58 protein-coding genes and 1 tRNA gene (2 of these 59 cut by a window edge) are annotated in these 56,800 nt (G+C 67.5%); 41 read left to right on the top strand and 18 right to left on the bottom strand.

The genetic code is table 11. The features are described 5' to 3' along the window. The 22 genes from gmk to BEP68_RS07510 form a co-directional block, all read left to right on the top strand. A protein-coding gene (gene gmk / locus BEP68_RS07615; protein ID WP_187249657.1) for a guanylate kinase crosses the window boundary here: on the top strand, positions 1 to 237 show its end. 672 nt of this gene lie to the left of the window's left edge; 237 of the gene's 909 nt are visible here — the last part of the coding sequence; its start codon lies beyond the left edge, outside the window; the stop codon is at positions 235 to 237. A gap of 65 nt (positions 238 to 302) precedes the next feature. Next, the gene (gene rpoZ, locus BEP68_RS07610; protein WP_042536631.1) at positions 303 to 560 is read left to right on the top strand and encodes a DNA-directed RNA polymerase subunit omega; all 258 of its coding nucleotides are present in this window, start codon (positions 303 to 305) and stop codon (positions 558 to 560) included. Positions 561 to 653: 93 nt separating this feature from the next. Next, on the top strand, positions 654 to 1,847 hold the full coding sequence (gene metK / locus BEP68_RS07605; RefSeq protein WP_187249656.1) for a methionine adenosyltransferase: 1,194 nt from the start codon (positions 654 to 656) through the stop codon (positions 1,845 to 1,847). Between the two features lie 7 nt (positions 1,848 to 1,854). After that, positions 1,855 to 3,837: a primosomal protein N' gene (locus tag BEP68_RS07600; RefSeq protein WP_187249655.1), complete on the top strand. Its 1,983-nt coding sequence runs from the start codon at positions 1,855 to 1,857 to the stop codon at positions 3,835 to 3,837. A gap of 66 nt (positions 3,838 to 3,903) precedes the next feature. Continuing rightward, positions 3,904 to 4,824, top strand: coding sequence for a methionyl-tRNA formyltransferase (fmt, locus tag BEP68_RS07595; RefSeq protein WP_187249654.1), 921 nt, complete (start codon positions 3,904 to 3,906; stop codon positions 4,822 to 4,824). After that, a complete protein-coding gene (locus tag BEP68_RS07590) occupies positions 4,821 to 6,368 on the top strand; it encodes an RsmB/NOP family class I SAM-dependent RNA methyltransferase (protein ID WP_187249653.1) in 1,548 nt (515 codons plus the stop codon). The genes fmt and BEP68_RS07590 overlap by 4 nt, the downstream gene beginning before the upstream one ends. A 3-nt stretch (positions 6,369 to 6,371) precedes the next feature. Continuing rightward, positions 6,372 to 7,052, top strand: a complete 681-nt coding sequence (gene rpe, locus BEP68_RS07585; protein WP_053096108.1) for a ribulose-phosphate 3-epimerase — start codon at positions 6,372 to 6,374, stop codon at positions 7,050 to 7,052. Continuing rightward, the gene (locus BEP68_RS07580) at positions 7,049 to 7,312 is read left to right on the top strand and encodes a phosphoribosyl-ATP diphosphatase (RefSeq protein WP_017202142.1); all 264 of its coding nucleotides are present in this window, start codon (positions 7,049 to 7,051) and stop codon (positions 7,310 to 7,312) included. Before rpe ends, BEP68_RS07580 begins: the two co-directional genes overlap by 4 nt. 38 nt (positions 7,313 to 7,350) lie before the next feature. Then, the gene (gene hisG / locus BEP68_RS07575) at positions 7,351 to 8,193 is read left to right on the top strand and encodes an ATP phosphoribosyltransferase (RefSeq protein ID WP_053096106.1); all 843 of its coding nucleotides are present in this window, start codon (positions 7,351 to 7,353) and stop codon (positions 8,191 to 8,193) included. Continuing rightward, a complete protein-coding gene (gene hisF, locus BEP68_RS07570; protein ID WP_187249652.1) occupies positions 8,193 to 8,954 on the top strand; it encodes an imidazole glycerol phosphate synthase subunit HisF in 762 nt (253 codons plus the stop codon). Before hisG ends, hisF begins: the two co-directional genes overlap by 1 nt. Beyond that, a complete protein-coding gene (hisI, locus tag BEP68_RS07565) occupies positions 8,951 to 9,310 on the top strand; it encodes a phosphoribosyl-AMP cyclohydrolase (protein ID WP_056278765.1) in 360 nt (119 codons plus the stop codon). The genes hisF and hisI overlap by 4 nt, the downstream gene beginning before the upstream one ends. Beyond that, on the top strand, positions 9,307 to 9,897 hold the full coding sequence (locus BEP68_RS07560; protein ID WP_187249651.1) for a Trp biosynthesis-associated membrane protein: 591 nt from the start codon (positions 9,307 to 9,309) through the stop codon (positions 9,895 to 9,897). The genes hisI and BEP68_RS07560 overlap by 4 nt, the downstream gene beginning before the upstream one ends. 48 nt (positions 9,898 to 9,945) lie before the next feature. Next, positions 9,946 to 10,191, top strand: a complete 246-nt coding sequence (locus BEP68_RS07555; protein ID WP_053096098.1) for an HGxxPAAW family protein — start codon at positions 9,946 to 9,948, stop codon at positions 10,189 to 10,191. A 2-nt stretch (positions 10,192 to 10,193) separates the two neighbouring features. Continuing rightward, positions 10,194 to 10,964 carry an indole-3-glycerol phosphate synthase TrpC gene (trpC, locus tag BEP68_RS07550; RefSeq protein ID WP_053099114.1) on the top strand — a complete coding sequence of 257 codons (771 nt, stop codon included), beginning with the start codon at positions 10,194 to 10,196 and terminating at the stop codon, positions 10,962 to 10,964. Next, a complete protein-coding gene (trpB, locus tag BEP68_RS07545) occupies positions 10,964 to 12,232 on the top strand; it encodes a tryptophan synthase subunit beta (RefSeq protein ID WP_053096096.1) in 1,269 nt (422 codons plus the stop codon). The genes trpC and trpB overlap by 1 nt, the downstream gene beginning before the upstream one ends. Next, entirely contained in the window at positions 12,229 to 13,032 is an 804-nt protein-coding gene (gene trpA, locus BEP68_RS07540; protein ID WP_053096094.1) for a tryptophan synthase subunit alpha, read from the top strand. The genes trpB and trpA overlap by 4 nt, the downstream gene beginning before the upstream one ends. 10 nt (positions 13,033 to 13,042) lie before the next feature. Further along, positions 13,043 to 14,071, top strand: a complete 1,029-nt coding sequence (gene lgt, locus BEP68_RS07535; protein WP_053096092.1) for a prolipoprotein diacylglyceryl transferase — start codon at positions 13,043 to 13,045, stop codon at positions 14,069 to 14,071. 135 nt (positions 14,072 to 14,206) lie between these two features. Beyond that, positions 14,207 to 18,730, top strand: a complete 4,524-nt coding sequence (gene gltB, locus BEP68_RS07530; RefSeq protein ID WP_157538235.1) for a glutamate synthase large subunit — start codon at positions 14,207 to 14,209, stop codon at positions 18,728 to 18,730. Then, positions 18,723 to 20,189: a glutamate synthase subunit beta gene (locus BEP68_RS07525; RefSeq protein WP_053096090.1), complete on the top strand. Its 1,467-nt coding sequence runs from the start codon at positions 18,723 to 18,725 to the stop codon at positions 20,187 to 20,189. The genes gltB and BEP68_RS07525 overlap by 8 nt, the downstream gene beginning before the upstream one ends. 55 nt (positions 20,190 to 20,244) lie before the next feature. Further along, entirely contained in the window at positions 20,245 to 21,696 is a 1,452-nt protein-coding gene (gene pyk / locus BEP68_RS07520; protein ID WP_053096089.1) for a pyruvate kinase, read from the top strand. 136 nt (positions 21,697 to 21,832) lie between these two features. Beyond that, positions 21,833 to 22,492, top strand: coding sequence for an esterase/lipase family protein (locus tag BEP68_RS07515; RefSeq protein WP_315985290.1), 660 nt, complete (start codon positions 21,833 to 21,835; stop codon positions 22,490 to 22,492). A gap of 72 nt (positions 22,493 to 22,564) precedes the next feature. Beyond that, positions 22,565 to 23,107: a hypothetical protein gene (locus BEP68_RS07510; protein WP_187249650.1), complete on the top strand. Its 543-nt coding sequence runs from the start codon at positions 22,565 to 22,567 to the stop codon at positions 23,105 to 23,107. A 16-nt stretch (positions 23,108 to 23,123) separates the two neighbouring features. Here BEP68_RS07510 and BEP68_RS07505 read toward each other — a convergent pair. Beyond that, a tRNA-Leu gene (locus BEP68_RS07505) sits at positions 23,124 to 23,206 on the bottom strand. 101 nt (positions 23,207 to 23,307) lie between these two features. On the opposite strand from BEP68_RS07505, the gene BEP68_RS07500 reads away from it, so the two are divergent. Both BEP68_RS07500 and BEP68_RS07495 read left to right on the top strand, forming a co-directional pair. Then, on the top strand, positions 23,308 to 23,928 hold the full coding sequence (locus BEP68_RS07500) for an ANTAR domain-containing response regulator (RefSeq protein WP_042536652.1): 621 nt from the start codon (positions 23,308 to 23,310) through the stop codon (positions 23,926 to 23,928). A gap of 3 nt (positions 23,929 to 23,931) precedes the next feature. Next, entirely contained in the window at positions 23,932 to 24,495 is a 564-nt protein-coding gene (locus BEP68_RS07495) for a GNAT family N-acetyltransferase (protein WP_072591285.1), read from the top strand. On the opposite strand, the gene BEP68_RS07490 is transcribed toward BEP68_RS07495, so the two are convergent. Next, positions 24,470 to 24,898 (bottom strand): hotdog fold thioesterase, encoded by a 429-nt coding sequence (locus tag BEP68_RS07490; RefSeq protein ID WP_056278760.1) that lies wholly within the window; start codon positions 24,896 to 24,898, stop codon positions 24,470 to 24,472. The genes BEP68_RS07495 and BEP68_RS07490 overlap by 26 nt on opposite strands. A 45-nt stretch (positions 24,899 to 24,943) precedes the next feature. Between BEP68_RS07490 and polA the strand changes: the two genes are divergently transcribed. The 6 genes from polA (at position 24,944) to BEP68_RS07460 (ending at position 33,387) form a co-directional block, all read left to right on the top strand. Next, positions 24,944 to 27,577, top strand: a complete 2,634-nt coding sequence (gene polA / locus BEP68_RS07485) for a DNA polymerase I (RefSeq protein ID WP_187249649.1) — start codon at positions 24,944 to 24,946, stop codon at positions 27,575 to 27,577. 102 nt (positions 27,578 to 27,679) lie between these two features. Next, entirely contained in the window at positions 27,680 to 29,356 is a 1,677-nt protein-coding gene (locus BEP68_RS07480; RefSeq protein ID WP_187249648.1) for a DUF885 domain-containing protein, read from the top strand. 53 nt (positions 29,357 to 29,409) lie between these two features. Continuing rightward, positions 29,410 to 30,444 carry an LLM class flavin-dependent oxidoreductase gene (locus BEP68_RS07475; RefSeq protein ID WP_056278758.1) on the top strand — a complete coding sequence of 345 codons (1,035 nt, stop codon included), beginning with the start codon at positions 29,410 to 29,412 and terminating at the stop codon, positions 30,442 to 30,444. A 42-nt stretch (positions 30,445 to 30,486) separates the two neighbouring features. Next, entirely contained in the window at positions 30,487 to 31,839 is a 1,353-nt protein-coding gene (locus tag BEP68_RS07470; protein WP_187249647.1) for an MFS transporter, read from the top strand. A gap of 37 nt (positions 31,840 to 31,876) precedes the next feature. After that, positions 31,877 to 32,635 (top strand): SGNH/GDSL hydrolase family protein, encoded by a 759-nt coding sequence (locus BEP68_RS07465; RefSeq protein WP_056278756.1) that lies wholly within the window; start codon positions 31,877 to 31,879, stop codon positions 32,633 to 32,635. Next, on the top strand, positions 32,632 to 33,387 hold the full coding sequence (locus BEP68_RS07460; RefSeq protein ID WP_315985289.1) for a formylglycine-generating enzyme family protein: 756 nt from the start codon (positions 32,632 to 32,634) through the stop codon (positions 33,385 to 33,387). The genes BEP68_RS07465 and BEP68_RS07460 overlap by 4 nt, the downstream gene beginning before the upstream one ends. A gap of 16 nt (positions 33,388 to 33,403) precedes the next feature. Here BEP68_RS07460 and BEP68_RS07455 read toward each other — a convergent pair whose 3' ends face one another. After that, on the bottom strand, positions 33,404 to 33,553 hold the full coding sequence (locus BEP68_RS07455) for a hypothetical protein (protein WP_187249646.1): 150 nt from the start codon (positions 33,551 to 33,553) through the stop codon (positions 33,404 to 33,406). Between the two features lie 79 nt (positions 33,554 to 33,632). After that, on the bottom strand, positions 33,633 to 34,958 hold the full coding sequence (locus BEP68_RS07450; RefSeq protein ID WP_187249645.1) for an MFS transporter: 1,326 nt from the start codon (positions 34,956 to 34,958) through the stop codon (positions 33,633 to 33,635). A 96-nt stretch (positions 34,959 to 35,054) separates the two neighbouring features. Between BEP68_RS07450 and BEP68_RS07445 the strand changes: the two genes are divergently transcribed. The 4 genes from BEP68_RS07445 to BEP68_RS07430 are packed head-to-tail and all read left to right on the top strand — an operon-like array spanning position 35,055 to position 37,488. Next, on the top strand, positions 35,055 to 35,423 hold the full coding sequence (locus tag BEP68_RS07445) for a VOC family protein (RefSeq protein ID WP_187249644.1): 369 nt from the start codon (positions 35,055 to 35,057) through the stop codon (positions 35,421 to 35,423). Between the two features lie 15 nt (positions 35,424 to 35,438). Continuing rightward, positions 35,439 to 35,984 (top strand): GNAT family N-acetyltransferase, encoded by a 546-nt coding sequence (locus tag BEP68_RS18365; RefSeq protein ID WP_315985288.1) that lies wholly within the window; start codon positions 35,439 to 35,441, stop codon positions 35,982 to 35,984. 27 nt (positions 35,985 to 36,011) lie between these two features. Further along, positions 36,012 to 36,344, top strand: coding sequence for an ArsR/SmtB family transcription factor (locus BEP68_RS07435; RefSeq protein ID WP_187249643.1), 333 nt, complete (start codon positions 36,012 to 36,014; stop codon positions 36,342 to 36,344). Positions 36,345 to 36,378: 34 nt separating this feature from the next. Further along, positions 36,379 to 37,488, top strand: coding sequence for a GNAT family N-acetyltransferase (locus BEP68_RS07430; protein WP_187249642.1), 1,110 nt, complete (start codon positions 36,379 to 36,381; stop codon positions 37,486 to 37,488). A 121-nt stretch (positions 37,489 to 37,609) separates the two neighbouring features. On the opposite strand, the gene BEP68_RS07425 is transcribed toward BEP68_RS07430, so the two are convergent. Then, the gene (locus BEP68_RS07425; protein WP_187249641.1) at positions 37,610 to 37,936 is read right to left on the bottom strand and encodes a hypothetical protein; all 327 of its coding nucleotides are present in this window, start codon (positions 37,934 to 37,936) and stop codon (positions 37,610 to 37,612) included. A gap of 100 nt (positions 37,937 to 38,036) precedes the next feature. Here BEP68_RS07425 and BEP68_RS07420 point away from each other — a divergent pair, with 100 nt between their 5' ends. Beyond that, the gene (locus BEP68_RS07420) at positions 38,037 to 38,882 is read left to right on the top strand and encodes a class I SAM-dependent methyltransferase (protein ID WP_187249640.1); all 846 of its coding nucleotides are present in this window, start codon (positions 38,037 to 38,039) and stop codon (positions 38,880 to 38,882) included. Positions 38,883 to 38,948: 66 nt separating this feature from the next. On the opposite strand, the gene BEP68_RS07415 is transcribed toward BEP68_RS07420, so the two are convergent. The 3 genes from BEP68_RS07415 to BEP68_RS07405 are packed head-to-tail and all read right to left on the bottom strand — an operon-like array spanning position 38,949 to position 42,140. Continuing rightward, a complete protein-coding gene (locus BEP68_RS07415; RefSeq protein ID WP_056278728.1) occupies positions 38,949 to 41,300 on the bottom strand; it encodes an ATP-binding cassette domain-containing protein in 2,352 nt (783 codons plus the stop codon). Between the two features lie 25 nt (positions 41,301 to 41,325). Continuing rightward, on the bottom strand, positions 41,326 to 41,736 hold the full coding sequence (locus BEP68_RS07410) for a VOC family protein (RefSeq protein WP_056279056.1): 411 nt from the start codon (positions 41,734 to 41,736) through the stop codon (positions 41,326 to 41,328). 5 nt (positions 41,737 to 41,741) lie between these two features. Then, on the bottom strand, positions 41,742 to 42,140 hold the full coding sequence (locus tag BEP68_RS07405) for a helix-turn-helix transcriptional regulator (protein ID WP_232224559.1): 399 nt from the start codon (positions 42,138 to 42,140) through the stop codon (positions 41,742 to 41,744). A gap of 179 nt (positions 42,141 to 42,319) precedes the next feature. Between BEP68_RS07405 and BEP68_RS07400 the strand changes: the two genes are divergently transcribed. Further along, positions 42,320 to 42,919 (top strand): HdeD family acid-resistance protein, encoded by a 600-nt coding sequence (locus BEP68_RS07400; protein WP_053096073.1) that lies wholly within the window; start codon positions 42,320 to 42,322, stop codon positions 42,917 to 42,919. A gap of 63 nt (positions 42,920 to 42,982) precedes the next feature. Here the strand turns inward: BEP68_RS07400 and BEP68_RS07395 are convergent, their stop codons facing one another. After that, complete coding sequence (locus BEP68_RS07395) at positions 42,983 to 43,747, bottom strand: SDR family oxidoreductase (protein WP_056278725.1); 765 nt, start codon at positions 43,745 to 43,747, stop codon at positions 42,983 to 42,985. A gap of 120 nt (positions 43,748 to 43,867) precedes the next feature. Here BEP68_RS07395 and BEP68_RS07390 point away from each other — a divergent pair, with 120 nt between their 5' ends. The 4 genes from BEP68_RS07390 (at position 43,868) to BEP68_RS07375 (ending at position 46,556) form a co-directional block, all read left to right on the top strand. Next, positions 43,868 to 44,341: an NfeD family protein gene (locus BEP68_RS07390; RefSeq protein ID WP_053096071.1), complete on the top strand. Its 474-nt coding sequence runs from the start codon at positions 43,868 to 43,870 to the stop codon at positions 44,339 to 44,341. Positions 44,342 to 44,350: 9 nt separating this feature from the next. After that, entirely contained in the window at positions 44,351 to 45,277 is a 927-nt protein-coding gene (locus BEP68_RS07385; RefSeq protein WP_053096070.1) for an SPFH domain-containing protein, read from the top strand. Beyond that, positions 45,274 to 46,047 (top strand): glycerophosphodiester phosphodiesterase family protein, encoded by a 774-nt coding sequence (locus BEP68_RS07380; protein WP_187249639.1) that lies wholly within the window; start codon positions 45,274 to 45,276, stop codon positions 46,045 to 46,047. The genes BEP68_RS07385 and BEP68_RS07380 overlap by 4 nt, the downstream gene beginning before the upstream one ends. 125 nt (positions 46,048 to 46,172) lie before the next feature. After that, the gene (locus BEP68_RS07375; RefSeq protein ID WP_053096068.1) at positions 46,173 to 46,556 is read left to right on the top strand and encodes an RNA polymerase-binding protein RbpA; all 384 of its coding nucleotides are present in this window, start codon (positions 46,173 to 46,175) and stop codon (positions 46,554 to 46,556) included. Here BEP68_RS07375 and lnt read toward each other — a convergent pair. Genes lnt through BEP68_RS07330 form a run of 9 tightly spaced genes read right to left on the bottom strand, consistent with a single transcriptional unit; the run spans position 46,553 to position 56,268 of the window. Next, the gene (lnt, locus tag BEP68_RS07370) at positions 46,553 to 48,076 is read right to left on the bottom strand and encodes an apolipoprotein N-acyltransferase (protein ID WP_187249638.1); all 1,524 of its coding nucleotides are present in this window, start codon (positions 48,074 to 48,076) and stop codon (positions 46,553 to 46,555) included. The two genes, BEP68_RS07375 and lnt, sit on opposite strands and share 4 nt — an antisense overlap. A gap of 11 nt (positions 48,077 to 48,087) precedes the next feature. Then, complete coding sequence (locus BEP68_RS07365) at positions 48,088 to 50,565, bottom strand: DEAD/DEAH box helicase (RefSeq protein WP_261987773.1); 2,478 nt, start codon at positions 50,563 to 50,565, stop codon at positions 48,088 to 48,090. Then, positions 50,562 to 51,320 carry a twin-arginine translocase subunit TatC gene (gene tatC / locus BEP68_RS07360; protein ID WP_056278720.1) on the bottom strand — a complete coding sequence of 253 codons (759 nt, stop codon included), beginning with the start codon at positions 51,318 to 51,320 and terminating at the stop codon, positions 50,562 to 50,564. Before tatC ends, BEP68_RS07365 begins: the two co-directional genes overlap by 4 nt. Positions 51,321 to 51,374: 54 nt before the next feature. Continuing rightward, positions 51,375 to 51,632: a Sec-independent protein translocase subunit TatA gene (tatA, locus tag BEP68_RS07355; protein WP_053096064.1), complete on the bottom strand. Its 258-nt coding sequence runs from the start codon at positions 51,630 to 51,632 to the stop codon at positions 51,375 to 51,377. A gap of 27 nt (positions 51,633 to 51,659) precedes the next feature. Next, positions 51,660 to 52,649, bottom strand: a complete 990-nt coding sequence (locus BEP68_RS07350) for a helix-turn-helix transcriptional regulator (protein ID WP_053096063.1) — start codon at positions 52,647 to 52,649, stop codon at positions 51,660 to 51,662. Further along, on the bottom strand, positions 52,646 to 53,641 hold the full coding sequence (locus tag BEP68_RS07345) for a helix-turn-helix transcriptional regulator (protein WP_187249637.1): 996 nt from the start codon (positions 53,639 to 53,641) through the stop codon (positions 52,646 to 52,648). Before BEP68_RS07345 ends, BEP68_RS07350 begins: the two co-directional genes overlap by 4 nt. Continuing rightward, on the bottom strand, positions 53,641 to 54,558 hold the full coding sequence (locus BEP68_RS07340) for a hypothetical protein (RefSeq protein ID WP_187249636.1): 918 nt from the start codon (positions 54,556 to 54,558) through the stop codon (positions 53,641 to 53,643). Before BEP68_RS07340 ends, BEP68_RS07345 begins: the two co-directional genes overlap by 1 nt. 10 nt (positions 54,559 to 54,568) lie before the next feature. Then, positions 54,569 to 55,588, bottom strand: coding sequence for a tRNA (adenine-N1)-methyltransferase (locus tag BEP68_RS07335; protein ID WP_053096060.1), 1,020 nt, complete (start codon positions 55,586 to 55,588; stop codon positions 54,569 to 54,571). Next, complete coding sequence (locus BEP68_RS07330; protein WP_072591272.1) at positions 55,585 to 56,268, bottom strand: HAD family hydrolase; 684 nt, start codon at positions 56,266 to 56,268, stop codon at positions 55,585 to 55,587. Before BEP68_RS07330 ends, BEP68_RS07335 begins: the two co-directional genes overlap by 4 nt. Positions 56,269 to 56,359: 91 nt before the next feature. Between BEP68_RS07330 and BEP68_RS07325 the strand changes: the two genes are divergently transcribed. Continuing rightward, positions 56,360 to 56,800, top strand: partial view of a PAC2 family protein gene (locus BEP68_RS07325; protein ID WP_053096058.1) — the 5' portion only. 408 nt of this gene lie beyond the right edge of the window; 441 of the gene's 849 nt are visible here — the first part of the coding sequence; its start codon is at positions 56,360 to 56,362; the stop codon falls past the right edge of the window.

Here is a 56,800-nt window from a genome sequence, read left to right as displayed (position 1 = left end):
GTGCGCAAGGCGGAGCCTGCAGCCACGCTCATCTTCCTGCTGCCTCCGACCTGGGACGAACTCGTCCAGCGGCTGGTCGGACGAGGCACGGAGGGCGCGGAGGAACGCGCTCGCAGACTGCGCACCGCGAAGGTCGAATTGGCAGCGCAGAACGAGTTCGACCACCTCATCGTGAACGAGGACGTCGCCGCTGCGGCCGCGGAGGTCGTAGAATTGTCTTCGAGCTCTGCGCGCTGAGCGTCTTCGCGCGCCCGCTTCACCGTCTTCGCGACGATCCCGTCGCCTGATCAGGAGGTCCCACCATGGCCGGACACCACACCAACGGAATCATCGATCCCCCCATCGACAACCTGCTCGACCGGGTCGACTCGAAGTACGAGCTCGTGATCTACGCCGCCAAGCGCGCCCGTCAGATCAACGACTACTACTCCGACCTCCACGAGGGCAACCTGTTCGACAACGTCGGGCCGCTCGTCGACTCGTCCGTCGAGGACAAGCCGCTGACCATCGCTCTGCACGAGATCAACGAGGACAAGCTCCGCCTCCGTCACGCCGAGTGACGTCCGATGACCGCACCGCCGACTGATGTCGGCGGTGCGGTCCATCATGGGAGCCACCCCCTTCCTGCTGTCCGATTCCGTTCTGGAGCCCTGATGAGCGCGCTGCGTCTGTTCACGTCCGAGTCCGTCACCGAGGGGCACCCCGACAAGATCTGCGACCAGATCTCGGACAGCATCCTCGACGGACTCATCGCGAAAGACCCCGGCTCCCGGGTGGCCGTCGAGACGCTGGTGACCACCGGTCTCGTCCACGTCGCCGGCGAGATCCGCACCGAGGCGTACGTCGACATCCCGACGATCGTCCGCCAGGTGGTCAACGGCATCGGCTACACCTCGAGCGAGACCGGCTTCGACGGAGACTCCTGCGGTGTGAGCATCTCGGTGGGAGAGCAGTCGACCGACATCGCCCACGGCGTCGACAACGCCCAGGAGCACCGTGACGGGGGCTCCAGCGATCCTCTCGACGGCCTCGGCGCTGGCGACCAGGGCATCATGTTCGGCTTCGCGACGAACGAGACCCCGCAGCTCATGCCCATGGCTGCGTGGACCGCGCATCGCATCGCGGAGCGGCTCAGCGAGGTCCGACGATCGGGTGCGCTGCCGTTCCTGCGCCCGGACGGCAAGACCCAGGTCACTCTCGGATATGAGGGCTTCACCCCCAAGACCGTGGATGCCGTCGTGCTGTCGACCCAGCACCACCCCGACATCTCGCAGGACGACCTCAAGGCTCAGGTGCGCGAGCACGTGATCGATCCGATCCTGGCCTCCACGGGGCTCGATCTCGGCGACCTCACGTACTACATCAACCCCGCCGGTCCGTTCGTGACGGGCGGCCCCAAGGGCGATGCCGGACTCACCGGACGCAAGATCATCATCGACACCTACGGCGGAGCGGCGCGACATGGTGGCGGTGCCTTCAGCGGCAAGGACCCGTCGAAGGTCGACCGCTCCGGCGCCTATGCCACGCGCTGGGTGGCCAAGAACGCGGTCGCCGCAGGACTCGCCGACCGTCTCGAGGTCCAGGTCGCCTACGCGATCGGGGTCGCTCGTCCGGTCGGTCTCTACGTCGAGACATTCGGCACGGGCAAGGTGTCCGACGAGGTGATCACGCGCGCCATCGACGAGGTCTTCGATCTGCGTCCCCAGGCGATCATCGAGCAGCTCGACCTCCTGCGCCCGATCTACGCGCAGACCGCCGCCTACGGGCACTTCGGACGGGAGCTGCCGGAGTTCACGTGGGAGCGCACCGACCGCGCGGAAGAGCTACGGCGCGCTGCAGGACTCTGAGGGCCGCATGCCTGATGGCGTCCCTTCTCCTCTGACATCGCAGAGTCGGAGGATCGCGCGCGTGCTCTTGGACTCGCCGCTTCCACAGTTGGATCGTCTCTTCGACTACGCCGTGCCTGCGGAGCTCGGAGACGTCCCTCTGGGCGTGCGCGTGCGTGTGCCCCTGCGTACCGCCGGTCGTGTCATCGACGGCTACGTCGTCGAACTCGACACCGAACACGATGGCGACAGGCCACTGTCCGAGGTCGACAGCGTCGTATCCCCTGTGGCGGTGCTTCCGGAGCGTCTCTACCGCCTCGCGCGCCGCGCCGCCGATCGCGCTGCGGGCTCCGCCTCCGACGTCCTGCGGCTCGTCATCCCGAAGCGCCAGGTGCGGGTGGAGAAGGCCTGGAGCGACGACTCCCCGAAGCTCGCCCCATCAGACGAAGCGCTCTCGGCCGCATCCGAGCTGATCGCGTCCTACGACTCGCTCGCCGATGTGCTCGATGCGGGCGGCCGGGCCGCGGTCGAGGCGATCCCCGTGCGCCATCATGACGATCCCGGGTGGGCGGCTCTTCTCGCGTCCGCAGCGGCGCGGACGCTGGCAGCAGGCCGTTCGAGTGTTCTCGTCGTGCCTGACCACCGCGACCTCGATCAGCTGCTCGCCGCTCTCGGCTCGTATGTCCCTGACCAGGCCGTCGTGCGCTTCGACTCGCGCCAGACGAACCCCGATCGGTACCGCGCGTTCCTGCGCTCGCTCGAGGACGCGCCGTGCATCGTGGTGGGCAATCGTTCTGCGGTGTACGCGCCGGTTCGTGCGGGCGTCGTCGCTGTGTGGGACGACGGCGATCCTCTCCTCGGCGAGCCGCTCGCGCCGTACATCAACGCACGGGATGCTGCTCTCCTCCGTCAGGAGCAGGAGGGATCCGCACTGCTGTTCGTCGGCCACACCCGCACCACCGACGTCGAACGCCTCGTCGCCCACGGATGGCTGCAGGATGTCCGGGCCGCGCGTCGGGTGCTGCCGCGCGTGATCCTCAGCACACCACAGGAGATGGATGCTCCGACTGCACAGCGGATGCCGTCGTCCGCGTTCCTCTCCGCGCGCAATGCCGCAGCCGAGGGACCGGTGCTGGTGCAGGTGTCACGACCGGGGTTCGCCCCGTCGCTGGTCTGCGCCGAATGCCGGGCGCCTGCACGGTGCGCCCACTGCGGCGGACCGCTCGGAGCCAAGCACCGTGGTGCCGTGCCGGTGTGCGCCTGGTGCGGCAGGGGAGCCCGAGCGTGGGCGTGCCCGACGTGCTCGTCGACCAAGCTGCGCCTCGCCTCCTCGGGCAGCGAGCGGACGGCGGATGAGCTGGGCAAGGCGTTCCCCGGAATTCGGGTCATCGTGGCAGACAGCGCTCATCCGGTCGAGCGCGTCGCCGACAAGCCGGCCCTCGTCGTCGCGACACGGGGGGCCGAGCCGCTGGCGGAGGGCGGATACCGTGCCGTGGTCCTGCTCGACGGACCGAGGATGCTCCAGGCCCCCGACCTGCGGATCGGCGAGTCCTGTCTGCGCTGGTGGTCGAACGCGGCTGCACTCGCGGCTCCCGGTGCTCCCATCCATCTGGTCGGCGTCGACGGAGCGATCGCGCGAGCGCTTGCCACCTGGAGCCAGTCCGCCTATGCGAGGACCGAGCTCTCCGAACGTGCGCCGTTGCACATGCCGCCGGCTGCGAGGGTCGCGCTGGTCGAGGGGTCGACGGCATCCGTGGCGAGAGCGCTGGCGTCGCTGCAGGAGCTCGCTCTGCCCTCCGACGCGGTACTCGGCCCGGTGCCGATCGAGTCTGACGACTACCCGCCGCGTGTCAGGGCCCTGATCCGGTTCGACTACAGCGCGGGTGCCAGGGTCGCCACCACGTTGCGGGCCGCGGTCGTCGCCGAAGCGGTCAGCAACCGGCGGGGCAAGGGCAAGTCGACTCGGAGCGCCCTCACGGTTCGACTCGATATCCTCGATCCGGAACTCTGAACGCGAAGAACCACCTCGCGCTCCGATTTCACCCGATCCACCCCCGCATCCCTCCGGAGCACCTTCATGCGTCTCGTCTTCGCCGGCACACCGTCGGCAGCCGTCCCCACACTCCGCCGCCTCGCGGCCGAGCACGACATCGCTGCGGTCGTCACCCGCCCGGACGCGCCGCTGGGCCGCAAGCGGGTGCTCACGCCGTCGCCTGTCGCTCACGCTGCCGACGAGCTCGGACTGCCGGTCATCAAGGCGGCTCGTCTCGACGACGACGCGACGGCCGCCATCACCGCGCTCGATGTCGAGCTCGGTGTGATCGTGGCGTACGGCGGACTCGTTCGCGAGCCGCTGCTCTCCACACCGTCGAAGGGCTGGATCAATCTGCATTTCTCGCTCCTCCCGCAGTGGCGCGGTGCCGCACCCGTGCAGCGCGCACTGATCAACGGCGATGCGCAGATGGGTGCCAGTGTGTTCCAGCTCGTTCCCGCGCTCGATGCCGGTGATGTCTTCGCGACGCGGGTCGTCGCGGTCGCTCCCGAGGCGACGGCGGATGCCGCACTCGACGCACTCGCTCTCGATGGCGCCGAACTGACGGCGGAAGTGGTCGCGGCCATCGCCGACGGCACTGCGCGCGCTGTGCCCCAGGAGGGGGAGGCGTCGCTGGCCCCGAAGCTGACTCTCGACGATGGTGTGCTCGATTGGACCCGCCCGCTCAGCGAGGTGTTCGCGCGGTTCCGTGGAGTCACCCCCGAACCGGGCGCCCACACGACCGTCGACGGGATCCGCCTCAAGGTGCTGGAGGCCACTCCCTCGGAAAGCGACGTCGCCCTCGCGCCGGGCGCGTTCACCGCGACCAAGTCCGCTCTCCTCATCGGAACGGCCTCGGCCCCGCTCGCGGTCACGCGTGTGCAGCCCTCGGGCAAGGGCGCGATGAGCGCGGTCGACTGGTGGCGCGGGCAGCGCGACACCGAGAACCTGCGAGCCGGCGCATGAGCGGGCGGCAGGACGACGGCGCACGTCGCGAGCCGCGTCGCGGCGAGTCCGGCCGCGGATCCCGTTCGGGACCGAGCACGCCGCGCGATCAGCGTCCACGTGACGGCCAGGCTCGGGGCGGGAAGCGCGACGGACAGTCCCGCGGCGCGCAGCGCACGGTGCAGCCTGCGCGGCGCGTGGCCTACGACGTGCTGCGGGCGGTGTCGGAATCGGATGCCTACGCGAACCTGATCCTTCCGGCCGCGATCGCGGACGCAGGACTCACTCCACAGGACGCCGCTCTCGCCACAGAGCTCGCCTACGGCACACTGCGACGCCGCGGAACGTATGACGCGATCATCGCCGCTGCCGCCGACAGGCCTGTCGAGGAGATCGACGCCGGTGTGCTCGACGCGCTGAGACTCGCGACCCATCAGCTGCTCGCGACCCGCGTCGCGTCGCACGCGGCCGTCAACGAGTCGGTGAACATCGTCGCCGCCACCCAGGGCCGCGGTGCATCCAGCTTCGCGAACGCCGTGCTGAGGCGAATCTCCCGCGAGACGCCGGGGGAGTGGGAGCAGCGCATCGAGTCCTCCGCGCGGTCGGACGACGAGCGGCTGGCGCTGCGCTCCGCTCACCCCGTCTGGGTCATCCGTGCCCTGCGTCGCGCGTTGGCCGCTGAAGGTCGCGTCGAGGAGCTCGACGACCTCCTCGACGCCGACAACGCCTCGCCGGAGGTCACTCTCGTCGCTTTGCCCGGCCTCGCCGAGCCCGGGGAGCCACGTCGACCGTATGCGCCGACGGCCTACGGATCTCCGGGCGGCGACCCGCACCACGTGATCGCCTCCTCGGGCGGCACGGTGCGTGTGCAGGATGAAGGGTCGCAGCTCGTCGCACTGGCTCTCGCCGAAGCTGCGCCGATCCGTTCCGGCGAACGCTGGCTCGACCTGTGCGCAGGCCCCGGCGGCAAGACGGCGCTGCTCGCGGCGGTCGCGCGACAGCACGATGTGTCGCTGGAGGCGAACGAGGTGGTGCCCACCCGTGCGCGACTCGTCCGCAACGCCCTGCGCGCCGTGCCCGCCGATGTCGTGGTTCACGAAGAGGACGGCCGCACGTTCGGCACCTCCCACGCGGGCCAGTTCGATCGCATCCTCGTCGATGCGCCGTGCACGGGACTCGGGGCTCTGCGGCGGCGGCCCGAGGCGAGATGGCGCAAGACCCCCGGTGATGTCGCCGAGCTGGTGCCGCTGCAGGTCGAACTGCTCTCGGCGGCCCTCGACGCGCTGGCGCCCGGCGGCATCGTCGCGTACGCGACCTGCTCGCCGCATCTCGCCGAGACGACGGGCGTCGTCCAGGAGGTGCTCCGTGGCCGCACCGACATCACCGAGCTCGATGCGCGTGCGGTCCTCGAGGGTGTCGTGACCTCACCGATCGATCTCGGCAGCGACGGCACCGGGCGGGTCCAGCTGTGGCCACACCGGCACGGGACCGATGCGATGTTCCTCGCGCTCCTCCGACGAGCCGACACCGATCAGCGCGACGCCAGCGCCGAGCAAGGAGACTAGAGAGTGGACCTGCCCCGCGCACCGCGCATCAACCCCAGCATCCTGGCCGCCGACTTCGTGAACATGCAGCGTGATCTCGCCAAGATCGCCACTGCCGACTTCGCGCATGTCGACGTCATGGACAACCACTTCGTCCCGAACCTCACGTTCGGGCCGCAGATGGTCGAGCGGATCCAGGCGACCAGCCCGATCCCGCTCGACGTGCACCTGATGATCACCGACCCCGAGCGGTGGGCTCCCGCGTATGCGGAGCTCGGTGCCGCGAGCGTCACGTTCCACCTCGAGGCCGCCGCCGATCCGATCTCGCTGGCCCGCACTCTGCGCAGCATCGGGGCGAGGGCCGGAGTGGCGATCAAGCCGGACACCCCCGCGGACGGTCTCTACAGCGTGCTCGAGGAGTTCGACCAGATCCTCGTGATGACCGTCGAACCAGGGTTCGGCGGGCAGGGATTCATGCCCGAGACGATGCCGAAGCTGCGCGCTCTCGCCGACGAGGCGAAGCGGCGAGGGTCGAACGTCTGGCTGCAGGTCGACGGCGGGATCTCCGATGCGACGATCGAGGCGGCGGCCGCCGCCGGCGCAGACACCTTCGTCGCAGGATCCGCGGTCTACGGCGCCGACGACGTCGAGGCGGCCGTCACCCGGCTCAGAGACCGCGCCAGAGCCGCTAGCCTGGAATCGTGAAGACTTTCGACGAGCTGTTCGCCGAGCTCAGCGTCAAGGCCGAGACCCGCCCCGAGGGATCAGGCACGGTTGCAGAGCTCGACGGCGGCGTGCACACGATCGGCAAGAAGATCGTCGAGGAGGCTGCCGAGGTCTGGATGGCGTCCGAGTACGAGTCCGACGAGGCCGCTGCAGAGGAGATCTCGCAGCTGCTGTACCACGTGCAGGTGATGATGCTCGCGAAGGGCCTGAGCCTGCAGGACGTCTACCGACATCTGTGAAGCGCTCCGCCCCACTCGCTTCGATCTGAAGGCATCCCATGCTGCGCATTGCTGTTCCCAATAAGGGCTCTCTCTCCGAGACGGCCGCCGACATGCTCGCGGAGGCCGGCTACGCCGGTCGCCGTGACCCCAAGACGCTCCACGTCGTCGACAGCGACAACGACGTCGAGTTCTTCTACCTCCGTCCGAAGGACATCGCGACGTACGTCGGCTCCGGCGCCATCGATGTCGGCATCACGGGTCGCGACCTGCTTCTCGACGCCCGCATGCCCGGCGCGCGCGAGATCGAGGCGCTCGGCTTCGCCGGCTCGACCTTCCGCTTCGCCGCGCCCTCGGGGCGCTACACCGAGGTGTCCGAGCTCGACGGTCTGCGCATCGCGACGTCGTATCCGGGTCTCGTCGACGCGTTCCTCGATGAGCGCGGAATCGCGGTCGACCTCGTGCCGCTCGACGGTGCGGTGGAGTCCGCCGTGCGCCTCGGTGTGGCCGACGCCGTGGCTGACGTCGTCGAGACGGGCACGACACTGCGTCAAGCGGGGCTCGACGTCTTCGGTCCCGTGATCCTGCAGTCCGAGGCCGTGCTGATCGCCGGTCCGCAGGATGCCGAGGGATCCGAGACGCTTCTCCGCCGTCTCCGCGGCGTCATGGTGGCCCGCCGGTTCGTGATGATCGATTACGACCTGCCGCTCGCTCTGCTCGACGACGCCGTGAAGATCGCCGGCGGCATCGAGTCTCCCACCGTCTCGCCCCTGCGCGACCCCGAGTGGGTCGCGGTGCGGGTCATGGTGGCCCGCGCGCGGGTCAACCCCGTGATGGATGCGCTCTACGCTCTCGGCGCCCGAGCGATCCTCGTCACGGCGATCCACAACGCGAGGCTCTGATGGCGCTCGCGAGTCGCGTCATCCCCTGCCTCGACGTCGCCGCCGGCCGCGTCGTCAAGGGAGTCAACTTCGAGAACCTGCGCGACATGGGCGACCCCGTCGAGCTTGCCCGCCACTACGCGGCGCAGGGCGCCGATGAGATCACCTTCCTCGACGTGACCGCGACGGTCGATGCGCGCGCGACGACCTACGACGTCGTCCAGCGCACGGCCGAGCAGGTGTTCGTGCCGCTGACGGTGGGCGGGGGAGTCCGCAGCGTCGACGACGTGTCCCGCCTGCTGTCCGTCGGAGCCGACAAGGTCGGTGTGAACTCCGCTGCGATCGCGCGCCCCGAGCTGATCGGCGAGATCGCCGACCGCTTCGGGGCGCAGGTGCTCGTGCTGTCGCTCGATGTCAAGCGGGCCGACACGACCGCATCCGGCTTCGTGGTCACCACCCACGGCGGACGCACGCAGACCACCCTCGACGCACTCGACTGGGCGCGAGAGGCCGCTGAACGCGGCGCGGGCGAGCTGCTCGTCAACTCGATCGATGCCGACGGCACGCGAGACGGCTTCGATCTCGAGCTGGTGAAGCTGATGCGCGAGGCAGCCTCGGTGCCCGTGATCGCGTCGGGCGGAGCAGGCAAGGCCGCACACTTCGCTCCGGCGATCAAGGCCGGGGCGGATGCGGTTCTGGCAGCCAGCGTGTTCCACACCGGCGCGCTCACGGTCGGCGACGTGAAGGATGCACTGCGTGCGGAAGGAGTGCTCGTCCGATGAGCGACGTCGAAGAGCGCATCGCGCAGGTCGCCTTCAATGACGACGGTCTCGCACCGGTGATCGTGCAGCAGTGGGACACTGCAGAGGTCCTGATGCTCGCCTGGGTGGATGCCGAGGCGCTGCGACGTACCCTCACCACCGGACGTGCGGTCTACTGGTCTCGATCCCGCCGGGAGTACTGGCGCAAGGGCGACACCTCGGGCAACATCCAGGTGGTGCACGAGGCGCGGCTCGACTGCGACGGCGATGCGATCCTGCTTCGTGTCGACCAGACGGGACCGGCCTGTCACACGGGCACGCGTACCTGCTTCGACACGACCGACCTGCAGGCCGTCGAGGGGGGCTCCGCAGAATGACGCTCGCACGCAGAGGCCGGTCGATCGCCGTCTCGGGGTTCCTCCTCTCCGGTGCGATCGGCATCATCTCGTCGACGCAGACCTGGCTGACCGTCGCGCGCACCGATGCGGGAGAGGCGATCCTCGTGCCAGGGTCGTCCGCGCTGCCCTTGCTCGCGCCTCTCAGCCTCGCCGTGCTGGCGCTCGGCATCGCGCTCTCGATCGTCGGTCCCGTGCTCCGGCTGATCTTCGGCGTGCTCGCCACCGCTGCCGCGCTCTTCCTCGGGTGGACGACGCTCCAGTTGGTGCTGACCGAGCCGCTGAGCGCCGTCGGCCCCACCGTCACCGAGACGACCGGTCTCGCCGGGAGCTCGGCGATCACGGACGTGGTCGCCGGCATCGAGCTCTCCGCCTGGCCCGTCATGACGCTCATCGGCTGGGTCATCCTGCTCGCGGCATCCCTCGTCGTGCTCGTCACGTGGCGCCGCTGGAAGCGCGGCGGCCGCCGCTACCGCACCGATGCCGCACATGTGGACGCGACCGCCGGCCCCGTGGACGCGATCGATTCGTGGGACGACCTGTCTCGCGGAACCGACCCGACGCGATGACCCCGATAGACTTGACCCGAACCAGCACGTCGTCCCCCGGAGGAGACCATGACCAACCCGATCGCTGACCCCGGCCACGGACACTCGCCTGCCGCATGGACGGGCGTCATCATCATGCTCGCCGGCTTCACGATCGGCACGCTGGCGTTCTGCCTCGCCGAGTTCAGCCCCGTCTGGGTCGCCCTGATCTGGGTCGGCGCGGCCATCATCCCGATCGGCGCGCTCGTGGGCTGGCTGCTCGCGAGGGCCGGCTACGGCGTGAAGGGCCCCAAGTACTCGCCGAAGGCGCACTAATGGTGCTCGCCGACCTCACGGCCGGCGCAGTCGCAGACGCTGAGCGTCGCGCTCTCACCAGGCCACTGGCCGAGGTGGAACGCGATGCTCTCGCACGCCCCGCCGCCAAGGACGCCCTGGCGTTCCTCGCTCCCGCCGAGCGCGTGAAGATCATCGCCGAGGTGAAGCGCGCGAGCCCGTCGCGTGGCGCCCTGGCCGAGATCCCGGATCCCGCTTTCCAGGCGTCGCTGTACGAGACGGGCGGCGCGTCGGCGATCAGCGTCCTGACCGAGGAACGCCGGTTCGGCGGCAGCCTCGCCGATCTCGAAGCTGTCACCGCGCGCGTGTCCCTTCCCGTGCTGCGCAAGGACTTCATCGCGAATCGATATCAGGTCCTCGAAGCACGAGCCGCCGGTGCCGATCTCGTGCTGCTGATCGTCGCGGGGCTCGAGCCGCATGTGCTCCGTGAGCTCTTCGGCTTCATCACCGAGCTCGGCATGACGCCGCTCGTCGAGACGCACTCGGCCGACGAGCTCGAGGTCGCGATCGATCTCGGGGCATCGCTGATCGGCGTCAATGCGCGCGACCTGAAGACCCTCGAGCTCGACCGCGATCTCTTCGGCCGTCTCGTCGACCGGATCCCTGAGACCGCGGTCAAGATCGCGGAATCCGCGGTCCTCACACCTGAAGACGTCAGGCACTACCGCTCAGCGGGCGCTGACGTCGTCCTGATCGGGGAAGCGCTCGTCACGGGCGACCCGGTCGCCACACTCAAGAGCTTCCTGGAGGCGTGATGAGCCTGCGAGACCAGCACGGTCCACTGTTCGGCGACTACGGCGGACGCTACATGCCCGAGTCGCTGATCGCCGCGATCGACGAGCTCTCGGCGGCATACGCCGACGCGATCGTCGATCCGGTCTTCCGCGACGAGCTGGCGTCTCTGCTCAGCTCCTACGCCGGGCGCCCGTCGCCGCTCACCGAGGTCGCCCGGTTCGCCGAGCACGCCGGCGGAGCGCGAGTGTTCCTCAAGCGCGAGGACCTCAACCACACCGGCTCGCACAAGATCAACAACGTGCTGGGGCAGGCGCTGCTGACGAAGCGCCTCGGCAAGACCCGCGTGATCGCCGAGACGGGGGCAGGCCAGCACGGCGTCGCCACGGCTACCGCTGCCGCTCTCTTCGGCCTCGACTGCACCATCTACATGGGCGAGGTCGACACCGAGCGCCAGGCGCTCAATGTCGCGCGGATGCGACTGCTCGGCGCGGAGGTGATCGCGGTCACCTCCGGATCGCGCACGCTGAAGGACGCGATCAACGACGCGTACCGCGACTGGGTGGCGAGCGTCGAGACGACCAACTACATCTTCGGCACCGCGGCGGGGCCGCACCCGTTCCCCGCGATGGTTCGGGACTTCCAGAAGATCATCGGCGAAGAGGCTCGCCAGCAGCTGCTCGACGAGGTCGGCCGACTGCCTGACGCGGTCATCGCGTGCGTCGGAGGCGGCTCGAACGCGATCGGAATGTTCGATGCGTTCCTCGACGACGCCGGCGTGAAGCTCTACGGAGTCGAGGCGGCCGGTGACGGCGTCGACACACCTCGCCACGCGGCCTCCATCGAGCGTGGGCGTCCCGGCATCCTGCACGGCGCGAAGACCTACGTCCTCCAGGACGAAGACGGCCAGACGGTCGAGTCGCACTCGATCTCCGCAGGTCTCGACTACCCGGGCGTGGGGCCGGAGCACTCCTGGCTCGCCGACATCGGTCGCGCCGAGTACATCCCGGCGACCGATGATGAGGCCATGCAGGCACTGCGCCTGCTGAGCCGCACCGAAGGAATCATCCCCGCCATCGAGTCCGCCCACGCTCTCGCGGGCGCCCTGCGCCTCGGACGTGAGATGGGTCCGGACGCCGTGCTCGCGATCTGCCTCTCGGGTCGCGGCGACAAGGACATGGACACCGCGGCCCGCTACTTCGACCTCTACGACGCCGAGGCGCTCGCGCACGATGTCGCCGACGAGAGCGACGCCGAAGCAGCCGCGTCGAAGGGGGAGCCGGAGCTGTGAGCCGCGTCGAACAGGCGATCGCCGCCGCCCATGATGCGGGCCGCAGCGCCTTCGTCGGATACCTCCCCGTCGGCTACCCCGACCTCGAGACGAGCATCCGTGCCGCCATCGCCCTCGCCGAGAACGGCGTCGACATCATCGAGCTCGGACCGCCCTACAGCGACCCGGTGATGGACGGCGCCGTGATCCAGGAGGCGACCACCGCGGCTCTCGCGAACGGCTTCAAGATGAAGGACCTCTTCACGGCCGTTCGCGCGATCACCGACGCCACCGACGTGCCCGTCCTGGTCATGACGTACTGGAACCCGGTGTTCCAGTACGGCGTCGATCGCTATGCGGACGACCTGCTGGCTGCGGGGGGAGCGGGCCTGATCACGCCCGACATCACCCCTGACGTGGCAGGGGAGTGGATCGCGGCGAGCGAGCGCACGGGCCTCGACCGGGTCTTCCTCGCCGCGCCCACCTCGACCGACGAGCGCCTCGACCTCGTCGTGAAGTCGTCCACCGGCTTCGTCTACACCGTCTCGACCATGGGCATCACCGGTGAGCGCACCGAGCTCGACCGCGCTGCGCGCACCCTGGTCGGACGCCTTCGCGAGCACGGCGACATCCGCGCCTGCGTCGGGATCGGCATCTCGACCGCCGAGCAGATCGCCGGAGTCTCCGAATACGCGGACGGCGCCATCGTCGGCACCGCACTCGTCCGCGCCCTCCGCGACGGCGGCATCCCCGCCCTCGCAGAGGTCACCCGAAACCTGGCGGTCGGCACGTCGTCGGCACGCCCCGTACACGAGAACTAGAATCGCACTCATGTCCCTCGCGCTCCACAGCACCTTCAGCGGCGTGCTCGCCAGCATCCCGAGCCCCACGGTCTCCTACATCGACCTCGGCCCGCTCCGGATCCACTTCTACGCGCTCTGCATCATCGCCGGCATCATCGCGGCGGTACTGCTCACCAACCACCGCCTCACCAAGCGCGGTGCAGAGCCGTGGGTCGTGATCGACATCTCGATCCTCGCCGTTCCGCTGGCCATCATCGGCGCGCGCATCTTCCACGTCCTGACCCACCCGAACTTCTACTTCGGCGAGGGCAGGAACACCTGGAATCCCTTCGAACCCGGATCCGTCTGGGCCATCTGGGAGGGCGGCATCGCCATCTTCGGCGCCCTCATCGGCGGCGCAGTGGGCGCGTACCTCGGATGCCGCTGGACCGGCATCCGCTTCTGGACCTTCGCCGACGCACTGGCACCCGGGCTCCTGCTCGCACAGGCCATGGGCCGTTTCGGCAACTGGTTCAACAACGAGCTCTACGGTCTGCCCACCGACCTGCCGTGGGGCCTCGAGATCCCCTCCGACAACTCCGCGTTCCCTCCCGGCCTTCCCGAGGGCACGCTCTTCCACCCCACGTTCCTGTACGAGGTGATCTGGAACGGTCTCGGCGTGATCGTGCTGCTCTGGCTGAGCCGCAAGGCGACCGCGTTCCAGTGGGGAAAGCTCTTCGCCATCTACCTCATCTGGTACAGCGCCGGACGTGTGGTCTGGGAGTCGATCCGCATCGATCCGAGCGAGATCATCCTGGGTCTCCGCAGCAACGTGTGGGCCGCCATCATCGGCATCATCGTGGGCATCGCGATCCTCATCGTCCAGTCTCGCCGTCACCCCGGTCTCGAGCCGTCGCCCTACCAGCCCGGCCGCGGCCGGAAGGACCTCGACGCTGATGTAGAATCGCAGAACAATCCCTCCGATTTCGTGGACGTGAGTGAGCCTCCGTCCGAAGAAGTCGCCGCAGGAGCCAGCGCCACAAGCACCGCTCCCACGGACTCGGAAGGCGCTCGATAGCCCACCGGTCCGTGCGGACCCCATCGCATCCACCCGGCCAATGACGCCCCCGGGTCATCCGAAGATCTGAGGACGGTACTGGTGTATTTTCAGCCTCCCTACGGCGCTTCCGGCGCTTACCCCCCGAAGCAGGGCATGTACAACCCGGCGTTCGAGAAGGACGCCTGCGGCCTCGCCATGGTCGCGACCCTCCGCGGCGAGGCGGGCCACGACATCATCGCGCTCGCGCTCGAAGCGCTGCGCAACCTGGAGCACCGCGGGGCGATCGGCTCGGATGCCGGCACCGGAGACGGCGCGGGCATCCTGACGCAGATGCCGGACGCGTTCCTGCGCGCCGTCACCGACTTCGAACTGCCCCCGGTCGGCGAGTACGCCGCGGGCCTGGCATTCCTGCCGCGCGATTCCAGCGAGCGCCGCCAGCAGAAGGCCGGCATCGAGAAGATCGCCCGCTCGGAGGGACTCCGCGTCCTCGGCTGGCGCGAGGTTCCGACGGTCAACGACAACCTCGGAAAGCTCGCCGACGAGGCGCGTCCCGCCTTCGAGCAGCTCTTCGTGAGCGCCGGGGGAGCGACGCACTCGGACGCCCCGCTCACCGGCATCGCCCTCGACCGCGTCGCATACCGACTGCGCAAGCGCGCCGGTCACGAGCTCGGCGCCTACTTCGTGACGCTGTCCGCCCGCACTCTCGGCTACAAGGGCATGGTCACGACGCTGCAGCTCGAGCCGTTCTACCCCGACCTGCAGGACGAGCGCTTCATGTCCGAGCTCGCGGTCGTGCACTCCCGCTACTCCACGAACACGTTCCCCTCCTGGCCGCTCGCTCAGCCGCTGCGCATGCTCGCGCACAACGGCGAGATCAACACGGTCGGCGGCAACCGCAACTGGATGCGCGCTCGCCAGTCGCAGCTCGAATCCGAGCTGCTGGGCGATGTCGCGCCGCTGCTGCCGATCTGCACCGACGGTGCCAGCGACTCCGCGTCGTTCGACGAGGTGCTCGAGCTGCTCACCCTCACCGGTCGCAGCCTGCCGCACGCCATCATGATGATGGTCCCCGAGGCGTACGAGAAGCAGTCCGACATCTCTCCGGAGCTTCGTTCGTTCTACGAGTACCACTCGAACCAGATGGAGCCCTGGGACGGCCCGGCGGCGCTCATCTTCACCGACGGCACCGTCGTCGGCGCGACCCTCGACCGCAACGGGCTCCGCCCCGGGCGCTGGACCGAGACGACCGACGGCCTCATCGTCATCGGCTCGGAGACCGGTGTGCTCACCTTCGAACCCGAGCGGATCAAGCGTCGCGGACGCCTGCAGCCCGGCAAGATGTTCCTCGTCGACACGTCGCAGCGACGCATCATCGAAGACGAGGAGATCAAGCACGATCTCGCGACCATGCACCCGTGGCAGGAATGGCTGGATGCCGGTTCCGTGCGGCTCGCGGACCTCCCCGAGCGGGAGCACATCGTGCACCCGCCCGCATCGATCACCCGCCGTCAGCGCACCTTCGGCTACACCGAGGAGGAGGTGCGCATCCTGCTGACCCCGATGGGCCAGAACGGTGTCGAGCCTCTCGGCGCGATGGGATCCGACACTCCGATCGCGGTGCTCAGCAAGCGTCCCCGCCTGCTCTTCGACTACTTCACTCAGCAGTTCGCGCAGGTGACCAACCCGCCGCTCGACTCGATCCGCGAAGAGGTCGTCACGAGTCTGAAGCTCGGTCTCGGCCCCGAGAGCAATCTGCTCACCTGGGGTCCCGACCACACCCGCACGGTGTCGCTCGACTTCCCGGTCATCGACAACGACGAGCTCGCGAAGATCCGTCACATCGACAAGGCTCTTCCCGATCGCTCCAGCGTGACGATCAGGGGCCTGTACCACTTCGACGCCGGCTCGAACACGCTCGAGAAGCGTCTGACCGAGATGTGCGACGAGGTCGATGAGGCCATCGAGAGCGGTGCCGAGTTCATCATCCTGTCGGATCGCGACTCGAACAAGGATCTGACCCCGATCCCTTCGCTCCTCATGGTCTCGGCCATCCATCACCACCTGATCCGTCGTGAGAACCGCATGAAGGTCGGTCTGATCGTCGAGGCGGGTGACGTCCGCGAGGTGCATCACGTCGCGACGCTGATCGGATACGGCGCGTCGGCGGTCAACCCGTACCTCGCGATGGAGACCGTGGAGCACCTGGTGCGCACCGGCTACATCACCGGCATCAGCCCCGAGAAGGCCGTCCGCAACCTGATCTACGCGCTCGGCAAGGGCGTTCTGAAGATCATGTCGAAGATGGGCATCTCGACCGTCTCGTCGTACGCCGGCGCACAGGTCTTCGAGGCCGTCGGTCTGAGCGAGGAGTTCATCGACAAGTACTTCACCCGCACCGAGTCGAAGCTCGGCGGCATCGGGATCCAAGAGATCTTCATCGAGAATCAGGCTCGTCACGACTACGCCTACCCGGAGGATGAGGCTGCTCGCGCTCACGAGCGCCTCTGGACCGGTGGCGAGTACCAGTGGCGTCGCGACGGTTCCCCGCACCTCTTCAACCCGGAGACGGTGTTCAAGCTGCAGCACGCCACACGCGAGCGCCGCTACGACATCTTCCGCGAGTACACCAGGATGGTCGACGATCAGGCGGCGGAGCTCAAGACTCTGCGCGGTCTGTTCTCGCTGCGGACCGGTACGCGCAAGCCGGTGCCGCTCGACGAGGTCGAGCCGGTCTCGGCGATCGTCAAGCGGTTCTCGACCGGCGCGATGAGCTACGGATCGATCTCGAAAGAGGCCCACGAGACTCTCGCGATCGCCATGAACAGGCTCGGCGGCAAGTCCAACACGGGTGAGGGCGGGGAGGATGCCGACCGTCTGCTCGATCCCGAGCGCCGCAGCGCGATCAAGCAGGTCGCCTCGGGACGCTTCGGTGTCACCAGCCTGTACCTCACCGAGGCCGACGACATCCAGATCAAGCTCGCCCAGGGCGCGAAGCCCGGCGAGGGCGGTCAGCTGCCTCCGCAGAAGGTGTATCCGTGGGTCGCGCGCACGCGCGGCGGAACACCCGGTGTGGGACTCATCTCGCCCCCGCCGCACCACGACATCTATTCGATCGAAGACCTGAAGCAGCTCATCTTCGACCTGAAGCGGGCCAACCCCGAGGCGCGGATCCACACGAAGCTCGTCAGCCAGTCGGGCATCGGCGCGGTCTCGGCGGGTGTCGCGAAGGCTCTGAGCGACGTCATCCTGGTCTCAGGTCACGACGGCGGCACGGGTGCGAGCCCGATGAACTCGCTCAAGCACGCGGGAACGCCGTGGGAGCTCGGGCTCGCCGAGACTCAGCAGACGCTGATGCTCAACGGCATGCGCGACCGCGTGGTCGTGCAGGTCGACGGCCAGCTCAAGACGGGACGCGATGTCATCATCGGCGCTCTGCTGGGCGCGGAGGAGTTCGGATTCGCGACGGCTCCGCTCGTCGTCAGCGGCTGCATCATGATGCGCGTCTGCCACCTCGACACCTGCCCGGTGGGCGTCGCGACGCAGAACCCGGTGCTGCGCGAGCGCTTCACCGGCAAGCCGGAGTTCGTCGTGAACTTCATGGAGTTCATCGCCGAAGAGGTGCGCGAGATCCTGGCCGAGCTCGGCTACCGCTCGATCGATGAGATCGTCGGCCGCACCGAGCTGATCGAGGCGAACGCCGCACTCCAACACTGGAAGGCGGAGGGCCTCGACCTGAGCCCCGTGCTCGAGGGACCGGCATTCCCGGCGAGCGAGCCGCGTCGCAGCCGCCGCACGCAGGATCACGAGCTCGAGAAGCACTTCGACGTGCAGCTCATCGACATCGCCAAGCCAGCGCTCCTCAACGGCGAACCGGTGGTGGTCGAGCTGCCGATCGCGAACACCGAACGCGCCGTCGGGACGATGCTGGGTCACCAGGTCACCTCCCGACACGGCGCCGCGGGGCTTCCCAGCGGCACCATCGACGTCACGCTGCACGGCACCGCCGGTCAGTCGCTCGGCGCTTTCCTGCCTTCTGGAATCGTGCTTCGACTCGAGGGCGACGCGAACGACTACGTCGGCAAGGGGCTCTCGGGCGGCGACATCTCGATCCGTCCCGCTCGCGGGGCGGCCATCGCTCCGCACGAGAACGTGATCGCCGGCAACGTGATCGGCTACGGCGCGACGTCCGGGACCATGTATCTCTCCGGGGTGGTCGGCGAGCGATTCCTCGTGCGCAACTCCGGCGCGACAGCCGTCGTCGAGGGAGTGGGCGACCACGCGCTCGAGTACATGACGGGCGGCGTCGCGGTGATCCTCGGCTCGACGGGTCGCAACCTCGGCGCCGGCATGTCCGGGGGAGTGGCCTACATCCACTCGCTCGACAGCGGCAAGATCAACGCCCAGTCGCTCGGCAGCGGCGAGCTCCGGCTCGAACCGCTCGACCGAGCCGACCTCGAAGTGCTGCGGAGCCTGATCGTGGCACACGTGGAGCGCACGGCCTCGCCGCTCGGCTCCGACATCCTGGCACGGTTCGATGAGACCGCAGGCCAGTTCACGAAGGTGCTTCCTCGCGACTACGCGGCAGTCCGCAGCATGCGCGAAGAAGCAGTCGCCGAGGGCATCGACCCCGACGGCGACATCGTCTGGAACCGCATCCTGGAGGTGACCGGTGGCTGATCCCAAAGGTTTTCTGAAGGTCACAGAACGTGAGCTTCCCCCGCGTCGCCCTGTGCCCGTGCGCATCATGGACTGGAAAGAGGTCTACGAGCCCGGCGACCAGGCCGTCCTGAAGCGGCAGGCAGGTCGCTGCATGGACTGCGGCGTGCCGTTCTGCCATCAGGGCTGCCCGCTGGGCAACCTGATCCCCGAGTGGAACGACCTGACCTGGCGCGGCGAGGGCCGTGCGGCGATCGATCGCCTGCACGCGACCAACAATTTCCCGGAGTTCACCGGTCGCCTGTGCCCGGCACCATGCGAGAGCTCCTGCGTGCTCGGCATCAACCAGCCTCCTGTCACGATCAAGCAGATCGAGGTCTCGATCATCGACGAGGCGTTCGCCAAGGGCTGGGTCGAACCGCAGCCACCGGCCCGCCTGACGGGCAAGACCGTCGCGGTCGTCGGGTCCGGCCCTGCCGGTCTCGCCGCTGCTCAGCAGCTCACGCGCGCCGGTCACACGGTCGCGGTGTTCGAGCGCGACGACCGCATCGGCGGCCTGCTGCGTTACGGGATCCCCGACTTCAAGATGGAGAAGGGGCAGCTCGAGTCGCGCCTTCGCCAGATGCAGGAAGAGGGAACACGCTTCCGCGCCGGAGTAGAGATCGGCAAGGACATCTCATGGGCCGACCTGCGCGCCCGCTACGACGCCATCGTGATCGCCACCGGATCCACGGTTCCGCGCGACCTGTCGATCCCTGGTCGCGACCTCGACGGAGTGCACTTCGCGATGGAGTACCTGGTCGAGTCGAACCACGCGGTCGCCGGTGACAAGGTGCCGGAGCAGATCACCGCCGAGGGCAAGCACGTCATCGTGATCGGCGGCGGTGACACCGGCGCGGACTGCATCGGCACCGCACACCGTCAGGGCGCGATCAGCGTGACGAACCTCGCGATCGGCAAGCAGCCAGGCACCGAGCGGCCGGGCCACCAGCCCTGGCCGATGATGCCGACGCTGTTCGAGATCTCCTCGGCACATGAAGAGGGCGGCGAGCGGGTCTTCCTCGCCTCGACCGTCGAATTCCTCTCGAACGATGTGGGCGAGGTGCGCGCGCTCCGCGTCGCCGAGACCGAGTTCATCGACGGCCGCCGGGTTCCCAAGAGCGGGACGGAGCGCGAGATCCCCGCAGATCTCGTACTGATCGCGATGGGCTTCACCGGTCCGGAGCAGGACGGCTACTCCGAGGACACCCTCCCGCAGGTGACCGACCGCGGTGCCTTCCGACGTGATGACAGCTACGAGTCCACGGTTCCCGGCGTCTTCGTCGCCGGTGATGCCGGTCGCGGACAGTCGCTGATCGTCTGGGCGATCGCCGAGGGCCGCGCGGCTGCGGCGAACGTCGACCGATTCCTCATGGGGACCACCGTGCTGCCCGAGCCGGTGCGACCACATGAAGTCGCTATCGGTCTCCAGCCCGCGTAGGCTGAGCGGCGGCACCGTCGCCTGATTTCCATCCCCCACTACCCTGGAGCAATCTTTGAGACGCGCGAAAATCGTCGCCACCCTGGGCCCCGCCACCTCCACGTACGAGACCGTGCGTGCACTCATCGACGCCGGAGTGGACGTCGCCCGTCTGAACCTCAGCCACGGTGACTACTCCGTGCACGAGAACAACTACGCCAACGTCCGTCGCGCTGCCGACGATGCGGGCCGCGCCGTCGCCATCCTCGTCGACCTTCAGGGGCCGAAGATCCGTCTCGGCAAGTTCGAGAACGGTCCCTACGAGCTCGCCGAAGGCGACATCTTCAAGATCACGACCGAAGACATCATCGGCAACAAGGAGATCTCGGGCACGACGTTCAAGGGCCTGCCCAACGACGTCAAGCCGGGCGACTTCCTGCTTATCGACGACGGCAAGGTCCGCGTCGAGGTCGTCGAGACCGACGGAGTCACCGTCACGACGCGCGTGATCGTCGCGGGCGCCGTCTCGAACAACAAGGGCATCAACCTGCCCGGCGTCGCCGTCAACGTCCCCGCACTCAGCGAGAAGGACGAGGACGACCTCCGTTGGGGCCTGCGCATCGGCGCCGACCTCATCGCCCTGTCGTTCGTCCGCAACGCCGAAGACGTCAGCCGCGTGCACGAGATCATGGCAGAGGAGGGCGTCAAGGTCCCCGTCATCGCCAAGGTCGAGAAGCCGCAGGCCGTCGACGCTCTCGAGGAGATCGTCGACGCGTTCGACGCGATCATGGTCGCCCGTGGCGACCTCGGGGTCGAGCTGCCTCTGGAGGCCGTGCCGATCGTCCAGAAGCGCGCTGTCGAACTGGCACGCCGCAACGCGAAGCCCGTCATCGTCGCCACTCAGATGCTCGAGTCGATGATCAACAGCCCGGTGCCGACGCGCGCCGAGACCTCCGACGTCGCCAACGCCGTGCTCGACGGCGCGGATGCCGTGATGCTCTCGGGCGAGACCAGCGTGGGTGACTACCCGGTCGTCGTCGTCGAGACGATGGCTCGCATCATCGAGTCCACCGAAGAGCACGGACTCGAGCGCATCGCCCCGCTGACGAACAAGCCGCGCACGCAGGGTGGTGCGATCACTCTCGCCGCTCTCGAGGTGGCCGAGTTCGTCGACGCGAAGTTCCTTTGCGTGTTCACCCAGTCGGGTGACTCGGCGCGTCGTCTCTCCCGTCTGCGCTCGCGCATCCCGATGATCGCGTTCACACCCGAGCCGAGCATCCGCCGTCGCATGGCGCTCACCTGGGGCATCCGCTCGAAGCTCGTCGACATGGTCCAGCACACGGACCTGATGTATCTGCAGGTCGACGACTATCTGCTCAGCAGCGGACTCGCCGTCGAGGGTGACAAGGTCGTCGTGATCTCCGGTTCCCCTCCCGGAATCGTCGGCTCGACCAACGACATCCGCGTGCACAAGGTCGGAGACGCCGTGAACGGCGCGGCTCCGATCTACAAGGAAGCCACGGTCTGATCCAGGCAAGAGGCGAAGGGGCGGAGCCACGGTTCCGCCCCTTCGTCGTATCCGTCGCCGGGGAGTCCTGGCGGTTGGTATCGTCTGGCGTGACGGATGCGGCGCGGCCACCAGGGGAGGGGACATCATCGATCTCGTGAGACGGGCCCGCTGGTGGATCGCGGACTACGCCTATGCCGCCTACTGGCAGGTGCGCTCGGCCTTCGACCGCCGCGATCCGTCTTCGTTCGCCGGGGGCCATGCTGCTCCGATCGTCATCCTTCCCGGGGTCTACGAGACATGGCGCTTCATGCAACCGCTGATCACGGCCCTGCATGATCGCGGCCATCCGATCTACGTGGTCGATGCCCTGAGACGCAATCAGCGTCCCGTGCGGGATGCAGCGCGGGTCGTGACGGCCTTCCTCGAGCGCGCGGACCTGTCCGACGTGCTGCTCGTCGCGCACAGCAAGGGTGGACTCGCGGGCAAGCTCGCGATGGCCGGCCCGGCGGGGACTCGAGTACGCGCCATGTTGGCGGTCGCGACTCCCTTCGGCGGTTCCCGGTACGCACGGATACTCCCTGTCCCGTCCCTGTGGGCCTTCGCCCCCTCGCATCCCTCGATCGTGGAGCTCGCTCGGCATCAGGACGTGAACGAACGGATCGTATCGATGTACGCCACCTTCGATCCGCATATCCCCGAGGGCAGCGAACTGCCGGGTGCGCGCCGGAACGTCCGGCTCGACACAGGCGGGCACTTCCGGATCCTCGCGGATCCTCGCGTCCTCGGCGAGGTCGCGTCTCTCTCCGAACCCTGAGCGGGTCGACCTCGGCGCCCGCGGCACCGTCTCGGGACCGGTCGGCGCCGCGACATGACGGATTCTCAGCGCATGACGGATACTCTGGTGCTGGCGCACGCCGTGACAGACCACGCGGGCGCCGTGCCCATGGATGAAGCGACCATCGAACCCGCCACGGACGCGCGCCTCGACAGCGCCCGGCCGCCGTGCGGCGTGCCCGTTGCGGGTCGTTCCGAGGCCCCGGCCGACCCTGCTGCGGTGATGGCTGACCCGATGACGTCGTCGAAGCCCGGCAGCATCGGGGTCCGCTATCGCCTCAAGCGTCGATTCCGAACGTGCGACGCGATCGCGTGCGTGCCGGTGCCGCTCGCGCAGACGCGCATCGCCGAGACGATCGCGGCGGACGACGGAGCCCGCATCTACGGTGGCGGCACCTACATGCCCGTGCTGCGTGACGGAGCCCCGGTGGACGCCTCCGACGAGAACCTCGACGCGATCATCCGTGCGGCGGTGCCGACACGGGTCGTGCTCGCAGAGCATCCTGCCGTCGCGGAGCGCGAACTGCACGCGGCCATGCGGCCCGCGCTGGATCGCTACCTCCTCATCGACGATGAGATCTGGTCACTCGTCTGAGGGCTGTTCTCTGATGTGCCGGCGGTGGGACTCGAACCCACACGCCCTTTCGGACAAAGCATTTTGAGTGCTCCGCGTCTGCCATTCCGCCACGCCGGCTCGTGTGTCGCGTCTTCGACTTTAGCGCAGCGGATCAGTGTCGATCCTCACGCGCCGCGGCATCGGGGGACCTCAGAGGCGCTCTCCACTAGGATGGATCTGTGACCGAGCAAGAACAGGCAGCCGAGCAGCCCACGTCATCCGCACCCCGACGCGTCGTCGTCGCCGAGGACGAGTCGCTGATCCGTCTCGACATCGTCGAGATCCTCCGCGACAACGGCTTCGATGTCGTCGGCGAGGCCGGCGACGGAGAGACCGCCGTGGCGCTGGCGACCGAGCTGCGCCCCGATCTCGTCATCATGGACGTCAAGATGCCGCAGCTCGATGGCATCAGCGCCGCCGAGAAGCTGCACAAGGGCAACATCGCACCCGTCGTCCTCCTCACGGCATTCAGCCAGAAGGAACTCGTCGAACGGGCCAGCGAGGCCGGCGCCCTGGCCTATGTGGTCAAGCCGTTCACGCCGAACGACCTGCTGCCCGCCATCGAGATCGCTCTCGCTCGCCACGAGCAGATCATCACGCTCGAGGCCGAGGTCGCCGACATGGTCGAGCGCTTCGAGACCCGCAAGCTCGTCGACCGCGCCAAGGGACTGCTCAACGAGAAGATGGGCCTTTCCGAGCCCGAGGCGTTCCGCTGGATCCAGAAGGCATCGATGGACCGCCGCCTGACGATGCAGGACGTGGCGAAGGCGATCATCGAGCAGCTCGCTCCGAAGAAGTAGCCTTTGCTTCCACTCGACGCAGAGCATGTTCTGCGTCCGGTCCGGATCGGCGACGGCGCGGCCCTCGCGAGAGCGTACTCCGCGAATCGCGACCATCTCGCGCCGTGGGAACCGCTCAGGGCTCCGGAGTTCTTCACTCCGGAGTGGCAGGAGTTCCATGCGGAGCAGTGCGTCATCGAAGCCTCGGCCGGTCGCAACATCCGGTTCGTGATCGAGTCGTCCGATGGTGAGATCCGCGGAAGGATCAACCTCAACAACATCGTCCGCGGGGCTTTCTGGAATGCGGACCTGGGCTACTGGGTCGACAGGACGCGTCTGCGGCGGGGACTCGCTTCCCGCGGCGTGCACCGGGTCGCCGAGTACGCCCGCGACGAGGTGCAGCTGCACAGGCTGCAGGCAGCGACCCTCCTGCACAACTCTGGTTCACAGCGTGTGCTCGCCGACAACGGCTTCGAGCGCATCGGCATCGCGCCGCAGTACCTGCGCATCGCGGGCGAGTGGCAGGATCACCTGCTGTTCCAGTTGCTGCTGGTCGAGCCGCTCAGCCTGCCGCGGGAGCGTCCTTGATCATGTTGGTGATCCGGATGGTCGAGCAACGACGCCCCTGATCGTCGGTCACGACGATCTCGTGCACGGTGATGCTGCGGCCGAGATGGACGGGTGTGCAGACGCCCGTCACGACACCCGACGTGGCGGAGCGCGTGTGGGTGGCGTTGATGTCCACCCCGACCGCGAGTCGGCCCGGGCCCGCGTGCAGGTTCGCCGCCATCGAGCCGAGCGACTCGCCGAGAACCACGTAGGCACCGCCGTGCATGAGGCCGACGGGCTGTGTGTTCCCCTCGACCGGGAGCGTCGCGACGCATCGCTCGGTGGTGAACTCGAGGAACTCCATGCCCATCTTCTGAGCGAGAGCACCCATTCCGCGGGCTGTCGCCCAGTCGAGTCCTGCACTGGTAGCAGTGTCGCTCATGGTTCCTCCTCAGCGGGTGTCTGTCGTCCTCGTTAGGCTGACAGGGTGACGGACTCCGCAAAGCCTACCCTCATGGTCGTCGACGGCCATTCGCTCGCCTATCGTGCCTTCTTCGCCCTCCCGGTCGAGAACTTCACGACGAAGGACAATCAGCACACGAACGCCATCTACGGCTTCCTGTCGATGCTGGTGAACCTCATCAAGGCCGAGCAGCCGACGCACATGGCGATCGCGTTCGACACCTCCCGTCATTCGTTCCGCACCGATCAGTACCCCGAATACAAGGCGACGCGGTCGGAGTCCCCGCAGGAGTTCCGGGGTCAGATCCCGCTGCTGCAGGACTGCCTAGCGGCGATGTCGATCCCCGTGCTCACCAAAGAGGGCTTCGAGGCCGACGACATCCTCGCGACGCTCTCGACGCAGGGCGCGGAGCAGGGATACGACGTCCTGGTGGTCTCCGGAGACCGCGACACGATCCAGCTGGTCACCGACGACGTCACGCTGCTGTACCCGTCCGTGCAGGGCGTCTCGCAGCTCAAGCGCTACGACCCGGTGACCGTGCAGGAACGCTACGGAGTGCGGCCCGAGCAGTATCCCGACATCGCGGCTCTCGTGGGCGAGACGAGCGACAATCTCCCCGGCGTGCCCAAGGTGGGGGAGAAGACCGCCGTCAAGTGGCTGACGCAGTTCGGTTCGCTCGACGACCTGCTCGAGCGAGCCGATGAGATCAAGGGGGTCGTGGGCGGCAACCTGCGCGATCACATCGAGGACGTGCGCCGTAACCGTCGGCTCAACCGACTGCTGCGCGACGTCGAGCTTCCCGTCGCTCCCGACGACCTCGCGGTCGCCCCGATCGACGCTCAGGCCGTGCGCGACATCTTCGCCCGCCTCGAGTTCCGCACCCTGCTGCCCCGTGTCTTCGAAGCAGTCGGCGCCGGCGAGGTCGCCGACGATCCGGCCGCGACGGTGGTGCTGCCCGAACCGACGCAGGTCACCGCAGCAGAGTTCGTCAGCTGGGCCGACGCGCAGACGGACGACGTCGCACTGCGTATCGTCGTGCAGGGCGGGGCACCGACGCGTCTCGGCGCCGCGACCGCGAGCGAGCTCCGCGAACTCGACTGGAACGATGACGACATCGAGGTGCTGAGACCGTGGCTCGAGTCGACGCGCCCCAAGGTGCTGCATGATGCGAAGCCCCAGGTGAAGGCGCTGCTGCGCCTCGGCATCCGACTCCAGGGACTCGCTTACGACACCAGTCTCGCCGGCTGGCTGCTGCGACCGAGCTTCCCCGACAAGACCCTGTCCGACCTCGTCGAACGGTATCTCGGAGAGAAGCTGCCCGAGGCGGATCCCTCGCAGCTCGTGCCGGAGACGGAGGGCGCCACCCCATCGCAGGAGGCCTGGTTCGCCCTCCGCGTCGCCACGGCTCTGCGTGACGACATCCCCGAGTCGGTCGCCGCTGTGCTCACCGACATCGAGCTTCCGACCCTGCTCACCCTGGCCGACATGGAGGTCGCGGGAGTCGCGGTGTCGCACGACGTCCTCTCGACGTTCTCGGGCGAGCTGGCGACGCGCGCGGACCGCCTCGCACAGGAGGCGTTCGGGATCGTCGGTCGCGAGTTCAATCTCGGATCTCCGAAGCAGCTCCAGGAGGTGCTGTTCGACGACCTGCAGCTGCCCAAGACCCGCAAGACGAAGACCGGATACTCCACGGATGCTGCGGTGCTCGCCGATCTCCAGGAGTCGCATCCGCATCCTTTCCTCGGTCTGCTGCTGCAGCACCGTGAGGCCACGAAGCTCCGTCAGATCATCGAGTCGCTCGACACCGCGATCGGAACCGATCACCGTGTGCACACGACGTATGTGCAGACCGGAAGCCAGACCGGGCGCCTGTCGAGCACAGACCCGAACCTGCAGAACATCCCGGTGCGCACCGAGGAGTCGCGTCGCATCCGCAGCGCGTTCCAGGTGGGAGAGGGGTACGAGTCGCTGCTCACCGCCGACTACTCGCAGATCGAGATGCGCATCATGGCCCATCTGTCCGGCGACGAAGGCCTCATCGAGGCGTTCAACAGCGGTGAGGACCTCCACCGCTTCGTCGGCGCGCGAGTGTTCGGGGTCGAACCGAGCGAGGTGACGTCCGCGATGCGCACGAAGGTGAAGGCGATGTCCTACGGCCTCGTCTACGGTCTCTCCGCGTTCGGCCTGTCGAAGCAGCTCCGCATCGAGCAGTCCGAGGCGAAGCAGCTGATGGTCGAGTACTTCGCGCGGTTCGGAGCGGTACGCGACTACCTCCGGGCGTCCGTCATAAAGGCCAAAGAGGTCGGCTACACCGAGACCATCTTCGGGCGGCGGCGACCCTTCCCCGACCTCGCGAGCCCCAACCGCGTGCTGCGCGAGAACGCCGAGCGCGCGGCGCTCAACGCACCGATCCAGGGCAGCGCGGCCGACATCATGAAGATCGCGCTGCTGCACATCCACGAAGACCTCAGGTCGGAGGGACTGTCCTCGCGTGCGCTGCTGCAGATCCACGACGAACTCGTCGTCGAGGTCGCACCGGGGGAGTGGGACGCGGCCGAGCGGATCGTTCGGACTCGCATGGGCGATGCGGCGGATCTCACCGTGCCGCTCGACGTGCAGGTCGGGCGCGGGCAGGACTGGAACGAGGCGGCGCACTGATTCCGACCGCGCGTCCGTGACGACGGATGCGACCGCGAGGGCCGACAGCCCCGGCGACGGGTACCAATATCCTGCGCCGGGGCGCAGGGCTACGCTGGAGGGATGACCTCTTCCTCTCGCACACCGTCTGCCATCGACAGAGTCGCCGATGAGTGGGTCGACACCATCGCGGTGCTCGCTCCGACGCTCGGCACTTACATCGGCCGGGACGACGTCAACGACCGTTTCGGCGACCTGAGCCCCGAGGGGCACGAGGAGATCGTGCGAGCGACTCGTTCGACCCTCACCGCGCTCGAAGCGCTCGAACCCGTGGACGCGATCGATGAGGTCACCAAGACCGATCTGGCTGCCGAGCTGAGTCTCGACCTCGAACTGCACGATGCCGACTGGCACCTGCGCGACCTGAACGTCATCGCGTCGGCGGCGCAGGACGTACGGTCGGCCTTCGACCTGATGCCCACCGCGACGGCGGACGACTGGAGCGTCATCGCCACCCGCCTCGCCGCGGTCCCTGATGCGCTCCGGGGCTACACCGAGACCCTTCGTGCAGGCATCGCCGCCGGAGTGACCCCTGCACGCCGTCAGGTCGTGGAAGTCGCGACGCAGATCGATCGCTATACCGCCGACGACGGATTCTTCGCTGCGTTCGTCGCCGAGGCAGCGCCTCAGGAAGGCAATCTCCCCGCATCGCTCGCCCGTACTCTGGCCGACAACTCGGCCGCCGCTCGGGTCGCCTACGACGAGCTCCGCAGCTTCCTCGCGGACGAGCTGGCACCGGCAGCGACTGAGACGGACGCCGTCGGCCGAGAACTCTACGCGCTCAACTCGCGACGTTTCCTCGGAGCGACGATCGACCTCGACGAGACCTATGAATGGGGCCGCGAAGAACTCGCCCGCATGGTCGCGGAGCAGACCGCGATCGCGAACGAGATCCTGCCCGGAGCCACCGTTGAAGAGGCTGTCGCCCATCTCGAGGCCGACCCGTCCCGCAAGCTCGTGGGCACCGATGCTCTACAGCGCTGGATGCAGGAGACGAGCGACCGTGCCGTCGCAGAGCTCGGCGCGACGCACTTCGACATCCCGGAGGCGATCCGGACCCTCGAGTGCATGATCGCTCCGACGCAGGAGGGCGGCATCTACTACACCGGCCCCACCGACGACTTCTCACGCCCCGGCCGGATGTGGTGGTCGGTGCCCGAAGGCGTCACCGAGTTCGATACCTGGCGGGAACTGACGACCGTCTACCACGAGGGCGTCCCGGGGCACCACCTGCAGATCGCCCAGGCGGTCTACAACCGCGCGGAGCTCAACTCCTGGCGCCGTCTGCTCGCAGGGACGTCGGGACACGCCGAGGGATGGGCGCTGTACGCCGAACGTCTGATGCAGCAGCTCGGCTACCTCGACGACCCGGCGGACAGGCTCGGCATGCTCGACGGTCAGCGGATGCGCGCAGCCCGCGTCGTGCTCGACATCGGCGTACACCTCGGCAAACCTCGTCTCGACGGTCAGGGCACGTGGGATGCCGACTACGCCCTGGACTTCATGCGCAAGAACGTGAACATGTCCGATCAGTTCGTGCAGTTCGAGGTCAACCGGTATCTGGGCTGGCCGGGGCAGGCTCCGTCGTACAAGGTCGGGCAGCGCATCTGGGAGCAGGTGCGCGATGCGTATCAGGCGAAGCGTGGCGCGGACTTCGATGTGAAGGAGTTCCACAAGCGCGCGCTCGACATGGGCGGGGTCGGACTCGACACGCTCCGCACGGCACTTCTGAATCGCTGAGGGAATGCCGCGCCGGCGTGCGCTGTTCATTCAGCTGAATAGAAAGGGCTGACATGAGCATCGAGTTCGGACTGGACACCTTCGGAGACATCACGAGAGGCGACGACGGCGAGCTCCTGACCGGCGCGCAGACGATCCGCAACATCGTCGAGCAGGCGGAGCGAGCCGACAGCGTCGGTGTCGACTTCTTCGGTGTGGGGGAGCACCACCGCGAGGAGTTCGCGGTGTCGTCCCCGGAGATGGTGCTCGCCACCATCGCAGGGCGCACAGAGAACATCCGCCTCGGCACCGCCGTCACCGTGCTCTCCTCCGACGACCCGGTGCGCGTCTTCGAACGGTTCTCGACACTCGACGCGCTCTCCAACGGACGCGCCGAGGTCGTGCTCGGGCGCGGATCGTTCATCGAGTCCTTCCCGCTCTTCGGATACGACCTCCGCGACTACGACGCGCTCTTCGAGCAGAAGCTCGACCTCTTCGTCGAGCTCCTCAAGGAGGAGCCGGTGACCTGGTCCGGCTCGATGCGCGCATCGCTCGAGAACGCGAATGTCTTCCCGAAGACGGAGAACGGTCTGCGCACCTGGGTGGGTGTCGGCGGCAGCCCCGAATCCGTCGTGCGGGTCGCCCGCCACGGACTGGGCCTGATGCTCGCGATCATCGGAGGTCCTGCGGGGCGATTCCGTCAGTTCGTCGACCTCTACCACCGCTCGATCGCATCCTTCGGCACGACGTCGCATCCGATCGCGGTGCACTCGCCTGGTCACATCGCCGATACCGACGAGGAGGCGTGGGAGGCCGCGTACTCCGGTTTCGAGGCGATGAACAACACCATCGGTCGCGAGCGCGGGTGGCCTCCCTACAGCCGGGCGCGGTTCCAGAACGACGTCGGTCCCGCGGGTGCCCTCTACGTCGGTTCTCCCGACCGGGTCGCGGCCAAGATCGCCGACACCGTCACGACGCTCGGACTCGGGCGATTCGACATGAAGTACGCCACCGGCACGCTGTCGCACGACTCGATGATGCGCAGCATCGAGCTCTACGGGTCCGAGGTCATCCCTCGGGTGCGCAAGCTGCTGGCCGCCCAGGACTGACGCGGGACTCGGCAGCGCGGCGCTCCCCTCTACGATGAGGGGATGGCCAACACCGCGCTGCCGAGCCGGGCTTCCATCGCCGGGCGTCTCGATGAGCTTCCGTTCACGCGCCGCCACCTTCGTCTGCTCACAGGATCAGGCGTGGGGTGGGCTCTGGATGCGATGGACGTGGGACTCATCTCGTTCATCCTCGCCGCACTCACCCAGCAGTGGGGCCTGACGAAGGCGGATGCCGGGTGGATCGCCTCCGTCGGCTTCATCGGAATGGCGATCGGCGCAACGCTGGGCGGACTTCTCGCCGACCGGCTCGGACGGCGCCAGGTCTTCGCTCTGACGTTGCTCATCTACGGCATCGCCACCGGAGCGAGTGCGCTCGTGAGCGGCCTCGCCGCGCTTCTCGTGCTGCGCTTCCTGGTGGGGCTGGGGCTCGGCGCCGAGCTTCCCGTGGCGTCGACGTACGTGAGCGAGTTCGCGCCGGCGCGCATCAGAGGCCGACTGATCGTCATCCTCGAGGCGTTCTGGGCGGTGGGATGGACGGCGGCCGCACTGATCGGCTTCTTCGTGATCCCCGCGTCCGACGCCGGCTGGCGCTGGGCGTTCGCCCTCGGCGCGATCCCCGCGGTCTACGCACTGATCGTGCGCTGGGGACTGCCGGAATCGCCTCGGTGGCTCGCGTCGCGCGGGCGCATCGCCGAGGCCGATCGCATCGTCTCGGCGTTCGAGGCCGACGCCGGTGTCGAGCCGGGGCCTGCGATCAGACGCGAGCCGATGTCGCGGGCGATCGCCGTGACGACGCGAGCTCGTCTGACGACACTGTGGAACGGCGAGTTCCGCGTGCGCACCCTGTGTCTATGGGTCGTCTGGCTGTGCGTGAACTTCGCGTACTACGGCGCCTTCATCTGGATCCCCAGCATCCTGGTCGATGCAGGCTTCGATCTCGTCCGCTCGTTCGGTTTCACTCTCATCATCACGCTCGCGCAGCTTCCGGGTTACGCCGTCGCCGCGTGGCTCATCGAGGTGTGGGGTCGACGCACGACGCTGTCGGTCTTCCTGATCGGCTCGGCGGTCTCGGCCGTCTGCTTCGGCACGTCGACGACCGAAGCCGCGATCATCGCCTCGGGCATGGCTCTCTCGTTCTTCAACCTGGGCGCATGGGGTGCGCTGTACGCGGTCACCCCGGAGATCTACCCGACCTCGCTTCGCGGCACCGGCGCGGGATGGGCCGCCGGAGTGGGGCGTATCGCGTCCATCATCGCTCCGCTCGCGGTGCCTGTCGTTCTCGTCGCCGGGGGCGCGCCGGTGCTGTTCGCGGTGTTCGGCGCGTGCTTCGTGGTCGCGGCCGCGGCGGCGTGGGGCCTGGTCGATCGCGGCGGGATGGCGCTCGACGACCGCTGATGCGCCTGGTGTCGGCGAGCGGGAATAGGCTGTCGAGGTGACAGACGTTCGCTATGTGGCCATCGGAGATTCCTTCACCGAGGGAGTGGGTGATGTGCTGCCCGACGGCCGCGAGCGAGGCTGGGCCGATCTCGTGGCTCAGGGGTGGGCCGATGCCGCCGGCCATTCGATCAGCTATGCCAACCTCGCCATCCGCGGCAAGCTGGCTTGGCCGATCGTCGAGCAGCAGCTGGAGCCGGCGCTCGCGCTGCGCCCGACCCACCTGTCGTTCAACGGCGGAGGCAACGACATGCTGCGGCCGCGGACCGACCTCGAGCACATCGCTGACGCGTTCAGCCGGGTCCTGCGCCGCTGCGACGAAGAAGGCGTCACCCTGATCCTCCTCTCCGGAGCGAATCCGAGCGGCCAGCTCCCGATGGGATCGCTCGTGCAGCGGCGAGGCGACCAGCTCTCGGATGCCGTGCTTCGACGCGTCGAAGGGCGCGACGATGTCGTGCGCGCATTGAACTGGCCCGACCGCGAGTTGGCAGATGCGAAGTACTGGTCCGAGGACCGCCTGCACATGAACGCCGCCGGTCACCACCGAGTCGCCGCACGGGTGCTGCAGGGGCTGGGCTACGAGCCTCCGTCGACCTGGTGGTCACCGACAGCCCTCACCGCGGGTGGCCCCGCGGGGCTCGCCTACTATCGAGAGTTCGTCGGCCCGTGGGTCAGGCGACGCGTCACGCGCACCTCGTCCGGTGACGGACGTGCCGCGAAGTACCCCGACTGGGTCGAGAGGGTGCCGCAGGCGTGACCGATATCGAGATGCGACCGATCCGGGGCGGGTCGGTCACACTGCATGATGCGCGCCGAAAGGTGGAACGCACCGTCAGTCTCGAGGATTTCGAGATCGGCGTCTTCCCGATCACCGAGGAGCAGCTGGCGGAGATCCTTCCGATCTCCTCACGCCATCCCCGTCGACCGGCCGCGGACCTGAGCTGGTTGCGCGCGATCCACTTCTGCAATGCCGCATCGGAGTGGGAGGGATTCGACCCGGTCTACCGATTCGACGGCGAGGACGTCACCTGGGACGTGATCGCAGACGGCTATCGTCTCCCGACTGAAGCCGAATGGGAGTACGCGTGCCGGGCAGGGTCGACGGGGCCGCACTATGCACCTCTCGCCGAGGCCGCGTGGACGAGTGCCGACGGTGTGTCGGCTCCCCAGGAGGTCGGCGGCAAGCTGCCCAACCTCAACGGGCTGTTCGACATGCTCGGCAACGTGTGGGAGTGGTGCTGGGATCTGCTGGATCCCGCGCGATACGACGACTATCGCGTGTTCCGCGGGGGCGGCTTCGCAGACGATTCGTGGAGCGTCCGCGCCTCGGTGCGTCGCGGGGGAGGACCCCGCATGCACCATGAGGACGTCGGGCTTCGAGTCGCGCGCGGCGCGTATGAGACTCCGGGAGAAGCTCAGGGGTGGTCGACGCGCGCCGACCAGGAGAGAGCAGCGTTCGACGGCCCGGTGCCGTTCGGCTGGACGCCGTTGCGGCGCCCAGGGCGCTGAATCGCTCGAGGCCGTCTCATCGCGACATGGGCCTGATCATGTACCGGCTCGGTCCCTCCGGCTCGGAGAAGCCGAACTTCGCGTAGAGGCCGTCCGCATCGCTGGTGGCGAGCATGATGCGCTTCACGGTCGAGGTCTCCGGCAGATCATCGACGATGCCCTGCACGAGCATCCTTCCGATTCCGATTCCGAGTCCTCGTTCGAGAAGGTGAAGCTCGGGGGCATGAGCACCATCCTCGGATTCCTCAGCGTCGCCGCTCAGGATCCAGCCCCATCCGGATGCGGGTGCGCTTGCGTTCGATCACGATGAAGGTGACACCGAGGATCCACAGCGGGATGGGCATGAGGAACGCCACTCGGAACGCCTCCAGCGAGTAGGTCTCCGGCGTCCCCGCGCCCTGCAGGTCGAGTGCGAGACCGATGAGGAAGATCGCCATGAGAGCGGCGATGAAGCCACCGGCATTCGTCACTCCTGTGGCCGTGCTGAGACGATGCGAGGGGTTGTGCGTGCGCGCGTGGTCGAAGGCAATCATGCTCGCCGGGCCTCCCGTCGCGAGTGCCACGGCGAGGACGTAGAGCAGCCAGAGCGGAGCCGGTTCGGGCAGGGCGAGGACGGCGACCCATGCGACGACCTGCACCCCGACGGCCGGAAGGACGAGTGCGAGCGAACGCTGATTCGGCAGCCGACGCGAGAGGTCTCCGATGATGGGGCCCAGTGCCATTCCGGCGATCACGTACACCGAGATGATGCCCGCAGCATGCGCCGTGTCCAGCCCCTGCGCTGCGGTCAGGAAGGGCATTCCCCAGAGGAGGATGAACGCCGTGCCCGCGAAAGGTGTCGTGAAGTGCGACCAGAACGCGAGGCGGGTGCCGGGGTGCGCCCACGCGGCGCGGATGCCGACACCGGTGTCGATCGCCGACGTGACGACGCGGATGACACCCGTGTCGGTGTTGACCGTCACGTCGGCCCCACGCTCCGCCGGGTGATTGCGGATGACGAGCGCGACGAGAATGGTGAACAGCACGCCGAGCCCCGCGATGCTGCCGAAGGTGATCGTCCACGTCGTCGCGTGCAGGAGGGCGGCGAGGGGCACGAGTGCGATCAACTGTCCCGCCTGCCCGATGATGCCGGTGAACTGGACCATGATCGGCCCGCGCTGGGCAGGGAACCACGTCGCCACGAGCCGCAGCACGGCCGGGAAGATCGCCGCGTCACCGGCGCCGAGCAGGATGCGCGCGAAGATCGCGATGCCGATGCCGGGGGAGAGGGCCATGGTGAGCTGACCTGCGGCCATGAGCAGCATGCCGATCGTCATGATCGGGCGCGAGCCGAAGCGGTCGAGCAGGATGCCGATCGGTATCTGCATCCCGCCGTAGACGGCGAGTTGGACGACGGCGAACAGCGCGAGGGTCGACGCGTCGGCCTGGAATCGATCCGCGGCCTCCACCCCGACGGCGCCGAGGGAGGTGCGGTTCGTGATCGCCAGGACGTAGGCCGCGACGCCGACACCCCAGATGAGCCAGGCTCTCCATCCCGGGGCGGTCACGGGGGAGCGGGGAACCTGATGCACTCCTCCCACGGTACTCCTGGTCGCGACCTCCCCTGTCGCGCAGCCCGCCCTCTCGGGTGTCTGGCGCATGTCGGATGCTGTCGCTAGCGTGGCCGCATGACACCCGCACCCGTGCACCACGCCATCAACTACGTCGAACTCGTCGTCAATGATCTCGAGACGGCGAAGCGGTTCTACCGCGACGCCTTCGGCTGGGTCTTCGTCGACTACGGTCCCGCCTATGCAGGCATCGCGTCACTCACAGGCGACGGATCCGAGGTCGGCGGGCTGCTCCTCTCCGATCAGGGACGCCCGCCCGGTGGCCCTCTCGTGCTGTTGTACTCCGACGATCTGGATGCCACCCAGGTGGCGATCACCGAGGCCGGCGGTGCGGTCGTGCAAGGTCCGTACGAGTTCCCCGGCGGCCGCCGCCTGCACTTCCTCGACCCCAGCGGCAACGAGCTCGGCGTCTGGTCCTCACGCTGAGGGCAGAATGAACCTGTGACCGAACAGCCTGATCTCGACACACTCATACGCCCCGAGCGCGCCTCTGTCCGCATCCGGCGGACGAACCTGCACGGTTCCGACGCGGTTGCGGTAACCCATCTCGTGCGGACGTACCTCCTCCAGACCGAGGACGAGAAGCGGGAGCACGGGATCGCAGTGCCATCCCCGCCCGGCACGCTGCCGCCGCATTACAGGCAGGAGGCTGATGACCCCGCTCTGGCGTACGCCGGGTGCGTTGTGCTCATCGCAGAGCTGGACGATCAGCCCGTGGGAGTGGTCGTCATCCGGCCGGTCGCCGGAGAAGCAGAGGTCAAGAGGTTCTGGACGGATCCGAGCGTGCGGGGACGAGGCGTCGGCGGTGCTCTGCTCGATGCCGCCCTGGAGGTCGCGGGTTCCCCTGTCCGGCTGTCCGTCTGGCATTGGCGTGATGCGGCGATCCGTCTGTATGAATCCCGGGACTTCCTGCGTGTCGAATCCTGGGAGGATCGCGAGGCCCTCGTGTGCATGGTGCGAAACCGCGACACTTTGCCCTTGCGCTAACCGTCCAGGTGCAGAATACTTTGCTCTATGGCTAACCATGACGACGTGAACGGAGTGTTCCTCGCGCTCGCGGACCCGACGCGGCGGGAAGTGATCCGGATTCTCGGATCGGGTCCGGCGAGCGTGGGGGAGTTGGCGAAGTCGTTCGCGATCACGCTGCCCTCTTTCATGAAGCACGTGCGCACGCTGGAGGGGAATGGTCTCATCCGCACGACCAAGCGCGGACGCGTGCGCACCTGCAGCCTCGACCGCGATCGACTCGCCACCGTGGGGGACTGGCTCGACGCTCAGCGCCGAATCTGGGATTCCCGTACCGATCGACTCGAAGTGGTCGCTGCAGGACTGGAGGAGCCCAGATGATCGACACGCTGGCGGCCGAGAACCCCGAGGCCCCGTGACGAACACATCCGGCCGAGCGGGCGCAAGACCCCTTTCTGGTCGCCTGCGGACGGCGCGCCTGATCCTTCGGCCGCAGACCGCCACCGACGCGACCGTCTTCCACACGCTCTGGACCGAGCGGGATGAGCGCGTGCCGGCGCACCGGAAGCTGGACGCAGCCGGACACCCGACGGCGTCCGACATCGCCGCGCACATCACCGATCCGGCCTCGGAGCGATCGAGCCTGCTCACAGTGGAGGACGCGGTGTCAGGGGAGATTTACGGATACTGCGGGCTGGTCTTCGACGCGAACGGCAACGATCAGGAGCCCGAGGTAGCGTTCGAGCTCCTCCAGGCCGTGCACAATCGCGGATATGCCACGGAGGCCGCGACGGCGGTCCTGCGGTGGGCTGCCGAAGCGGGCTATCGCCGTGCGTGGGCGGGAGTCTGGGAGTGGAACGTGAGTTCGCGTCGCGTGCTCGACAAGCTGGGGTTCGTGGATTCGGGCCGATCGGGCCGCGTCAGCGAGCACGGTCGCACCCTCATCACGGTCCGCGACCTCGGGACCGAGCACACCCCAGTCGAACGCACCGAGCTCGTCGAGCATCAGGATCTTTCCACATCGCAGTTGTCAGCGCTCGGCAAACTCTTCGACTCCGAGTACCGCGTGACGCACGGCGCCTGGAATCCTGACCGCCCGTACGGGTATTCGCCGGCGCATGTTCATGTGATGCTGTCGATCGGCCGGATCGTGATCGCGCATGTCGGCTTTCAGCGACGCACGATCAGTGCAGGCGGCCACGAGATCGTCGTCGCCGGAACCGGGGGAGTCCTCGTGCATTCCGACTGGCGCGGCAGTGGGGTCGGGCGACGGGTGATGGCGCGTGCCCAGCAGGCGATGCGGGACGACGCGCTGGTCGACTTCGGATACCTCGGATGCCGTGAGGCGGTCGTGCCTTTCTATGAGAGCACCGGCTGGAGGCGGATCCGCGCGCTAGAACGTCACATATCGATCGCCGACGGTTCCGACGCGACCGAGCCCTTCGGAGCTCCCATACTGATCCACGACGCATCTGACTCGCGATGGCCGCCGGAGGACGTCGATCTGAGGGGTACGCCCTGGTGACGCGCAGGCCTCCGGGAGAGGGCGCTTCTCCCTCGAACTGACATAATGTGCATTATCGGCTATTACCCATTTCGATGGCTCCCGCTGCGCCGTCGTCCAGAACGCCGCGGGACGGCCGGTGTCATTCGAGGTCGTATCCGGGTGGATACTCGATCTCCAGCGGCTGACTCGTCGGAGACTCGATAGAACGGGTGCGCTGTCGCAGTCGCTCGACGAGTTCGGGATCCTCGATCTCCGGACCCTCGCCAGTGGCCTCCTTGGACACGATCTGGCTCGCTGGACCGATGAGGAACTTCGCGACTGCTGTGCCGCCGTCGTTCTCCCGCACCGGGATCTCGACGATCTCGGCACGCTCATCGTCTCCCAGTGCTCGGCTGTAAGCCAGCAGCGCATCGGCGATCGCATCTCCAGTGAGGTACTCATCTCCGGCGTAGATGATCTTCTGCATGCTGCTTTTCTAGAGGATGTCGCCGTCGACAAGATCTCCCTTGATCCGCGACTCGTTGTTTGCTACGAGAACGATGCGAGCGCATCGCTAGGCTCTAGGCGTGAACGGTAGCAACATCGACATCGATTGGACGGTCGCCCGCGACGCCAATCAGGACAACTGGAACGATCGCGTCCCGCTGCATGAGGTCGCCTACGGTCTCGACGAGTTCGACGATCCTTCGCATCTCAGCGACGTCGTCAGTGCCGATCTCCCGGTGCTTCGCCGATTCCTGCCCGACGGCAGAATCACGGGACTCGACCTGTGCCATCTGCAATGCCATATCGGTACCGACTCCGTCTCGCTGGCCCGTGCGGGAGCGACCGTCACCGGCGTCGACTTCTCGGCGCCGGCCCTTGCTGCGGCCGAAGCGCTGGCCGAGCGCACGGGGGTTTCGGCGACATGGATCGAGACGGACGTCCTCGACGCACGCGCAGCCGTGACGGGTGACTTCGATGTCGTCTACACGAGCATCGGCACGATCACCTGGTTGGACGACCTCGACCGCTGGGCCGCTCAGATCGTCGGCCTGCTGCGTCCGGGAGGCACGTTCTTCATCCGCGACGGACATCCTGCTCTGTACGCGCTCGACGAAGATGCGCCGACGCTCGTGACCCGCTACCCGTATTTCGGTGACGGCCGGGCGCAGCGATGGGACGACGAATCGACCTACGCCGGGGACGGCAAGGTCGCGCACCCGCGCACGTACGAATGGCCGCACCCGCTCTCGGAGATCCTGGGGTCGCTGTTGAAAGCGGGCCTTCATCTTCTGCACTTCGACGAGGGGCGAACACTCCCCTGGCGGTTCAGTCCTCGGATGGTCGAGGTCCCCGGCGGGTATGCCTGGCCTGAAGCGGAACGGAACCTTCTCCCCTGCACGTACACCGTGGTCGCACGCAAGGACTGATCGCTCGTCGCGAAGGTTCGTACTCATCTGGCGACACGGCTCGTGACATGGCGCCAGCCGCCCGCTCTACGCGCCGACGTACTCTGCCAGATGCTCGCCCGTGACCGTCGATCGCGCAGCCACGAGTTCTGCGGGGCTTCCCTCGAAGACGATGCGGCCGCCATCGTGGCCCGCGCCGGGACCGACGTCGATGATCCAGTCGGCGTGCGCCATCACAGCCTGGTGATGCTCGATCACGATCACGGTCTTTCCGGATTCGACGAGTCGATCGAGCAGTCCGAGGATGTTCTGGACGTCAGCGAGGTGGAGCCCCGTGGTCGGCTCGTCGAGCACGTACGTGTCGCCCTTCTCCCCCATCTGGATGGCCAGCTTGATGCGCTGGCGTTCGCCTCCGGACAAGGTGGACAGCGGCTGTCCCAGCGATAGGTAACCGAGGCCCACATCTTCGAGGCGTCCGAGGATCGTCGCTGCCGCCGGCAGCTTCGCCTCCCCCTCGGAGAAGAACACCCGTGCCTCGGCGACCGGGAGATCCAAGACCTCGGTGATGTCCTTGCCCGCCAGCTTGTACTCGAGGACGGCAGCCTGGAAGCGCTTGCCGCCGCAGTCCTCGCAGGGTGTCTCTATCGTGTCCATGAACCCGAGTTCGGTGATGATGACACCGGCGCCCTTGCAGGTCGGGCAGGCACCCTCGGAGTTCGCGCTGAACAGGGCCGGCTTGACGCCGTTGGCTTTGGCGAACGCCTTGCGGATCGGTTCGAGCATGCCCGTGTAGGTGGCGGGATTGCTGCGCCGTGATCCCTTGATCGCGCCCTGGTCGATCGCCACGACCCCCTCGCGCTTCGACACGGACCCGTGGATCAGGGAGCTCTTGCCGGAACCCGCGACCCCGGTCACGACGGTGAGGATCCCGGTGGGGATGTCGACATCGACGTTCTGCAGGTTGTTGGCCGAGGCGCCTCGGATCTCGATCGCGCCGGTGGCACTGCGCACCGAATCCTTCAGCGCGGCTCGATCGTCGAGGTGGGCGCCGGTGCGGGTTCCGCTGGCCTTCAATCCCTCGATGGTCCCCTCGAAGCAGATCTCACCGCCGGCGCTTCCGGCGCCGGGACCGAGATCCACCACGTGGTCTCCGATGGCGATGGTCTCCGGCTTGTGTTCCACCACCAGCACGGTGTTGCCCTTGTCGCGCAGGCGCAGCAGGAGGGTGTTCATCCGCTGGATGTCATGCGGGTGGAGGCCGATGGTCGGCTCGTCGAACACGTACGTGACATCGGTGAGAGACGAGCCGAGGTGACGCAGCATCTTGATGCGCTGCGCCTCTCCCCCGGAGAGCGTCCCCGATGGACGCTCGAGGCTCAGGTATCCTAGGCCGAGCGTGACGAACGCGTCGAGGTTCGCGCTCAGCGCCTCGAGCAGGGGCGCCGCCCCGGGGAGTTCCAAGCCTCTCACCCACTCGGCGAGATCGGTCACCTGCATGCGGCAGGCATCGGCGATGCTGATGCCGTCGATCTTGGAGGACCTCGCTCCTTCGGTGAGGCGGGTGCCATCGCACTCCGGGCATGTCGCGAACGTCGCCACGCGTTCGACGAAGGCGCGGATGTGCGGCTGCAGCGCGTCGAGGTCTTTCGAGAGCATCGACTTCGTGATCTTGGGGATCAACCCCTCGTACGTCATGTTGATGCCCGAGATCTTGACCTTGGTGACCTCACCGTAGAGGAAGAGCTGTCGCTGCTTCTCGGTGAACTCCGAGACCGGCTTGTCGGCGGGATAGAAGCCCGATGCGGAGAAGCCCTTCACCATCCAGCCGTCCGCCGTGTAGCCGGGAACCATAATCGCTCCCTCGTCGAGAGACTTCGACTCGTCGACGATCTGCGCGAGGTCGAGATCCGACACCGCTCCCCTGCCCTCGCATCGAGGGCACATGCCGCCGAGGTAGATGGCGTCCTTGACGATCTTCTTCTCGCCGCCCGGCCCCGTCATCACTCCGCTGGCCTTCTGAGTCGGGATGTTGAACGAGAACGCCGTCGGGCCTCCGATGTAGGGGTCACCGAGCTTGCTGAAGAGGATGCGCAGCATGGCGTTCGCGTCGGTGACCGTCCCGACGGTGGATCGCGGATTCGCGCCGAGACGCTCCTGATCGACGATGATCGAGGTCGTGAGTCCCTCGAGCACGTCGACGTCCGGACGCGGGACCGACGGCATGAAGCCCTGGACGAACGCGCTGTACGTCTCGTCGATCATGCGCCGTGACTCGGCGGCGATCGTGTCGAAGACCAGCGAGCTCTTGCCGGATCCGGAGACTCCGGTGAAGACGGTGAGGCGACGCTTGGGAATGTCGACGCTCACCTCTTTGAGGTTGTTCTCGCGCGCACCCTGTACGCGGATGATGTCGTGGCCGTCAGCGGGGTGCGTCGTCATGGTGATCCTCGAGTAGCGACCGGGGTCAGCCGGCCTGGTTGATTCGGAGCAGGTTGCCTGCGGGGTCTCGGAAGGCGCAGTCGCGCACGCCGTAGGGCTGGTCCATGGGCTCCTGCACCACATCGGCGCCGTTGTCGACAAGTCGCTCGAACACCGCGTCGAGATCGTCGCTCGCGAGAGTCAGCGCGCCGTAGCTGCCCTTCGCGATGAGTTCGAGGATCGTCTGGCGCTCGGCGTCCGTGATCCCGGGATCGGTTGCCGGCGGGTGCAGCACGATCGACGTCTCCGGCTGCCCCGCGGGACCGACCGTGAGCCACCGCAGGCCGTCGTAGCCGACGTCGTTGCGCACCTCGAAGCCGAGGGCGTCACGGTAGAAACCGAGAGCCGCCTCGGCATCGGTGTGCGGAAGGAATGCGTAGTGGATGCTGATGTTCATGAGACTCACGTTAGGTGCGCGCCCGTGCGCGGCGCTTCTTGATTCCTGATCGGTCGGATGACGTGCTTCGCCTGGAACGTCGGAATACCGTCGACGTCGGCGGCGCGCTCACGATACACGCGGGGTGGGACACCGACCAGTTCCGTGAATCGAGTGCTGAACGTGCCCAGCGATGAGCATCCGACTTCGAAGCACACCTCGGTGACGCTGAGGTCGCCGCGGCGCAGCAGAGCCATCGCGCGCTCGATCCGCCGCGTCATCAGATAGGAGTATGGCGACTCGCCGTAGGTCTCCTTGAAGCGCCTGCTGAGATGGCCGGCCGACATGTGTGCTCCGCGGGCGAGCGCCTCCACATCGAGAGGCGTGGCGTACTCGCGGTCGATCCGATCCCGCACCTTGCGCATCACGACGAGCTCGCGGAGCCGCGCGTCATCGTCCGAGGTCACCCCCTGATTTTGCCATGACCGCGCGTGACGGAGTGTGAACGTCGGCGACATATCGATATCGGGTTCCCCCATCCGTCACCGGACAGCGCTACTCTGTCAGCATCCCTCACAGGATTTTCTCAGAAAGGGTCCCCACCATGACTGATTCCCTCGCTTCCGAAGCGAAATCGCTGTTCAAGTCCATTCGAGTCGTCCTGGCCGTCTCCGGTGTCATCGCACTGATCGCGGGCATCGTCCTGCTCGTCTGGCCCGCCAAGTCCGCCGTCATCGTGACGGGCATCTTCGCCACCTACCTCGTGATCGCGGGCCTCGTCTACATCGGGCTCGGCATCTTCTCGCGCGTGAAGGGCGGGTGGGCTCGAGTCGGGCACATCGTGCTGGGCCTCGTGTACATCGTGGCCGGCGTCATCGCGTTCGCGAACCTCGGCGTCGCCGCTGCCACTCTCGCGCTCGTCGTCGTCATCTTCATCGGCATCAGCTGGATCGTCGACGGAGTGGTGGCGTTGTCGCTTCTCGGAAAGGACGGCTCGCGAGTCTGGACGCTGCTTTACGCTCTGCTCAGCATCATCGCCGGTATCGTCGTCCTCTTCTCGCCCCTGTACGCGGCAGCCGTGCTCTGGCTGGTGCTCGGCATCTCGCTCGTCGTCCTCGGGATCGTGCAGATCGTGCGCGCGATCACACTGGGCAAGGACGCGAAGGAGTTCGTGGCATCGGCGAAGGCCGACTCCGCGCTCTGATCCTCCCCGCAACGCGAAGAGCCCCGTCCACGCGGACGGGGCTCTTTCGGTGCTATCAGCCGCTCACTCCGCGGCGAATGCGCTCACATCGCCGACGAGACGCGTGTTGTCGGCGGGGACAGCGTCGATTGCCGCGCGAGCGACCTCCGCGGCGAACTCCGACACGTTGTAGAGCTTGCCGGCGGATTCGCGCCGCTCCGCGATCGCTCCAGGGTTGGCGCGCTCGAGCAGAGTCGCGGTGATCGTGCCTTCGATCATGTCTCCGGACACCACGGTGAAGCCGATGCCCTTCTCCGCGAGCCCGGGGATCCGCTCGCGGAGCGCGTCTTCTCCGGCACGCTTCGACAGGGCGACGGGCTCGTACTCCGGCATGGTCGGGGTGGTGCGGATGAAGTGCGCCTGGTGGCTCGTGACGAAGACGACCCGCGCGCCGTCGCCGAGCAGCGGAACAGCCGCATCGAGGACGTTCAGCTGCGCGTCGCGGTTGAGGGTCAGGGCGTAGTCCTCGGCCATTCCCGATTCCATGCCGCCGGAGGCATTGAGGACGAGGACGTCGAGGCGTCCGAACTCGGCCTTCACCGCATCGAACATCTCGCCGACGGACGCGGGGTCGGTCAGGTCGGCACCGACGACCAGCACGCGGCGGCCCAGCTCGCGCAGCTGCCCGGCGAGCTTCTCTGCACGTGGGGCCTTGTTGCGGAAGTTGATCACCACGTCGGCGCCGGCCTCGGCGAGGTAGCGCACGGTGTCCGCCCCGATGCCTCGAGACGAGCCGGTGACGAGGGCGACCTTGCCCTCGAGAGAACCTGCGGGAAGAACGTCGGTCACAGTGACTCCTCTGATGCGTGATTCGCCGTGATGACACGGCGCTTTCAGACTATCAAGCCGGCCCCGTCCAGCCGGGACCGGGCTCGACCTGCGTGATAGGTTGACCGCAAAGGAGGCCGCATGGACAACTTCGCGACATTCGTTCAGTTCATCGACCAATGGGCATGGATCGGTTGGCTGATCCTGATCGCCATCTTCCTCGTGATCGAGATGCTGACTCTCGACTTCACCTTCCTGATGCTGAGCTTCGGCAGCGTCGTCGGGCTCGTCACGGACTTCCTCGGCATCCCGGTCTGGGTACAGGTGCTGATCGCCGCCGCGGCGGCCGCGCTCTTCATCCTGTTCCTGCGTCCGCCGCTGATCAAACGCCTGCATCGAGGCGAGGACCCGACCAAGTCCAACGTCGACGCGCTTCTCGATCTCCGAGGCATCGCGCTGCAGGACATCACCCAGATCTCCGGCCAGGTGAAGCTGAGCAACGGCGACACCTGGACCGCCCGCACCGCCGGAGCCGTGCCGATCCCGCAAGGATCACCGATCGCCGTCATGACGATCAACGGCGCGACCGCGACCGTCCGTCCCGTCAACGACTAGGAGAGTCTCTTGGACGATGCATCGTTCATCCCCGCAGCGATCGGGTGGATCCTCGTCATCGCGATCATCATCTTCGTGGTGGTCACGCTGGCTCGCTCCATCCGCATCATCCCCCAGGCCACGGCCGGCGTGGTCGAGCGCCTGGGCCGATATCACAAGACACTGACGCCGGGTCTGAACATCCTGGTGCCGTTCATCGACCGGCTGCGTCCCCTCATCGACATGCGCGAGCAGGTCGTTTCCTTCCCACCGCAGCCCGTGATCACCGAGGACAACCTGGTGGTCTCGATCGACACCGTCGTCTACTTCCAGGTGACCGATGCTCGCGCTGCGACATACGAGATCGCCAACTACCTGGGCGCCGTCGAGCAGCTGACGACGACGACACTGCGAAATGTGGTCGGTGGACTCAACCTCGAGGAGGCCCTGACCAGTCGTGACAACATCAACGGACAGCTTCGCGTCGTGCTCGACGAGGCGACGGGCAAGTGGGGAATCCGCGTCGGCCGCGTCGAGCTGAAGGCCATCGACCCGCCCATCTCCATCCAGGACTCGATGGAGAAGCAGATGCGCGCCGAGCGGGACCGTCGAGCGGCGATCCTCACGGCTGAGGGAACCAAGCAGTCGGCGATCCTCGAGGCCGAAGGTGCGCGACAGGCCGAGATCCTCCGCGCAGAGGGCGACAAGCAGGCCGCCGTGCTGCGCGCCCAGGGTGAGGCCGAAGCGATCCAGAACGTGTTCACCGCCATCCACCAGGGCGAGCCTGACGACAAGCTGCTCGCGTACCAGTACCTGCAGATGCTTCCGAAGATCAGCGAAGGCCAGTCGAACAAGCTCTGGATCATCCCGAGCGAGCTGACCGAGGCGCTCAAGGGCATCGGCACCGCGTTCACCCCGCGACCGGGACAGCCCCCGACGAACCTGCCGGGCGCGTGACGCACCCGTATTTCGTCAAGGCGCGTCACCCCCGAGTCCTCGCTCACCGCGGTCTGATCACCGCGGCGGGCGGGGACTCCGGTGTCTGGGAGAACTCGGCCGCCGCCGTCGCCGCCGCTCATGCCGCCGGAGCAGAGTACATCGAGACCGACTGCCGGGTGACGGCCGACGGTGACGTCGTGCTCTTCCACGACGCGACGCTGCACAGACTGGCCGACGATCCCCGTCCCGTCGGTGAAGTGCGCACCCGCGAACTCGCCGCGATCTTCTCCGACCACGGCGGGCTGCTCACGGTCGCTGACGCACTCTCCGCCTTCCCGACCACGCGCTTCAACATCGACGTCAAGACCGTCGACGCGGCAGCACCCCTCGGCCCCCTCCTGGCGGACCACACGCACCGAGTTCTCGTGACCAGCTTCTCCGATGCGAACCGACGTGCGACGATCGCAGCGGTCCTGCGCGCGGGGGCTCCGCTCCGACCGGCGACGTCGGGCGGCAGCCGCACCATCGCCGCGGTCCGCGCTCTCTCCGCTCTGCGCCTCTCCCCCGGCCGCGCTCTGCTCGACATCGACGTGCTGCAGATTCCTGAGCGGCATCGCGGCGTGAAGGTGCTGACGCCTGCACTCCTCCGAGCGGCGCACCGGCGCGGCGTCGAGGTTCATGTGTGGACGGTGAACGACGCGGACTCCATGCGACGACTCGTCCGGCTCGGTGTCGACGGCATCGTCACCGACCGCGCCGATCTCGCGCTGGTCACGATCGGCCGCTGAGACCGCCACGCCGCCATTACGCTGTGGCGCTGGGATTCCGCTGTGAATAGCGCCGAGAACGCGCTCGTATGGATGAAGCGCACAGGCTGGAGCGTTATACCTGACAGCGACGAGAGGACCACACAATGGCAGATCGCAGCCTACGCGGCATCCGACTCGGCGCCCAGAGCCTACAGAGCGAAGAGGGCGTCGTTTTCATGGAGCGCCGTGAAACCACCTACATCTGTGACACCTGCGGCCATGTCACGAACCTGATGTTCTCGGCGGACGCAGAGCCGCCCCAGACGTGGGAGTGCCGTTCCTGCGGAGCGGACGCGCGCCTGAACGTCGACGGCCAGGCCGTCACGCTCGATGCCACGGACGAGAAGGCCGCCCGCACACACTGGGACATGCTTCTCGAGCGTCGTACCCGCGCAGAGCTCGAGGAGCTCCTCGAGGAGCGACTCGCCTTCATCCGTGCCCGCCGCGGCGCAGGTGAAGACCCGACCCGCGAGAAGATCGGCGCCTAGCGCCTGCGGGCGCGCAACCACCCGAAGGCCAGCGCGCCCAGTCCACCCCAGACCAGAAGAACCTGGATCCAGGGTCCCAGGACGACTCCAGCAGTCAGGCCGGAGCGCAGCTCGACATCTTCGAGCAACGCTCCGGCCTTTCCTGCATCCAGGCTCGAGACCGTCGTGCCATCCGCGCGGATCACCTGGCTGGTGCCGACCGTCGAGATGTTCACGACGCTGCGGCCGGTCTCGATCGCACGCATCCGCGCGACGGCGAGTTGCTGCAGATTCTCATTCGTCCCACGGAAGTCCGCGTTGTTCGTCTGGAAGACGAGCACTTCGGCACCGTCTGCCATGCCCTCGCTGATCACGTCGTCGTAGATCACGTCGAAGCAGATCGCCAGCCCGACCTTCACACCGTCGACGTCGATGACCGGCGGATTCGAGCCCGGGGTGTACTCGCGCTGGATCAGACCGATCAGATCGGGTGCGAGTGCGTTGAAGAAGGCGCGGTCGGGGACGTACTCCCCGAAGGGGACCGGATGCCGCTTGTCATGGACCTGCCCGTCAGCGCCCTCTTCCGTCCAGAGCATGGACGTGTTGTAGAAGAGACCGTCTCGTTCCGTGGCGGCATTCGCCAGCAGCGGTGCGCCGACACGCGAGGCGATCGCGCTCATTCTTCTCGCCAGAGAGTCCGATTGGAACGGATCGAAGTCGAGCGACCCCTCGGGCCAGACCAGCAGGTCGACGTCCTCGCCGTAGAGCGGTTCGGTCGCGTCGGTCTGCGCGTCGATGAGCGAGTAAGGCTCGCGCTCGTCGAAATACCCGCTCGGCCCGTTCCCCTGCACTGCCGCGATGCGCAGCGATCCGCTGGTGGTCGTGGGGAAGAGCGGTGTGAGCAGCAGAACCACGGTCACGACGACCGGTGCGATCAGCGCAGCCGGCCGGCGCCAGAGTCGTTCGCGCACCACCTGGATCACGAGGGCGACGAGGAACACCATCAGGAAGCTGAGACCGCTCACGCCGGTCCAGGACGCGACGTGAGCCAGCGGGCTCTCGGCCTGGCTCATGCCCAGACGAGCCCAGGGGAACCCTCCATAGGGCCAGGAGCCGACGAACACCTCGCGCCCGACCCAGAGCGCCGCCACCACGGCCGGAAGGAGCAGGAGCCGCGCCCAGACGCTCGGGAAGGCTCGGGGCATCCAGCGATAGGCGAGGGTGATCAGGATCACGGCCACCGCCGTGAGCACGCCTTCCAGGACACTCAGCGCCGCCCAGGGCAGCGGGCCCAGGTAGCGAGATGTGAACGACACGAGCAGTCCGAAGAAGAGTACACCGTAGACGAGTCCGACCGCCAGAGCTCCGCCGGCCCGTCGACCGATCAGCGCCACGAGCAGCAGCGCTGTGGCCGGGAAAGCCAGCACCCACACCGCAGTGGACGGATAGGACAGATTCATCAGGAGCGCGGCCATCGCCGCAGCGGGGAGGGCGAGCGAAAGCGGCAGGAGGGGGCGCTGCGGCACGCGGGGTTCGGGCATCCTTCCTATTCTCACATCGAGGAATAGGCGACGATGCCGCGACGGACGCCGTCCAGAGCCACGCGGGCGTTGCGGGCCAGCGCACCGTCTTCCGCGACGATCGAGAGCTGATCGAGCAGATCGATCGTCTGTTTGGCCCATCGCACGAAGTCGCCGGCCGCCATGTCTGCGTCCACGAGGACGCGGTCCAGCATCCCTCCTCGCGCCCACGAGTGCATCGCACCGGCGAGGCCCGCCGACAGAGGCTCGGATCCCGGCAGATGGTGGTCCTTCTCGAGGTCGTCCAGCTCGGCCCACAGGGTCGTCGTCTTCTCGTACGCTGCGCGGAAGGCACCTCGGGGCAGGTCCCGCTCCCCCGCATTCGCCTCGTCGCGACGAGGCTCGTAGACGAGGCAGCACGCCATCGCAGCGAGAGACGGCGCGTCGAGACCGTTCCACAGCCCCTGCCTGAGAGATTCGGCCACCAGCAGATCGCGTTCGCCGTAGATCCGGCGCATCGTCCGCCCGGCCTCGGTGAGCGTTGTCTCGCCCTCGTCGTCTCGGTGGAGATAGTCCAGGGTCTCGAGCACCTCGACGACGCGATCGAAGACGCGCGCCACCGTGCCGGTCCTCGTCTCGATCTGTCGGCGGATGCGATCGTTCTGACGCTTGAGCTTCCAGTACCGCTCGGCCCAGCGCGCGTGGGCTTCGCGATCAGGGCATCGATGGCATCCGTGACGCTGCATGCGCGTGCGGAGGCTGTGGATCTGCTTCATGCGCTTGTCACGCGATGTGCGCGTCGCGTTCGAGTCCTGGCGGTTCTTCTTCTCGAGATCGCTCAGCTCGCGGCGGATGGAGGCGTAATCGAGGAAGTCGCCGTGATCGCAGACCATCGCCGCCTTGTACCCGTCCAGCGACTCCTCCGCTTCGCGGACCTGTCTCGCCAGTCCGACGACTGCGCGGTCGGCCTGGAACTGCGCGAAAGACGACTCGAGCACTTCGCGGGCCCGGGGCTTGCCGAACAGGTCGATCAGGTTGACGGCCATGTTGTACGTCGGCCGGAAGCTGGAGTTCAGCGGATAGGTGCGGCGAGACGCGAGGGCCGCGACCGCCTGCGGATCCATGCCCTCGGTCCACTGCACCACCGCGTGACCTTCGACGTCGATGCCGCGTCGTCCCGCGCGACCGGTGAGCTGCGTGTACTCCCCCGATGTGATCGCGACTCGGGCCTCGCCGTTGAACTTCTCCATCTTCTCGAGAACGACGGTTCTCGCGGGCATGTTGATGCCCAGAGCCAGGGTCTCGGTGGCGAAGACGACCTTCACGAGCTTGCGCTTGAAGAGGTCCTCGACGACCTCCTTGAAGGCCGGCAGCAGACCCGCGTGGTGCGCAGCCACACCGCGCTCGAGGTTCTCGAGCCACTCCCAGTAGCCCAGCACACCGAGGTCCTCATCCTGCAGCGAACGGGTCCGGTCCTCGACGATCGCTCGGATCTCCGCGCGCTCCTCGGTCGACGTCAGCCGCACGCCCGATCTCCGGACCTGCTGCACCGCCGCATCGCACCCGACTCTGCTGAAGATGAAGAAGATGGCAGGCAGGAGATTGGCCTGCTCGAGCAGCCGCACCACGTCCGGGCGATCCATGCGCTCGATCCGACGCACATTCGCGGAACGGACGGGGCGACGTCCGCCTCGTGGCGGGCGCTGCGCCTGTCGGCCGGCATGACGATTGCTGCGATACTCCTGCGCCGAACGGTTGTTGTCGTAGTTGGAGCCGGTGAAGGAGCGGATCCGCATCAGCTCCTGATTGACCTGTGCGGTCGCGATCCCCGCCCGATCGTCGAAGAGTGGCAGCAGATCATCACGGACGAGCACGTGCTGCTCGAGCGGAACCGGACGGATCTCCGAGACGATCACCTCGGTGTCCCCGCGCACGGTGTCGAGCCAGTCCCCGAACTCCTCGGCGTTCGAGACGGTGGCGCTCAAGGAGACCAGCCGCACGTGCTGCGGCAGGTGGATGATCACCTCCTCCCACACTGCCCCGCGGAAACGATCCGCGAGGTAGTGGACCTCGTCCATGATGACGTAGCGGAGGTCCCGGAGCGCGGCCGAGTCGGCGTAGATCATGTTGCGCAGCACCTCGGTCGTCATCACGACGATCCGGGCGTTGCCGTTGATGTTCGTGTCGCCGGTGAGCAGACCGACGTCGTCCGGGCCGTACACATCGACCAGCTCGCGGAACTTCTGATTCGAGAGCGCCTTCATCGGCGTCGTGTAGAAGGCCTTGTCCCGTGGAGTCTGCATCGCGAGATGGATGGCGAACTCGCCGACGATCGTCTTGCCTGCACCGGTCGGCGCGGCGACGAGCACGCTCTGGCCGTCTTCGAGTGCGTGGCATCCTTCGACCTGGAAGGGGTCGAGCTCGAACTTCTGGTTCGCAGCGAAGGCGACGGTCGCCGGGTGCCCTGCCGCCTGTCGAGCCGCGGCGTATCGTTCGGCCGGCGAGCTCATACGGCCACGGGTTCGATGCCTGCAGCGGCGTCGCGCTTGCGCTTGCGTCGGTCGAAGAGCATCGAGATGAAGGTCGCCGCGAAGTACAGCACGATCATCGATCCCATCAGCAGCAGCATCGAGAACACATCAGCAGGCGGAGTCGTGACGGCGGCAAAGATCGTGCACACCAGGATGGCGACGCGCCAGCCCTTCAGGATGTCGCGGCCGGACATGATGCCGGCGAGATTGAGTGCCACCAGGAAGACAGGCAGCACGAAGGCGATGCCGAGCACGAGCAGGAACTTGAAGACGAAGTCGTAGTAGGTGGAGTAGTCGAAGAACTGCGCCATGCCGGTGGGGACGAACGACGCCATGACTTCGATCACATGCGGAAGCACGAAGAACGCGACCGTGCAGCCGCCGAAGAACAGCGGGATGGCCGCCCCGAGGAATCCCCAGGTGTACTGGGTCTCCTTCTTCGTGAGCCCCGGCATGACGAAAGCCCAGACCTGCCACAGCCACACCGGCGCGGAGATCAGGAGTCCGATTGCGAAGGCGATCCGCATGCGCAGATCGAACCCGCTCGTCACGGTGGTGAAATTCAGACCGGTGTACTCGCGCCCCTGCTGCTCCGCGATCGTGGCGATCGGCACCGAGAGCAGGTCGATGATCGGCCCTGTCACGAAGAAGGCGATGATCATGCCGACCACCAGGGCACCAGCCGCGATGAACAGACGCTTACGGAGCTCGATCAGGTGCGCGCCGAGAGACATCCGCCTGTCACGGCCCGGCGTCTCCTGGTCGGCGGAATCGAGAGCGGACACGAACTAGGCGGATCGAGGAGGCTGACCCGGATCCGTGTCGCGAGCCGTCACCGTGGTGTCTGCGACCGAGGTCGTGGTGGTCGGGGATGCCGGATCTGCGGCATCAGTCGCGTCCTCGTTCTTCATCGCCTTCATCTCGCCCTTGAACACCCGGGCGGACTGACCGAGGCTCTTCGCCAGTGCCGGCAGCTTCGCCGCACCGAAGAGCAGCAGGATGACGGCGAGGATGATCAGCAGATGTGGCCAACCGAAAGCGCCCATGATTCTCCTTCGTCGTTTGGTGAAAGTCTAACGGGCGTTGTCGCCTTCGGGGTGGCGATACAGGGCGAGTCCGGCCGCAGCCCATTCCCGCGCGGCAGTTCGAGCGACCCCGGGATCCACCACTTCGAGGGCGCCGCCGAACTTCGCCGCCAGTCGCTTCACTCCCCGAGGGTCTGCGAGATGCAGCCGAACTGTGACGATCCCATCGCTGACGTCGGAGTTGTCGGCCGTCAGGAAGTCCCCGAGCAGGGGCGCCATCCGCTCGGGCACCCGCACTCGCACCTCCCCCTCGTCCTCGACGGCCGAGAAGGCCTCAGGGACGTGCTCGCCCGCGTGCGTGATCGGGATGTCGGTCAGCCGGGCATCGCTCACGCGATCCAGGTGGAAGGTGCGCATGGCCTGTCGCATGTGGCACCACCCCTGCAGGTACCACTGCGCGTTGGTGATGAGCACCTGCACGGGATCCACGGTGCGCGTCGTGGGCGCGGCATCGGGAGCCTGATACGTGAACGACACGGCGACGCCGTTCTGCACGGCCCTCGACACCACCTGGCGGACCTCGTCGACGGCGCTGGGTGCGACGACGACCTCGGCCGGCGCATCGGCCGCGCCCCGCGAGAGCTTCGAGATGAGGCCGCTGACCAATCCCGAGTCGGAGACCGCCGGCACGGCCGCGACCATCTGCAGGCCCGCGAGGAGCGCGGCGGCTTCTCGGGCCGTGAATCGAGGAACCCGGCGCAGAGCGACATCGTTGGTGATCTCGATGATGTCCTCTTCGTCGAGGAGGTCCCAGTTGATGTCGAACATCTCCTGCGGCTGCTGCCAGAAGCCGGAATCACCGGGCAGGCCGATGACCGTGAGCTTCTCGACCATCTGCCGCATCTCCGTCGAGGTCACACCGAACTCGGCAGCCGCCTCGGCGAGCGAGACCTGTCCGTGCTCGAGGAGATAGGGCACCAGAGTCAGATAGACGCGGACTCGGTCAGCGGCGAGCAGCGGCTTGCCTTGGGCGCTCATCGGACCTCCCCCTCATCCGAATTCGTCGCCACGACCGCGGTCAGGCGATCGACGACGGCCGAGCGGAGCTCCGCAGGCTCGACAACCCGCACCTCGGGACCGTACGACGCGAGCTCGTCGGCGAAGATGTGCAGGTCCACGAACGGGACGAGGATGCCCTGGGTCGCCGCCGGAGTCGCCCGGCGGCCGAGCCGCAGCGACGCCTCGGTGCCGGGTGTGACCTCGAGCAGCGCAGAGTTCTGAGCGGCGACGCGCTCGAGACCGGCCAGGGCACGCTCCCCCGCGCCCTCGCGCAGCGCAGGGTCGAATGCCTTCGCCGTGATCTTCACATCGCCGACGATCCTGCTGAGCAGGAACATGCGGTCCTGCTCGATGTCCACATCGACGCCGAACACGTGCCATCTCGCTTCATAGTCGACGAGCGCGAGCGGGCGGATGCTGCGGCGCCGCGGTGCGCCCTCCCCCGGCTTGAGGTAGTCGAAGACGACCACGCGGCTCTTCTCGATCGCATCCTGCAATGGAGGGAAAGCGGCATCGCGCGCGGTGATCCGCGGCGCGAACCCGATGATCGGTTCGTCGCCGTCGATCCCGAGCGCCCGGATCTTGCGCACGCCGGCCTTGGCGTCGCCGGATGCGGACTCGGCGCTCCACACGCTCCCCGCCAGCTGCAGCACGGCGAGCTCGGCGGCCGTGAACTCGATATCGCTGGGCAGGTCGTATTCCGCCTGCGGAATACGGTATCGCGCTTCGCGGAGGTCATTCGGATCGGCCTGATCCCCGATCGTCTCGACGGGGACGCCGAGAGTGCGCAGCTCATCCTTGTCGCGCTCGAACATCTTCTCGAGTGCATCCGAGCGCACGCCCGCATCGGCGCGCTGACGGTAACCCGACACGTTGTCGAGGATCTGCTGCTTCGTGAGCCCGATCTCCGTGGCCATGAGCGCCACGACGAGATTCGTCAGGCGCTCCTCCGCGGGAATACGGGCCGCCATCACTGCTCCGGGACGGGAACGACGCCCAGGATGTCGACCACGATCGCGGTCGCCGGGTTTCCGTCTGCCTCGGGCACGACGACCAGGAGCTGGGAGCCGACCGTCGCGCCGACGAGCTCCTTCGCTGCGGGGCCGATGTTGGGCTCGGCACCCCACGTGCTCGAGGTGACCGTCTTGTCGTCCCATCCGAGCGCCATGATGTTGGTCACGATGGTCGATTCCTTCTCGACCTTCTCCCCGTCACCCTTGATGAGCGTCTGAGTGACGGTCTCGGTGGGGGCGTCGCTGTCGGGGATGATCACTCCGGGGGTGCCATCGGGAGCGCGGACGACCGTCGGCAGGCCCCGGGCGTCGTTGAACTGCGATGAGCCCTCGGCGTGAGCGAGGTAGACATCCTGGAGGTCGATGATGGCGACCACGTTCTCATCCTCTTCGAGACCGAAGGCCTCGACATTCGCCTCGCCGAAGTCCTCGGGGGTCAGCACCGCGACGATCCGGCTGCCTCCGGTCGCGCACTCCAAAACGGTCTCGAGACCGGCGGACCGCTCTGCCCAGTAGGAGATGCTGTGCACACGGCTCGGGTCGCCGTTGAACTCGGACTCGTACAGCTTCTCGCCGCTCTCGCCGCCATAGAAGGCGATGTCGAGCACCATCGGCTGGGAGGTGGTGGTGAGGGTGTTTCCCTCTCCGGTCACCACGTCGGTGAAGGACGTCTCGTCCGCCTTCACCGGGCTGTACACGGTGACGTCCGGAGCCTCTCCGAGGTCGCCCTCGACGGTGACCGAATCCTTCACGGATGCGGTCGATGCCGCCGCCCGATCGCACGCATCACCGGCGAACGAGGGCGCCGAGGCGCATCCGGTCAGAGTGAGGACGGCGAGGCTGATGGTTGCCAGAACGGCGGACGTTTTACGCACGCGCTCCAGTCTATTCCGTCGGTGGCTCGGATTCGCGCGAACCGGCGGCGAGACGGGCGCCCTCAGCGGCCTTCGCGGCCTCTCTCGCCCGCTTGCGCAGATTCTTGTCGTTGATCTCGCGATCGCCGACAGCCCCCGGCGTCCACGCCTCGACATCTGCATCGCCGTAGCTGCTCTTCGATGCCCTGCGCTTCACCTGAGGAGCCACGGCGCCCGGCGCCAGCCGACGAGCCGTGAGGAGGAAGCCGGTGTGCGCCACCATCCGGTGATCGGGCCGCACGGCGAGACCCTCGACGTGCCAGCCGCGAACCATCGTCTCGGACGCCTCGGGATCCGTGAACAGGCCCGTGCTCCGGATGTACTCGGCCACCCGCGAGAGCTGCGTGGCGGTGGCCACGTAGCACAGCACGACGCCGCCGGGGGTGAGTGCGTCGGCGACGACATCCATGCATTCCCACGGCGCGAGCATGTCGAGTACGACACGGTCGACCGTGCCCGCCGGGAACTCCGCCGGCAGCGCATCCGCGAGATCTCCCACCACGACGTCCCAGGTGTCCGGCGTCTCGCCGAAGAAGGTCTCGACGTTGCCCCGTGCGACCTGGGCGAAGTCCTCACGACGCTCGAACGACACCAGCCGGCCGACCGGACCGATGGCCCGCAGGAGCGAGAGCGAAAGGGCACCCGACCCGACACCCGCTTCCACGACGACGGCACCGGGGAAGATGTCGGCCTGCATCACGATCTGCGCGGCGTCCTTGGGGTAGACGATCGCGGCGCCGCGCGGCATCGACATCGCGAAGTCGCGGAGCAGAGGCCGGAGCGCGAGGTACTCGTGTCCCGAGCTGTTCGCGGCCACTGAGCCGTCGGGCAGACCGATGAGGTCGCGGTGCCGGAGCACGCCCTGGTGCGTGTGCAGCTCGCCGTCCTCTCGGAGGGTCACGGTGTGCAGGCGACCCTTGGGGCCGGTCAGCTGCACCCGATCGCCCTCGCGGAACGGCCCGCTCGGCCGCTGTGAGGTGGTGTCGGTCATCGGGTGGCTCCCGTCATGGAGGTCTTTCGGTCGAAGAGTTCGATCAGGTCGGCGGCGGTGCGCCCCTCGAGGCTCGGCCACAGCTCATGCGCGCCCACGTGATCGAGCGAGACGATATGCGGCACGCCGAGGGCGACGGCGCCGGATGCGATGCCCGCGCGGAGCCCGGTCGGCGAGTCCTCGATGACCACCGCATCGGCGATGTCGATCTCGAGCAGGGATGCCGCGTGGAGGTAGGGCTCGGGGTGGGGCTTCGGGTTGGTCACATCATCGCCGGCGACGACGATGTCGAAGGCCTGGAACTCGATCAGGTCGACGACGCTCAGCGCCATGCGACGCAGCGACATCGTGACGAGTCCTGTGGGGATCCCCGCTGACCTCAGGTCCTGCAGCAGCTCGCGGGCGCCGGGCCGGAAGGGCACTCCCTGCGTGCGCAGTGCATCCTGCACGCCGTCGGTGAGGAGCGAGATGATCGCCTCGGCATCCATGTCGACGCCCGCGTTCTGAAGGATGATCGCGCTGTCGATGAGTCCGTTGCCGACGAGCTGAAGCGCATCCTCGTGGGTCCACGTGCCGCCGAAGGATTCGACCAGCGCGGTCTCGGCCGCCATCCAGTACGGCTCGGTGTCGACGAGTGTTCCGTCCATGTCCCAGAGGATCGCGCGGGGCTGTCTGCTCACCGAACCATGTTACCCGTGGCTCCACCCCGTCCCCGCGCCGTCGGACTAGCCTGGAGGGATACCGATCCGGAATCCACGAAGGGAGCCCACGATGGATGGCCTCGGTTCACGCATCGTCATCGTCGCCTTCGACGGGTGGAACGACGCAGGGGAAGCCGCGAGCGGCGCGGTCGCCGCACTGCGCGAGACGACGGACTACGACCTCGTGCACTCGATCGACCCGGAGCTGTACTTCGACTACCAGTACACGCGCCCTGCGACGAAGATGGACGCCGAAGGGCGTCGCCAGCTCACCTGGCCCGAAGCCGGACTCTGGCGCCCGCGCGACCCGGGTCCCGGCCCCGAGTTCTGGATCCTCACGGGAGTGGAGCCTGCGCGCACCTGGCAGGCTTTCGCGTCGGAGTTCATCGACGTCGCTCTCCGCGACGACATCACGGGCTTCGTGACGCTCGGCGCGATGCTCTCCGACGTGCCCCACACCCGCCCCATCTCGATCTTCGCCTCGAGCCAGAACGAGCAGGTCCGCGAGGCG

The sequence above is a fragment of the Microbacterium sp. 4-7 genome (assembly GCF_014332665.1).
Classification (GTDB): domain Bacteria; phylum Actinomycetota; class Actinomycetes; order Actinomycetales; family Microbacteriaceae; genus Microbacterium.
The sequence above is the reverse complement of the archived record's forward strand: the minus strand, read 5'-3'. Positions and strand labels throughout refer to the sequence as shown.

What these genes read in the sequence shown, in the direction of transcription:
- rpoZ (WP_042536631.1), top strand. Translation starts at nt 303, where the DNA reads ATGGCCGGACACCACACCAACGGAATCATCGATCCCCCCATCGACAAC.
- metK (WP_187249656.1), top strand. Translation starts at nt 654, where the DNA reads ATGAGCGCGCTGCGTCTGTTCACGTCCGAGTCCGTCACCGAGGGGCAC.
- BEP68_RS07600 (WP_187249655.1), top strand. Translation starts at nt 1,855, where the DNA reads ATGCCTGATGGCGTCCCTTCTCCTCTGACATCGCAGAGTCGGAGGATC.
- fmt (WP_187249654.1), top strand. Translation starts at nt 3,904, where the DNA reads ATGCGTCTCGTCTTCGCCGGCACACCGTCGGCAGCCGTCCCCACACTC.
- BEP68_RS07590 (WP_187249653.1), top strand. Translation starts at nt 4,821, where the DNA reads ATGAGCGGGCGGCAGGACGACGGCGCACGTCGCGAGCCGCGTCGCGGC.
- hisG (WP_053096106.1), top strand. Translation starts at nt 7,351, where the DNA reads ATGCTGCGCATTGCTGTTCCCAATAAGGGCTCTCTCTCCGAGACGGCC.
- hisF (WP_187249652.1), top strand. Translation starts at nt 8,193, where the DNA reads ATGGCGCTCGCGAGTCGCGTCATCCCCTGCCTCGACGTCGCCGCCGGC.
- hisI (WP_056278765.1), top strand. Translation starts at nt 8,951, where the DNA reads ATGAGCGACGTCGAAGAGCGCATCGCGCAGGTCGCCTTCAATGACGAC.
- BEP68_RS07560 (WP_187249651.1), top strand. Translation starts at nt 9,307, where the DNA reads ATGACGCTCGCACGCAGAGGCCGGTCGATCGCCGTCTCGGGGTTCCTC.
- BEP68_RS07555 (WP_053096098.1), top strand. Translation starts at nt 9,946, where the DNA reads ATGACCAACCCGATCGCTGACCCCGGCCACGGACACTCGCCTGCCGCA.
- trpB (WP_053096096.1), top strand. Translation starts at nt 10,964, where the DNA reads ATGAGCCTGCGAGACCAGCACGGTCCACTGTTCGGCGACTACGGCGGA.
- lgt (WP_053096092.1), top strand. Translation starts at nt 13,043, where the DNA reads ATGTCCCTCGCGCTCCACAGCACCTTCAGCGGCGTGCTCGCCAGCATC.
- gltB (WP_157538235.1), top strand. Translation starts at nt 14,207, where the DNA reads ATGTACAACCCGGCGTTCGAGAAGGACGCCTGCGGCCTCGCCATGGTC.
- BEP68_RS07510 (WP_187249650.1), top strand. Translation starts at nt 22,565, where the DNA reads ATGACGGATACTCTGGTGCTGGCGCACGCCGTGACAGACCACGCGGGC.
- BEP68_RS07490 (WP_056278760.1), bottom strand. Translation starts at nt 24,898, where the DNA reads ATGAGCGACACTGCTACCAGTGCAGGACTCGACTGGGCGACAGCCCGC.
- BEP68_RS07480 (WP_187249648.1), top strand. Translation starts at nt 27,680, where the DNA reads ATGACCTCTTCCTCTCGCACACCGTCTGCCATCGACAGAGTCGCCGAT.
- BEP68_RS07475 (WP_056278758.1), top strand. Translation starts at nt 29,410, where the DNA reads ATGAGCATCGAGTTCGGACTGGACACCTTCGGAGACATCACGAGAGGC.
- BEP68_RS07470 (WP_187249647.1), top strand. Translation starts at nt 30,487, where the DNA reads ATGGCCAACACCGCGCTGCCGAGCCGGGCTTCCATCGCCGGGCGTCTC.
- BEP68_RS07445 (WP_187249644.1), top strand. Translation starts at nt 35,055, where the DNA reads ATGACACCCGCACCCGTGCACCACGCCATCAACTACGTCGAACTCGTC.
- BEP68_RS07435 (WP_187249643.1), top strand. Translation starts at nt 36,012, where the DNA reads ATGGCTAACCATGACGACGTGAACGGAGTGTTCCTCGCGCTCGCGGAC.
- BEP68_RS07425 (WP_187249641.1), bottom strand. Translation starts at nt 37,936, where the DNA reads ATGCAGAAGATCATCTACGCCGGAGATGAGTACCTCACTGGAGATGCG.
- BEP68_RS07415 (WP_056278728.1), bottom strand. Translation starts at nt 41,300, where the DNA reads ATGACGACGCACCCCGCTGACGGCCACGACATCATCCGCGTACAGGGT.
- BEP68_RS07410 (WP_056279056.1), bottom strand. Translation starts at nt 41,736, where the DNA reads ATGAACATCAGCATCCACTACGCATTCCTTCCGCACACCGATGCCGAG.
- BEP68_RS07405 (WP_232224559.1), bottom strand. Translation starts at nt 42,140, where the DNA reads ATGCGCAAGGTGCGGGATCGGATCGACCGCGAGTACGCCACGCCTCTC.
- BEP68_RS07400 (WP_053096073.1), top strand. Translation starts at nt 42,320, where the DNA reads ATGACTGATTCCCTCGCTTCCGAAGCGAAATCGCTGTTCAAGTCCATT.
- BEP68_RS07390 (WP_053096071.1), top strand. Translation starts at nt 43,868, where the DNA reads ATGGACAACTTCGCGACATTCGTTCAGTTCATCGACCAATGGGCATGG.
- BEP68_RS07375 (WP_053096068.1), top strand. Translation starts at nt 46,173, where the DNA reads ATGGCAGATCGCAGCCTACGCGGCATCCGACTCGGCGCCCAGAGCCTA.
- lnt (WP_187249638.1), bottom strand. Translation starts at nt 48,076, where the DNA reads ATGCCCGAACCCCGCGTGCCGCAGCGCCCCCTCCTGCCGCTTTCGCTC.
- BEP68_RS07365 (WP_261987773.1), bottom strand. Translation starts at nt 50,565, where the DNA reads ATGAGCTCGCCGGCCGAACGATACGCCGCGGCTCGACAGGCGGCAGGG.
- tatC (WP_056278720.1), bottom strand. Translation starts at nt 51,320, where the DNA reads ATGTCTCTCGGCGCGCACCTGATCGAGCTCCGTAAGCGTCTGTTCATC.
- tatA (WP_053096064.1), bottom strand. Translation starts at nt 51,632, where the DNA reads ATGGGCGCTTTCGGTTGGCCACATCTGCTGATCATCCTCGCCGTCATC.
- BEP68_RS07350 (WP_053096063.1), bottom strand. Translation starts at nt 52,649, where the DNA reads ATGAGCGCCCAAGGCAAGCCGCTGCTCGCCGCTGACCGAGTCCGCGTC.
- BEP68_RS07345 (WP_187249637.1), bottom strand. Translation starts at nt 53,641, where the DNA reads ATGGCGGCCCGTATTCCCGCGGAGGAGCGCCTGACGAATCTCGTCGTG.
- BEP68_RS07335 (WP_053096060.1), bottom strand. Translation starts at nt 55,588, where the DNA reads ATGACCGACACCACCTCACAGCGGCCGAGCGGGCCGTTCCGCGAGGGC.